The organism is Dasania sp. GY-MA-18 (assembly GCF_024734385.1).
GTDB classification, from domain to species: domain Bacteria; phylum Pseudomonadota; class Gammaproteobacteria; order Pseudomonadales; family Dasaniaceae; genus Dasania; species Dasania phycosphaerae.
The window spans coordinates 57,672-115,342 of sequence record NZ_JANHAP010000005.1 but is presented as its reverse complement, the minus strand read 5'-3'; the positions used below and the strand labels follow the sequence as shown (position 1 = coordinate 115,342).

46 protein-coding genes and 1 tRNA gene (1 of these 47 only partly in view) are annotated in these 57,671 nt (G+C 47.5%); 17 read left to right on the top strand and 30 right to left on the bottom strand.

The window, feature by feature from the left end; translation table 11 throughout:
- Nucleotides 1-355 precede the first annotated feature (355 nt).
- Nucleotides 356-1,318 carry a helix-turn-helix domain-containing protein gene (locus NO559_RS07650; protein ID WP_258331221.1) on the top strand — a complete coding sequence of 321 codons (963 nt, stop codon included), beginning with the start codon at nt 356-358 and terminating at the stop codon, nt 1,316-1,318.
- A gap of 236 nt (nt 1,319-1,554) precedes the next feature.
- On the opposite strand, the gene NO559_RS07645 is transcribed toward NO559_RS07650, so the two are convergent.
- Nucleotides 1,555-3,897: a TonB-dependent receptor gene (locus NO559_RS07645; protein WP_258331220.1), complete on the bottom strand. Its 2,343-nt coding sequence runs from the start codon at nt 3,895-3,897 to the stop codon at nt 1,555-1,557.
- A 308-nt stretch (nt 3,898-4,205) separates the two neighbouring features.
- Nucleotides 4,206-5,102 (bottom strand): helix-turn-helix transcriptional regulator, encoded by an 897-nt coding sequence (locus NO559_RS07640; RefSeq protein ID WP_258331219.1) that lies wholly within the window; start codon nt 5,100-5,102, stop codon nt 4,206-4,208.
- A 171-nt stretch (nt 5,103-5,273) separates the two neighbouring features.
- On the opposite strand from NO559_RS07640, the gene NO559_RS07635 reads away from it, so the two are divergent.
- The gene (locus NO559_RS07635; RefSeq protein WP_258331218.1) at nt 5,274-6,455 is read left to right on the top strand and encodes a pyridoxal phosphate-dependent aminotransferase; all 1,182 of its coding nucleotides are present in this window, start codon (nt 5,274-5,276) and stop codon (nt 6,453-6,455) included.
- 49 nt (nt 6,456-6,504) lie between these two features.
- Nucleotides 6,505-7,881, top strand: coding sequence for a YjiH family protein (locus NO559_RS07630; protein WP_258331217.1), 1,377 nt, complete (start codon nt 6,505-6,507; stop codon nt 7,879-7,881).
- 100 nt (nt 7,882-7,981) lie between these two features.
- Here the strand turns inward: NO559_RS07630 and nadS are convergent, their stop codons facing one another.
- Both nadS and NO559_RS07620 read right to left on the bottom strand, forming a co-directional pair.
- Nucleotides 7,982-8,275: a NadS family protein gene (nadS, locus tag NO559_RS07625; RefSeq protein ID WP_258331216.1), complete on the bottom strand. Its 294-nt coding sequence runs from the start codon at nt 8,273-8,275 to the stop codon at nt 7,982-7,984.
- Nucleotides 8,275-8,595: a type II toxin-antitoxin system RelE/ParE family toxin gene (locus NO559_RS07620; RefSeq protein ID WP_258331215.1), complete on the bottom strand. Its 321-nt coding sequence runs from the start codon at nt 8,593-8,595 to the stop codon at nt 8,275-8,277. Before NO559_RS07620 ends, nadS begins: the two co-directional genes overlap by 1 nt.
- Before the next feature lie 214 nt (nt 8,596-8,809).
- On the opposite strand from NO559_RS07620, the gene NO559_RS07615 reads away from it, so the two are divergent.
- Nucleotides 8,810-10,414: an amidohydrolase gene (locus NO559_RS07615; protein ID WP_258331214.1), complete on the top strand. Its 1,605-nt coding sequence runs from the start codon at nt 8,810-8,812 to the stop codon at nt 10,412-10,414.
- A 61-nt stretch (nt 10,415-10,475) separates the two neighbouring features.
- Complete coding sequence (locus NO559_RS07610) at nt 10,476-12,068, top strand: 5-guanidino-2-oxopentanoate decarboxylase (protein ID WP_258331213.1); 1,593 nt, start codon at nt 10,476-10,478, stop codon at nt 12,066-12,068.
- Nucleotides 12,069-12,155: 87 nt separating this feature from the next.
- On the opposite strand, the gene NO559_RS07605 is transcribed toward NO559_RS07610, so the two are convergent.
- From NO559_RS07605 to NO559_RS07590, 4 genes are all read right to left on the bottom strand, one after another.
- Complete coding sequence (locus NO559_RS07605) at nt 12,156-15,266, bottom strand: efflux RND transporter permease subunit (RefSeq protein ID WP_258331212.1); 3,111 nt, start codon at nt 15,264-15,266, stop codon at nt 12,156-12,158.
- Between the two features lie 12 nt (nt 15,267-15,278).
- Entirely contained in the window at nt 15,279-16,172 is an 894-nt protein-coding gene (locus NO559_RS07600) for an efflux RND transporter periplasmic adaptor subunit (RefSeq protein ID WP_258331211.1), read from the bottom strand.
- A complete protein-coding gene (locus NO559_RS07595; RefSeq protein WP_258331210.1) occupies nt 16,169-17,539 on the bottom strand; it encodes a TolC family protein in 1,371 nt (456 codons plus the stop codon). Before NO559_RS07595 ends, NO559_RS07600 begins: the two co-directional genes overlap by 4 nt.
- Before the next feature lie 81 nt (nt 17,540-17,620).
- Nucleotides 17,621-18,001 carry a hypothetical protein gene (locus tag NO559_RS07590; RefSeq protein WP_258331209.1) on the bottom strand — a complete coding sequence of 127 codons (381 nt, stop codon included), beginning with the start codon at nt 17,999-18,001 and terminating at the stop codon, nt 17,621-17,623.
- Between the two features lie 260 nt (nt 18,002-18,261).
- Here NO559_RS07590 and NO559_RS07585 point away from each other — a divergent pair, with 260 nt between their 5' ends.
- Complete coding sequence (locus NO559_RS07585; protein WP_258331208.1) at nt 18,262-18,969, top strand: DUF3334 family protein; 708 nt, start codon at nt 18,262-18,264, stop codon at nt 18,967-18,969.
- A 112-nt stretch (nt 18,970-19,081) separates the two neighbouring features.
- Here the strand turns inward: NO559_RS07585 and NO559_RS07580 are convergent, their stop codons facing one another.
- The 3 genes from NO559_RS07580 to NO559_RS07570 form a co-directional block, all read right to left on the bottom strand.
- On the bottom strand, nt 19,082-20,422 hold the full coding sequence (locus NO559_RS07580) for a Na+/H+ antiporter NhaC family protein (RefSeq protein WP_258331207.1): 1,341 nt from the start codon (nt 20,420-20,422) through the stop codon (nt 19,082-19,084).
- Nucleotides 20,423-20,515: 93 nt separating this feature from the next.
- Complete coding sequence (locus NO559_RS07575) at nt 20,516-22,783, bottom strand: TonB-dependent receptor (RefSeq protein WP_258331206.1); 2,268 nt, start codon at nt 22,781-22,783, stop codon at nt 20,516-20,518.
- Nucleotides 22,784-22,986: 203 nt separating this feature from the next.
- A complete protein-coding gene (locus tag NO559_RS07570) occupies nt 22,987-23,859 on the bottom strand; it encodes a response regulator transcription factor (protein ID WP_258331205.1) in 873 nt (290 codons plus the stop codon).
- A gap of 298 nt (nt 23,860-24,157) precedes the next feature.
- On the opposite strand from NO559_RS07570, the gene NO559_RS07565 reads away from it, so the two are divergent.
- Nucleotides 24,158-25,492 (top strand): agmatine/peptidylarginine deiminase, encoded by a 1,335-nt coding sequence (locus tag NO559_RS07565; RefSeq protein ID WP_258331204.1) that lies wholly within the window; start codon nt 24,158-24,160, stop codon nt 25,490-25,492.
- Nucleotides 25,493-25,578: 86 nt separating this feature from the next.
- On the opposite strand, the gene NO559_RS07560 is transcribed toward NO559_RS07565, so the two are convergent.
- On the bottom strand, nt 25,579-25,752 hold the full coding sequence (locus tag NO559_RS07560; RefSeq protein ID WP_258331203.1) for a hypothetical protein: 174 nt from the start codon (nt 25,750-25,752) through the stop codon (nt 25,579-25,581).
- A gap of 197 nt (nt 25,753-25,949) precedes the next feature.
- Complete coding sequence (locus tag NO559_RS07555; RefSeq protein ID WP_258331202.1) at nt 25,950-27,614, bottom strand: HDOD domain-containing protein; 1,665 nt, start codon at nt 27,612-27,614, stop codon at nt 25,950-25,952.
- Between the two features lie 323 nt (nt 27,615-27,937).
- Between NO559_RS07555 and moeA the strand changes: the two genes are divergently transcribed.
- A complete protein-coding gene (gene moeA / locus NO559_RS07550; protein WP_258331201.1) occupies nt 27,938-29,170 on the top strand; it encodes a molybdopterin molybdotransferase MoeA in 1,233 nt (410 codons plus the stop codon).
- A 17-nt stretch (nt 29,171-29,187) separates the two neighbouring features.
- On the opposite strand, the gene nhaD is transcribed toward moeA, so the two are convergent.
- The gene (gene nhaD, locus NO559_RS07545) at nt 29,188-30,543 is read right to left on the bottom strand and encodes a sodium:proton antiporter NhaD (RefSeq protein WP_258331200.1); all 1,356 of its coding nucleotides are present in this window, start codon (nt 30,541-30,543) and stop codon (nt 29,188-29,190) included.
- A 241-nt stretch (nt 30,544-30,784) separates the two neighbouring features.
- On the opposite strand from nhaD, the gene NO559_RS07540 reads away from it, so the two are divergent.
- The 3 genes from NO559_RS07540 to NO559_RS07530 all read left to right on the top strand — a co-directional run bounded on the left by NO559_RS07540 (nt 30,785) and on the right by NO559_RS07530 (nt 34,076).
- Complete coding sequence (locus NO559_RS07540) at nt 30,785-31,075, top strand: cupin domain-containing protein (RefSeq protein ID WP_258331199.1); 291 nt, start codon at nt 30,785-30,787, stop codon at nt 31,073-31,075.
- A 43-nt stretch (nt 31,076-31,118) separates the two neighbouring features.
- Entirely contained in the window at nt 31,119-32,057 is a 939-nt protein-coding gene (locus NO559_RS07535) for a hypothetical protein (protein ID WP_258331198.1), read from the top strand.
- A 309-nt stretch (nt 32,058-32,366) separates the two neighbouring features.
- Nucleotides 32,367-34,076 (top strand): ABC transporter substrate binding protein, encoded by a 1,710-nt coding sequence (locus tag NO559_RS07530; RefSeq protein ID WP_258331197.1) that lies wholly within the window; start codon nt 32,367-32,369, stop codon nt 34,074-34,076.
- Between the two features lie 83 nt (nt 34,077-34,159).
- On the opposite strand, the gene NO559_RS07525 is transcribed toward NO559_RS07530, so the two are convergent.
- The gene (locus NO559_RS07525) at nt 34,160-35,611 is read right to left on the bottom strand and encodes a YdiU family protein (protein ID WP_258331196.1); all 1,452 of its coding nucleotides are present in this window, start codon (nt 35,609-35,611) and stop codon (nt 34,160-34,162) included.
- Between the two features lie 349 nt (nt 35,612-35,960).
- Here NO559_RS07525 and NO559_RS07520 point away from each other — a divergent pair, with 349 nt between their 5' ends.
- Together NO559_RS07520 and NO559_RS07515 are read left to right on the top strand one after the other, a co-directional pair.
- The gene (locus NO559_RS07520) at nt 35,961-37,349 is read left to right on the top strand and encodes an FAD-binding oxidoreductase (RefSeq protein WP_258331195.1); all 1,389 of its coding nucleotides are present in this window, start codon (nt 35,961-35,963) and stop codon (nt 37,347-37,349) included.
- Nucleotides 37,350-37,378: 29 nt separating this feature from the next.
- Complete coding sequence (locus tag NO559_RS07515; RefSeq protein WP_258331194.1) at nt 37,379-38,518, top strand: alpha-hydroxy acid oxidase; 1,140 nt, start codon at nt 37,379-37,381, stop codon at nt 38,516-38,518.
- Nucleotides 38,519-38,580: 62 nt separating this feature from the next.
- Here the strand turns inward: NO559_RS07515 and NO559_RS07510 are convergent, their stop codons facing one another.
- Complete coding sequence (locus tag NO559_RS07510) at nt 38,581-39,831, bottom strand: aromatic amino acid transaminase (protein WP_258331193.1); 1,251 nt, start codon at nt 39,829-39,831, stop codon at nt 38,581-38,583.
- Between the two features lie 195 nt (nt 39,832-40,026).
- Between NO559_RS07510 and NO559_RS07505 the strand changes: the two genes are divergently transcribed.
- Together NO559_RS07505 and NO559_RS07500 are read left to right on the top strand one after the other, a co-directional pair.
- Nucleotides 40,027-40,923 carry a LysR family transcriptional regulator gene (locus tag NO559_RS07505; protein ID WP_258331192.1) on the top strand — a complete coding sequence of 299 codons (897 nt, stop codon included), beginning with the start codon at nt 40,027-40,029 and terminating at the stop codon, nt 40,921-40,923.
- A 218-nt stretch (nt 40,924-41,141) separates the two neighbouring features.
- On the top strand, nt 41,142-42,803 hold the full coding sequence (locus NO559_RS07500; RefSeq protein ID WP_258331191.1) for a thiamine pyrophosphate-dependent enzyme: 1,662 nt from the start codon (nt 41,142-41,144) through the stop codon (nt 42,801-42,803).
- A gap of 121 nt (nt 42,804-42,924) precedes the next feature.
- Here the strand turns inward: NO559_RS07500 and NO559_RS07495 are convergent, their stop codons facing one another.
- From NO559_RS07495 to NO559_RS07430, 14 genes are all read right to left on the bottom strand, one after another.
- On the bottom strand, nt 42,925-44,181 hold the full coding sequence (locus NO559_RS07495) for an alanine--glyoxylate aminotransferase family protein (protein WP_258331190.1): 1,257 nt from the start codon (nt 44,179-44,181) through the stop codon (nt 42,925-42,927).
- A 1,050-nt stretch (nt 44,182-45,231) separates the two neighbouring features.
- Nucleotides 45,232-45,308: transfer RNA gene (locus NO559_RS07490), tRNA-Pro, on the bottom strand.
- 89 nt (nt 45,309-45,397) lie between these two features.
- Nucleotides 45,398-45,766 (bottom strand): MerR family transcriptional regulator, encoded by a 369-nt coding sequence (locus tag NO559_RS07485; protein WP_258331189.1) that lies wholly within the window; start codon nt 45,764-45,766, stop codon nt 45,398-45,400.
- The gene (gene ihfA, locus NO559_RS07480) at nt 45,747-46,049 is read right to left on the bottom strand and encodes an integration host factor subunit alpha (protein ID WP_035801549.1); all 303 of its coding nucleotides are present in this window, start codon (nt 46,047-46,049) and stop codon (nt 45,747-45,749) included. Before ihfA ends, NO559_RS07485 begins: the two co-directional genes overlap by 20 nt.
- A gap of 4 nt (nt 46,050-46,053) precedes the next feature.
- Nucleotides 46,054-48,444 carry a phenylalanine--tRNA ligase subunit beta gene (gene pheT / locus NO559_RS07475; RefSeq protein ID WP_258331188.1) on the bottom strand — a complete coding sequence of 797 codons (2,391 nt, stop codon included), beginning with the start codon at nt 48,442-48,444 and terminating at the stop codon, nt 46,054-46,056.
- A gap of 179 nt (nt 48,445-48,623) precedes the next feature.
- A complete protein-coding gene (gene pheS / locus NO559_RS07470) occupies nt 48,624-49,640 on the bottom strand; it encodes a phenylalanine--tRNA ligase subunit alpha (RefSeq protein ID WP_258331187.1) in 1,017 nt (338 codons plus the stop codon).
- Between the two features lie 439 nt (nt 49,641-50,079).
- Nucleotides 50,080-50,436, bottom strand: a complete 357-nt coding sequence (gene rplT, locus NO559_RS07465; RefSeq protein WP_258331186.1) for a 50S ribosomal protein L20 — start codon at nt 50,434-50,436, stop codon at nt 50,080-50,082.
- A gap of 35 nt (nt 50,437-50,471) precedes the next feature.
- Complete coding sequence (rpmI, locus tag NO559_RS07460) at nt 50,472-50,666, bottom strand: 50S ribosomal protein L35 (RefSeq protein WP_258331185.1); 195 nt, start codon at nt 50,664-50,666, stop codon at nt 50,472-50,474.
- A gap of 111 nt (nt 50,667-50,777) precedes the next feature.
- On the bottom strand, nt 50,778-51,317 hold the full coding sequence (gene infC / locus NO559_RS07455; protein WP_258331351.1) for a translation initiation factor IF-3: 540 nt from the start codon (nt 51,315-51,317) through the stop codon (nt 50,778-50,780).
- A gap of 2 nt (nt 51,318-51,319) precedes the next feature.
- A complete protein-coding gene (gene thrS, locus NO559_RS07450) occupies nt 51,320-53,263 on the bottom strand; it encodes a threonine--tRNA ligase (protein WP_258331184.1) in 1,944 nt (647 codons plus the stop codon).
- A gap of 127 nt (nt 53,264-53,390) precedes the next feature.
- A complete protein-coding gene (hisC, locus tag NO559_RS07445; protein WP_258331183.1) occupies nt 53,391-54,461 on the bottom strand; it encodes a histidinol-phosphate transaminase in 1,071 nt (356 codons plus the stop codon).
- 191 nt (nt 54,462-54,652) lie between these two features.
- The gene (locus NO559_RS07440) at nt 54,653-55,642 is read right to left on the bottom strand and encodes a rhodanese-related sulfurtransferase (RefSeq protein ID WP_258331182.1); all 990 of its coding nucleotides are present in this window, start codon (nt 55,640-55,642) and stop codon (nt 54,653-54,655) included.
- Between the two features lie 126 nt (nt 55,643-55,768).
- Nucleotides 55,769-56,119: a DUF6164 family protein gene (locus tag NO559_RS07435; RefSeq protein ID WP_258331181.1), complete on the bottom strand. Its 351-nt coding sequence runs from the start codon at nt 56,117-56,119 to the stop codon at nt 55,769-55,771.
- Nucleotides 56,120-56,134: 15 nt separating this feature from the next.
- Complete coding sequence (locus tag NO559_RS07430) at nt 56,135-56,782, bottom strand: DsbA family protein (RefSeq protein WP_258331180.1); 648 nt, start codon at nt 56,780-56,782, stop codon at nt 56,135-56,137.
- A gap of 138 nt (nt 56,783-56,920) precedes the next feature.
- Here NO559_RS07430 and hpf point away from each other — a divergent pair, with 138 nt between their 5' ends.
- Together hpf and NO559_RS07420 are read left to right on the top strand one after the other, a co-directional pair.
- A complete protein-coding gene (hpf, locus tag NO559_RS07425) occupies nt 56,921-57,289 on the top strand; it encodes a ribosome hibernation-promoting factor, HPF/YfiA family (RefSeq protein WP_258331179.1) in 369 nt (122 codons plus the stop codon).
- 146 nt (nt 57,290-57,435) lie between these two features.
- Nucleotides 57,436-57,671 carry the 5' end (the start) of an SAM-dependent methyltransferase gene (locus NO559_RS07420; RefSeq protein WP_258331178.1) on the top strand. The gene runs 967 nt beyond the window's last position, so only the first 236 of its 1,203 coding nucleotides appear in the window; its start codon is at nt 57,436-57,438; its stop codon lies beyond the right edge, outside the window.

Here is a 57,671-nt window from a genome sequence, read left to right as displayed (position 1 = left end):
CTTATTTAAACCCGCCACCAAATACAGCCACCATCACTCTTTTCAATTATTAAAAGAGTTTCTGCCCATATCAAAAACTCTTATATCAATCGCTGATAGCCATATAAATCAATGGAGGGATCTAATCTACACCGTCACCTAATGCCTTCATTGATCAAAAGTGTGTAATTCCTTGTTTATTTGTGCACAAACAATGATAAAAACTGGACATACAGGCATAAACTAGGCTTATATAGACTACAAAATAAGAAAAAGGCTATTATGAGAATTAGGGGGGCCTTATAGATAGATAACAAGGAAAACCCGCCCCTACTTTTAGTTTAGCTAATAAAATCTATTACCTGTGAGGGGAAGCATGAACTACAGTGACTTCAGCACTAATCTCATCCCAAAAAATCGGCAATTTGAAAGCTGGAATGATATCGTGACCGATACTTACTTTTCACTGACCCTAGAGACCAAAAAGAAGAGCTGCGATGAATTTTGTGGCCGTATTCACGGCGAAGAATTGGGCAGTATTCAAATCACCACACTAGCATCAGATCCTACCACCTACCACCGCGACCGCTTTGACATCAGTAAAGAAAACCAAGATTATTTTTTAGTTACTATCCCTAATGTATCAGCTGTTTCCTTCTCGCAAAATGGTAAGAATGTAAACTGTAGACCTGGCGATTTCATACTGCAAGGTAGCGCTGACCCCTACCGTTTTTTGTACGACGAACCTGCTCAAATGACTGTTATTCGTATACCGGGCGATGAATTACGAGACCGTATTAAAAGTGCCGACGACTTTTGCGCCAGATCGTTTCTAGGATCGACGGCAAGTAATGGATTATTTTTAAACTATCTAGAGTCTTTACTGAAATTTTCCAAAGACCTCCCAGATACAGCTAAACTGAAAATCAGTGAACAACTGATTGATCTGCTAGCATTGACTATGGACTCTAGCGATGAGGCGCTCCCTTGTGCCGACAGCGCTTCACAGGAGGCTCACTTACATCGAATCAACAACTATATCAATCATAATTTATCAAGCCCGAATTTATCCCCCCAACAGATAGCAGATCAATGTGGTATTTCGCTACGTTACTTACATCAAATATTCAAACCTACCGGCCATACAGTCGCCAGCTGGATAAAAGAACGTAGACTTAAACAATGCTACGATGCACTTGCCGACCCGCGTCGCCCCATACGCTCTATTGCTGAACTAGCCTACCGCTGGGGATTTTCTGATCAATCACATTTTAGCCGTGTTTTTAAAAACAGGTTTGACATTCCACCAGGTCAAGTTCGAGCCAATGCATTGAAATAACTACCTAATTAAAACACTCTGCCCCAAAGAAAAAAATAATCTTATTTATACAACCCCATAATATAGCACCGCCGCCAGTGGCTTTAATACAAATACCTATAGCTTACCCCCTAGGAAAAAAGTAAAAAAAAGGAACTTACTATCTGCACCTCAATTATTAACTCAATAAACACCATTAAACAAAAAAGGGCCGGCAATGCCGACCCTTATTATCAATCCAATCAAACTATAGGCTTTTAAAAAGTATAAGCTAAGCCAACACCAGCAGTTCTAGGGCGGTTAATATAATCAAACGCACCATTGCCGTAACGAGCTTCAGTGCGGTGACCAACTTCTGCACGCTCATCGGTTAAGTTATCGATGAATAAGGTTGCTTTCCACTGATCTTTGCTCAGCGTTACCGAAGCATCCCAAATGGTGTAAGCATCTAGCACAGCGTAGTCTGCAGAGCCTTCAGTGAGTGAGGTGGTGATTTCATCACGGTAAGACGCGTTAAGGTGATACTTAAGCTCCATACCGTTACTTAAATCTTGGAAGCGATCAAAGGCAACCATGACGCTATGCTTAGGAACACCGGGCAGTTGATCGCCCTTGTTACCGCTTAAACCGCCTACCACACTAAAGTCCTTAGTTAATTCAGCTTCAACATAGCCGTAACCTAAAGTCATGGTAGTGTCTTGGTCAAAGTAGTATTTAACCTCTAACTCTAAACCTTTAGACTCAGCTTCGTCACCATTAACCGCCACGGGGAAAGAAGCAACTGGTGAGGTAGTATTAATGATGATGTCTTGCCAATCGATGTAAAACAATGAGGCGGTAAACTCTACGCGCTCAAACAATACACCTTTAGCACCCACTTCCCAGTTTGTTGCTTCATCGGCATCAAAGCTGTTTAGGCTTGGGTCTTCAGCAAAGTTACCGGCGGTCGGTAATGCGTTAGCGCCACCGTGACGGAAACCTTCGGCCCAGGTGAAGTACAACATGATGTCATCATTTACATCATAAGAGGTGTTGAATTTGAAAATGCTGTCGCTTAAATCGCGCTCTAACTCAGCCTCGACTAAGCCCAAGGGGTTAACACCGTCGCTAGAACACCAAACACCACAATAGGGCAATAAGGTAGTGGTATCTGAGCCAACGGTCTGACTAAAGAAACGAGCACCACCGGTCATCTGCCATGAATCTGTAATATGGTAAGTAATTTCACCAAAGGCCGCTTTTTCTTTAAAGGTCAGGCTTTGGTCTAAACTGTAAGCCAATTCATTAGCGGGCCCGCCAGTGACGGCAACAGGATCTGAGGTGACCGCCGCCCATTCGTTATAGCCGGGGAAGCTATCGTTTTGGAATAAGTTGTTTTCGGTATCGGTGTAGTACAAACCCGCCACCCAATCAATATCACTGTCGCCTGCAGAAGTTAAGCGAAACTCTTGCGAAATACCTTCACGCTGATAATCCACTGAGCTGGCCACAACCCAGCGAGGGAAGTTACCGTAGTAATCGCTAAAATCGTTGATGTAGCTTTGGGTGTTATCTTTTTGCCCTAATGAGTCATAGTCATAGCCAGAGGTAGACGAGGTGAAGCTAGCAAAGCCTAACTCTACTTCTACGTCTAAACTCCAAGCATGCACTTCACTCTCTAAGTCTTCATCTAAGGGGATAAGGTGTGAGTAATCATCAGCACCCGCAATTTGCGGGCTGCCTACCTGGCGGCCACCTACTTCATCTTTTTGATAAAAGTAGTTGGCTAAAATTTTAACTTCTTCAGAAGCATCCCATAAAAAACTGGCGCGGGCATGGGTAACACTGTTGTCGTTAGCATCTTCACGGGGCGCTAAGACTGGCGCACTGTTTGCAACATCAGCAGGATTAACCGCGATAGCTTTGCCAGTGCTGTCTAAAGCGTAACGGCCTTTGGCATCCACAAAACCTTGGTTATCTACATAGCCGCCGCCTATGCGTAAGGCCATGTCGTCGTTGAGTGGGATGTTAGCAACAATATCGGTGTCAGTGTTTAAGCCGCTGCTGCCTTTGGTGTTGCTAATACGCGTGTTCACCTGCGCACTAAATTCAGTCACGTCCGGTTCTTTGTGTATATAACGTATGGTGCCACCTAAAGAACCCGAACCATATAAAGTACCCTGTGGGCCACGTAAAACCTCTACGCGCTCTATATCTTTAAGCTGCAGGTTAACAAACAAAGGCATATCACCTAAGTAAGTAGAAACAGGATCAGAGGTGTTGTTTATGCTGTCGTTGGGGCCTAGAGGGTTGGCATTTAGGCCGCGTATAATTAAACCGCTACTTACACCAGCGTTGCGTGGGCCGGTATCAACGTAGCTTACACCAGGAATGCTACGGGTTAATTTTGATAAATCGCTTATGCCTTGGTCTTGTAAATCATCACCTGATAAAGCAGAAATATTGTAGGGGATTTCCTGGGCACTAACAGCACGCTTGGTGGCCGTAACCATCACCTCTTCTAGCACAACTGCTTGCGCCGCTTGGGCCAGCATACCTGAGGCTAACACCGCACCTGTGACTGCCGCACTTAAAGGTTTTTTCTTTAACACTACTCTCATGTTTTATCTCTCTTCACCGTTACAACTTTATGCAACCTGTTCAATAAATATACTTATTGAACGCTGGCTAGAACCAATATGCTCGCGGCCTAGGCTGCCCTATGATTATTGTTGTCGCATACTAGGCAAGCCGACTTGAAGATAAAACGTCCCATTTGTGGTGTTTGCCACTACCATTTAGGGGGGGCTACAAAAAACTTAGGGGGGAGTAGACACAAAAAGTGGAGGGATAAAAAATTGAGAAGCCAGCAAAGCCGCCGGCAGCAGCTGTTAGCAGACCTATGGTTAGAGCTTAAAGCAGGGGCTAACTACTGCTTAATACGCTGGCTATACACCACAAAAGGGTCTTCGTTGTCGCTCACCGACACCTCACCAATAACGGTAAAGATCAACGAAAACAACTCAGCCTGAGAAGCCACGTTGAGCTTGGCGTAAATATTTTTACGGTGGCCACGCTCAGTTTCAGGGGAAATATTAAGCGCCTTGGCGGCTGATTTTGAGGCCTTGCCCTCAAACATTAAGTGCAGCACCTCACGCTCGCGCTCGGTTAATAGCGACAAGCCAAAATTATGTAAGGAGGTTTGCAGTTGGTTATGTACTTCTCGGGTACTAGCCACACTGCCCGACTCTTTTGTTAAGTCGCCCTGCCAATGTTTTTCCATGGCAGCCCTAATTACCGGCTCAGTAATATGCAACTGTTGCAGCTCTATAGCGCTAAAAGGCAAGCGCATTTGCTGGCGACCAAAGCTGGCAACCAAGGCGGTATCGTCAGTAATTTTTAATAAAAAATTGGCATCATCACAAAGCCCAGAATCATTAAAATACGCCCGGCCAAACTCACTATTTTCAAACGATAAAGGCTCCAAAGCCGAAAGCTGATAAAAGCCTGAACGCATACTGGGAAACAATCTATATAAGGGGCTTAATAAATATGCGCCTGCCATATAAGACTCTTCAAAAAACACTGTCTCGCTGGGGTGTAGGCCGTCGTATAACAAAAAGGGTTTTTCATCGGGGCGATACAACATCACTATGGCGCTATCTATGGGCGCAATACGATTAATGCACTCAAATAAAACTTTGGGGAAATCTTCGGTATTCACTGCAGTAATTAAAGGTGCCACTACATCGGGCCAGTTACTCAGGTTAGTACCCGCAGAGCTGCTTGTGGACAAATCATCGTGTTGATTTTTTACTGTACTCATATTGCTACTTCTTAAACCCTTAATAAACATCATTGCCCGGCCTGCCCCCCATTTGAGGTAAGCCACCAGCCAGCATGGGTTATATTAGCGGTACTGGCCTTACTTTACACTCCTTTGCCTATTATTCATTAACCCAGCCACGTAAACAGGCTAAGTACCACTAGGAAAGCTATGAGATATTCTAACTACACCCAACGCATAGACGGTGAAGGCGCAGCAGCTTGGGATATACACAATCGTGCCGTAGAAAAACTGCGCAAAGGTGAGGATATCATCGTACTCTCTATGGGTGATCCAGACTTTGACACCCCCCAACCCATAGTAGACGCAGCCATAGACAGCCTGCGCGCTGGCGACACCCACTACACCGATTTTACCGGTGAGCCAGAACTGCGCCAAGCCATCGCCCAGCTGCATCAGCAAACCACCGGCCAGCAAGTCGGCATAGACAATATCGTAGTGTTGGCCGGTGCCCAGTGCGCACTGTATTGCGCCGCCCACTGCATACTAGACCCGGGCGATGAAGTCATCGTGCCCGAGCCCACCTATGTTACCTATGAAGCAGTCATCGGTGCCACCGGCGCTAAAACCATTAACGTACCCATGGATCCAGACAACGGCTTTCGCATTAATATTGCCGATTTTGAAGCCGCCATTACCGATAAAACCCGCGCCATTATGCTTAACAGCCCCCACAACCCAACCGGGGCGGCCCTCAGCGTAGAGGATATTAAAGCCATTGCTGAACTCAGCATTAAGCATGACCTGTGGGTAATTTCAGACGAGGTTTACGCCTCACTGGTATACGACGAAAACCATCACAGCATCGCCGGCTTACCCGGCATGGCCGAGCGCGCCATCACCATTAACAGCTTATCCAAATCCCACGCCATGACCGGCTGGCGCTTAGGCTGGATAGTAGGCCCCGAAAGCCTTAGCTATCACTTGGGCAATATGGTCACCGCCATGTTATACGGCGTACCCACTTTTATACAAAAAGCGGCAGTGGTTGCCATCAACGGCTCCGACACCGAAGTGGAAGCCATGCGCCTAGCCTACCGCGATAGACGCGACTTGGTGTACAAACACCTAAACGCCGTCACCAACCTACGCTGCCACCAGCCTGCTGGCGGCATGTTTATGATGATAGACATACGCAAAAGCGGCCTTAGCGCTCAGCAGTTTGCCAATGAACTATTAGACCGCGAAGGCGTTTCTGCCCTGGCCGGTGAAGCCTTTGGCCCCAGTGCTGCAGGCCATATACGCATCAGCTTAGGCGTACCCTGCGAAGTACTAGAGCAGGCCTGCCAACGCATCGCCGCTTGTTTTAATGCCATAATGGCCGAACAGTAATCTACGCTGGCCGGGCACTGCCCGGCCACTATCCAGCTATGGCCGAATTATGAGCTTAGACAATACCTCAGCAGCAAACCGCAACACTACCTCTACCTGGCAGCGCTACGCCAAGTTTCTATTACCCTCGTTCATCGGGGTTTTATTATTTTTAACCCCCATTACCCACGAGGGTAAACAAACCATAGTGATAGGCTTGCTGGCCGATACAATCAGGCTAGGTCTGGGTGCCGCCCTACCCTTAATCGTCACCCTCACCTTTGTGTTATCGGGCATTATGTCTAGCTATGTATCGCTGCTTAAACCGCGCTGGATAAATTCCTTTCCCTTATTAAGCCATGTGTTTACCACCACGCCTTTATGGTTGCTGCTGCGCGGTTTAGGCGGCCTGTTTTGCGCCATGACGTATTTTCAATATGGCCCCGAATGGATCATAGGCAGCGACACCGGCCAAGTCGCCTACATGGAAATAGCAGGGGTTATTTTTTGTATTATCGCCATTGCCAACTTACTGCTGTCATTTTTAACCGACTACGGTTTTTTAGAATTTGTCGGCACTATTATTAGCCGCCCTTTTCAGCTGTTATTTCGCCTGCCCGGCCGCGCCGGTTTGGATGCCATTACCTCTTGGGTGGGCGACTCCAGCATAGGCACCATCTTAACCATACGCCAATACGAAAGTGGCCATTACAGCGCCCGCGAAGCTGCCACTGTCGCCACCAACTTTTCCGCAGTATCGCTGCCCTTTTGTGTGGTGATTGCGCAAATGGCAAAAATTGATGATGTGTTTGTACTGTTTTATTGCACCGTAGGCCTGTGCGGCATAGCCGCCGCTTTAATCACCCCACGGCTGCCACCACTCTCTAATTTGCCGCAACGTTTTTACCAACGCGAACAGCGCGCCGAAGAACAAGTGGAGCCATACCCCAATATTTTTGTGCGCGCCACCCAAACCGCGCTGGCCCGCGCCCAACACGGCCCCAGCCTTAAGCAAATACTCAACCAGGCTGGCCGCTCTATCACCGATATTTTTATTGCGGTATTACCCGCCGCCATGACCATAGAACTCATTGTGCTGGTGATTTATCACCACAGCAGCCTGCTGCAAACCTTGAGCGCGCCTATGGTTTATGTACTGCAAATGCTGCAATTGCCCGAAGCCGAAACCGCCGCTGCCGGTACCCTGATCGGATTTTTTGACCAGTTTATCCCCGCCATAATCTCCACCAATGTCGACAGCCCCATTACCCGCTTTGTACTCGCAGGCCTGTCAGTAACCCAGCTAATCTACATGGCCGAAAACGGGCTATTAATTTTGCGCTCCAGCATACCCATAGGCTTTAAACAGTTGGCGATGATCTTTTTAATACGCACAGCCATAGTACTGCCTATATTAGCCGCAGCTGCACATATGATTTATGGTTAATCATCAGGGGTAGAGATGTATAGTTTTGGGCAGCCTTTGCAGCTGCCCATGACATACTGAAAGCGCTGCGCTTAACCTAAGCACAGCGCTCTTTATAGATTTAAGCACTCAGGGCCTGCAAGGCATGCTCCGGGTCAGCCTCAACAATTTTTAACAATGAACGTGCAGCTCCCGTCGGATGGCGACGACCTTGCTCCCAGTTTTCAACTGTACGTTTGCTCACCCCCAAAATCAGTGCGAACTTTTCTTGCGACACCCCCAAGCGCTCACGTATAGCTTTGACTTCAGGTTCAGGAAAATCAAAGCGCCTAGATGCCTTTTTACCGCCTTTAACAATACCGTCCATTTCCTGAACACTGGCCAGCAGCTCGTCAAACATTTTCTTATCCATCATCACCACCTCTCAACAATGGCTTTTAACTGTGCCACCTGAGCTTTACTCAGGCTTACCTGCTTACCCTTGGGGTAAACATACAACATACGAATATGATCATCATTAACCACCCAGTAATAGATAACGCGCACTCCGCCACTTTTACCCCTGCCCTCAAGTTGCCAGCGCACCTTACGTATACCGCCTGAGCCTTTAATCAAGTCCCCCATATTAGGGCGGCTGACCAAAGCCTCTTGCAGATTCTTATACTCATCATCGCTCATCAGCTCTTTAATAAGCCGGGTAAACACCGAGGTTTCAATAATGACCATTGCACCCATTATACGCCAATGGCGTATACCATCCAGTTGTTTATTAAATAGACAAAGTAACGAATAACCCTGCTAAAAACTACCTACAGCGCAACAGGGTCAACATCCCCCCCAAATAGGCCCCCGCATCACCTAAAAAGGGGATAGCAAGCCAGCCCCCAGCCGCCTATTGTTAGCCCATATAAACCACACCCACTGTACTAATCACAATAAGAGTGCACCCATGCCAAACAAACCCGATTACACAGCCAGCGCCCACGATTGGGTAGAGCAACAAGCCCCTGAAATTTCACAGTGGCACCAAACCATTTTTGACTACGCCGAAACCGCCTGGCGCGAGTACCGCTCCTGCGCTTGGTATGTAGAAAAACTGCGTGCCGAAGGCTTTACCGTAGAAGAAGGCACCGCCGGTATGCCCACAGCCTTTTGTGCCACTTGGGAAAACGGCACAGGCGGCCCCACCATAGGTGGCTATGCCGAATACGACGCCGTGCCCGGCAACTGCCAAGCGGCGGATGTGGTTGAAAGGCCCCGCGACGGTTTAAGCAAACACGCCGGAGGCCACACCGACCCTCACTCAGCTTTGGGCATAGGCTCACTGGCTGGCTTTTTAGCCGCCAAAGCCGCCATGGAAAAACACAACATCCCCGGCCGCTTAAAGTTTTTGGGCGAGCCCGCCGAAAAGCAACGCGCCTCCAAACCGCTGCATGCCGCCAAGGGCTATTACGACGATATGGACGCCGCCATTAGCTTTCACCCCTGCTATATGTTGCCGCTAACCAATACCACCCGCTGGAACACCCACTGCGGTGCCGCCTTTGTGGTGATGTATACCTTTGAATGCAACAGCCCCGAAACTTGGCTGGACAGCGGCGAAGCCGACTCGCCTATCGCCGCCTCACACGCCTCGGCGCGCGCGCCCGGTGCCAATGATGCACTGGTGCAAATGTACAGCAACTCAAAAATGCTAAAAGAGCATTTGGTGGCCGCCGGTTGTGGTTGGTCTATGAACGAGAGTATTACCCTGGCTGGCCAAGCCACCGCCGACAACCTGCCCGCACAGATTGCCCAAATCCATTACATTATGCGCGTGCCCACCATAGAAATGGCCGAGCGCATAGTGCGCGGCCTGGACCAAAACGCCGCAGCAGCTGCCAGCACCTCGCACTGCACTTGGAAAAAAGATTGGATAGCCAAGTCACGCCCCGGCCTACCCAACCACGCTATGGCGCAATTAACCTACGACAACCTGGAGCTAGCTGGCGCACCGCAATTTAACACTCCCGCCGCCATCGCCAAGGCCCAGCAGATACAAAAAAATCTGGGCATGGAAGTGATGGATAAACCCTTTATGGAGGACATAGAAACACTGATCACTCCACAAGAGGCCGAAACCATTTTGCGTAAAGAATTGCCCGAGTGGCAAAAAAACTTTACCTCCGATGACTATACCGAATACTGCTGGCACGCCCCTACCGTGCGCTTGTACATAGGTCGCCCCATGTTAAAAAGCCCCGGCAATGGCGGTAAATATCCAGCTTGGGTAATGAACGCCCTAGGTGGCATAGCCGAAACCATAGACCCTATGATTTTTACCGCCGGTAAAACTATAGCCGGAACTATTTTGGATCTGCTATGCAAGCCCGGCGCGCTAGAGCAAGCCCAGCAAGAATTTAACGAGCGCACCGGTGGCGGCATAGGCGGCAGCGAGTGGGTAGCGCCACTGTGTGATTACCCAGCGCCTATACACTTCCGCTGGCCTGAGTATGTGCAAACCGAACGCGGCCACGAGTGGTGGATACCCACCCAGCCCCACGAAAAAAACTAAGCGCGCCGCGGCACTTAACACACGCACTAGACATCGTTGAACAAATTTTTAAGAGGTAGTTATGGCCACTTGTGGTGAAGTATTAGCAAAATTATTAGAAGCCTATGGCGTGGATACTATTTTTGGCATCCCCGGCACCCACACCATAGAGCTGTACCGCGGTATTCCGCAAACCAAGATGCGCCACGTTACCCCGCGCCATGAACAAGGTGCGGGCTTTATGGCCGATGGCTACGCTAGAGTCACCGGCAAACCCGCCGCCTGTGTAACCGTATCGGGCCCCGGTGCTTACAATATCGCTACCGCTATGGGCCAAGCCAAGCAAGACTCTGTGCCCATGTTAGTGATTTCTGCCGACAACAACAGCTGGCAAAAAGGCTTGGGCGAAGGCCGCCTGCATGAAACCCGCGACTTGCAAGCCGCCATGGCCGAGTGCTCGGTATGGGCTCACACCTTAGCTAGGCCCGACGAATTACCGCAGGTAATGGCCAGAGCCTTTGCTATTTTCAATAGCGAACGCCCCGGCCCGGTACACATCACCATGCCACTGAACGTGATCACCGCCAATGCCGACCATGTGCCTGTACAAACCTGGCCGCTGCCCAGCAAAGCTGCCCCGGCTAGTGACGCACTACAGGCCGCAGCCGAACTATTAAACAATGCGGCCAATCCGGTATTGCTATTAGGCGGCGGTGCCGCCGGTGCTGCTCAAGACATGCTGGCACTGGCCGAAGCTTTGGGTGCCCCCGTCACCACCACCCACAATGCCAAGGGCATACTGCCCCCCGCACACCCGCTGTATGTGGGCGGCAGTCCCTCGCAAACCGCCAGCCGCGAATTATTTCAAAATGCGGATGTGTTGTTGGCCATAGGCACAGAGTTTGGCGAAACCGATTACGACTTTTTCTTTACCGGCCAATTCGATATGGGCAGCGCCAAAATCATACGCGTGGATATAGACCGCGCCCAACTCAGCCGCAATGTGTTGCCGCATCTTGCGATTCAAGCTGACTCGGGCTTATTTGCACAAGCTTTAACGCCCTTACTCAAACAGCCTTGCAGCAATGGTGCCGCGCGCACCGCCGCCGCCAGTGCCGCCCGCAAAGTAGATGATGTAGCTGGCTTCCAAGCCTTTTTAAGCCAACTGCAAGTTGCCCTGCCCGGCGCTATTTTAGTGGGCGACTCCACTCAGCCCGCCTACTTTGCTGGCCTGCAATACGACGCCCCCGCCGCCCGCCGCTTTGCCAGCGCCGCCACCGGCTACGGTACTTTGGGCTACGCCCTACCTGCCGCCTTTGGTGCCAAATTAGGCCAGCCCGAATTACCCGTAATCAGTTTAATTGGTGATGGTGGCCTGCAGTTCACCATCAATGAACTCTCCACCGCCATAGAAGCGCAAATCCCCGTGGCCATAGTAGTGTGGAATAACCAACGCTATGAAATGATTGCCCAAAACTTTGTCGATGCAGGCATGGAGCCTATAGCCTGTGATATTTACACCCCAGACTTTAAGGCCATAGCACAAGCCTACGGCTGCCCCGCTTACCGCGCTCATAATTTGGATGAATTAACCGAGCAACTACGTGCCGCACAGCAGCAAACGGTGCCTACTTTAATTGAAGTGGTAGAGGCAGATTTTTTACCTGCTAGCTAGTTTCTATAACTAGTTCACTGTTTATTTTTCATCAGGTCTCCACCTGATTTTTGCAGGGGCTATATGCCCCTGCTTTTTTATCAGCGCTTATCGTTTATCTTTTGCATGTGCTAAGCGGTACAAAATCGGCAGCACAAACAGCGTTAATAAAGTTGACGAAATTATTCCCCCTATCACCACCGTAGCCAAGGGCCTTTGTACTTCGGCACCGGTGCCGGTGTTTAAGGCCATGGGTACAAAACCTAAGCTAGCCACCAAGGCTGTCATTAATACCGGCCGCAGGCGTATCACCGCACCATCGATTATGGCGCTTAGTAAGTCGCCGTGCTGATGCCAGAGCTGGCGTATAAACGACAGCATCACCAAACCATTGAGTACTGCCACACCCGATAGCGCGATAAATCCCACCCCCGCTGAAATCGACAGCGGCATATCCCGCAACCATAAGGCAAATACACCGCCGGTTAAGGCCAAGGGCACGCCGGTAAAAATAATCAGGGCATCTTTTAATGAATTAAAAGCCATAACTAACAGGCCTAAAATAATCAACAGTGTTACCGGCACCACTATGGATAAACGCTGACTGGCGGATTGCAATTGTTCAAAACTGCCGCCGTAATCCAGCCAATAACCGGCGGGTAATTTCACTTGTTGGTTTATGCGCTGCTTAACCTCCGCCACAAAAGAGCCCAAATCCTGCCCCCTAACATTGGCGGTAACCACTACCCGGCGCTTGCCGTTTTCGCGGCTAATTTGATTGGGCGCAGGCGCTAACTCTATGCTTGCCACCTCTGCTAAAGGCACATAGCCACCACCGGCCAAAGGCACGGGTAGTTGTTTCAAGGCATTTACATCGCGGCGTAAATCTTCTGCCAACCTAACCACTAATTGAAAACGCCTGTCGCCTTCAAACATCAAGCCCGCTGCTTCGCCACCTATGGCTGTAGCCACTAAATCTTGCAGCTGCATCACATTTAAACCGTAGCTAGCGATAGCCATACGCTTGGGTATGATAGATAACATGGGCAGGCCAGAGACTTGCTCCACTCTGGCATCAGCCGCGGCGGGCATGCTTTGCAGCACAGCTAAAATTTGTTGCGCTGACTGCTGCAACTGCGACAAGTCATCACCAAAAACTTTAATGCCTAAATCTGCCCGCACCCCCGAAATCAATTCGTTAAAACGCATTTCTATAGGCTGGGTAAATTCGTAATTATTACCCGGCAATTGCGTTATTGCCGCCTCTATGTTTTGCACTAACTCAGCCTGCGGTAAGTTAGGGTCTGGCCAGGCACTGCGCGGTTTTAACATTACCAAGGTATCGGCCACATTGGGCGGCATGGGGTCGGTAGCCACCTCAGGTGTGCCAATTTTTGAAAACACTTTCGCCACCTGTGGAAAATCTAAGATATGCTGCTCTAATAAAATTTGCATATTTACCGATTGTTCCAATCCCGTGCCCGGTATGCGCATAGCATGTAAGGCGATATCACCTTCATTAAGCTGCGGCACAAATTCAGAACCCATGCGGCTAGCCAAGCCCGTAGCCAATAGCAACAATAGCAGCGCTATAGCTAACACCGGCCAGCGTTGCTGCAGGGCAAACTGTAAAGCCGGTTGGTAGCCAGACTTAGCCGCGCTAATGACCACGCTTTCTTTTTCGCTAATTTTATTATTCATAAAAATAGCTACGGCAGCCGGTACCATGGTTAAAGAAAAAACCAAAGCCGCCAACAAAGCCATTACCACCGTGGCTGCCATAGGTTGAAACATTTTGCCCTCTACCCCGGTTAAACTAAACAAGGGGATGTAGACCACAGTAATAATTAACACGCCAAATAAGCTGGGCCGTATGACTTCATTGCTGGCTTCATACACTAACTGCAAGCGCTCTTTTAAGGGCAGCACATTACCCCGGCCCTGCTGTGCTTGTGCTAAACGGCGTATGGCGTTTTCTACTATGATGACAGCGCCATCGACGATTAAACCAAAGTCCAAGGCTCCCAGACTCATTAAATTAGCTGACACCCCAGCTTGCACCATGCCGGTAATAGTGGCCAACATCGCCAAGGGAATAACCGCTGCGGTAATTAAGGCCGCACGTATATTGCCTAATAAAATAAACAATACCGCGATAACCAGTAACGCGCCTTCTAAAAGATTTTTTTTCACCGTGTTTATGGCTTTGTCTACTAGCTGGGTTCTATCGTAAACCGCTTCAACCTTAACCCCATCAGGCAGTGATTGCTGCACCTGCTGTAAACGCTCAGCCAAGGCTGCAGCAACCGCACGGGAGTTTTCGCCCACTAACATCATGGCCGTACCCAATACTGTTTCGCGGCCATCGCGGGTGGCAGCGCCGGTGCGTAACTCTTTGCCTATAGCCACTTCGGCTATGTCGGCAATTTTTATAGGTGTACCGTTAATAGTTTTAACCACTACCTGCTCAATCTCATACAGGTTTTGCAGCTGCCCCGGTGAGCGCACCAATAACTGCTGGCCGTTGCTTTCTATAAAACCGGCACCACGATTACTATTATTGTTACGCAAAGCCAAACTGATATCGGCCATGCTGATATCAAATTGCAATAGGCTCTGTAGCTTAGGGGTGATGTGGTATTGCTTGTCGTAACCCCCTATGGTGTTAATTTCGGTAACGCCGGGCACCAAGGCCAGCTGCGGTTTGATTATCCAATCCTGAATTTCACGCAAGGCCGTGGCGTCATAGGCTTGGCCATTGGCTTGCACGGCATCAGCGCTTGCCGACACGGTATAGGAAAATATTTCGCCTAAGCCTGTGGCTATAGGGCCAAGCTCTGGCTCTATACCGGGCGGCAGTTTGCTTTTAATCGCGCCCAAGCGTTGAGTAATTAAACTGCGAGCAAAATATAAATCCGTACCCTCAGAAAATACCGCCGTTACCTGCGACAAACCGTAGCGCGATAAGGAGCGGCTATAAGATAAATTCGGTATGCCTGCCAGTGCCGTTTCTACTGGGTAAGTAATACGCTGTTCAGATTCCAACGGCGAATAACCGGGCGCCTGAGTATTAATTTGTACTTGCACATTGGTAATATCGGGTACCGCATCTATAGGTAATTGTTGATAACTCCACAAGCCTGCGCCGACCAGTACAAGTATGAATGACATCATTAACCAGCGCCGCGTTATAGCGAGGCGCAATAAATTTTCTATCATGATCAGCCCCTATTAGTGTTGATGCTCGGCACCAGACTTTTGCAAGTCGGCTTTGAGTACATAGCTGTTAGTTAATACATAGTTTTCACCAACACTTAGCCCTGCTAACACTTCGCTATAGTGGCTGTCGCTGCGGCCTAAAGTTAATGGCCTGGCTTCATATTTATTGCCCTCCTTTACAAACACTAGCGTTTGACCGGCTATGGATTGCAAGGCTAGATTATCCACCACTAAGGGTAGGGTTTGCCGACTAATGCTCAGCTCTGCAGCAACCAGCATACCCGGTGCCCACAGCGCGCTGCGGTTATCAATAGCTGCCCTGGCCAAGACAAAAGCCTGATCATTAACGCCGGGAATAATATGTGTTAACTGCGTACTTAGCTGGGCATCGCCCAGTTTTAAGCTAACCGCCTGCCCCACCTTGGCCGCCGCCATTTGGCTGGGGAAAATACGTAACTCGGCCCACAGCTGATCAAAGTTGGCCACGGTAAATAGTACTTGTGCGCCGGTGCTTTCACCCACGCTGGCATGGCGCTCGCTTACTATGCCACTTAGCGGTGCGGTGAGTTGATAGCGCCTGAGGCTATCGTTGGATTCCACCTCGGCTAGCACATCCCCCTTATTGACCCGCTCACCCAGTTTGGCATTCACCTTGACCAGAGTGCCGGGAAAACGCGCCCGTATATGGCTAACCGAATCGGCATCGGCCACTACTCTGCCATACAGACTAAGGGTTTGATGTATCTCACCTGCCCCTGCTGGGGCGGTGCTAATACCTGACTGTTGGGCGATGGCGGGGTTTATAGTGATCGCCTCTGCATGATGGTCAGCATCGGCCTGGGCATAAAAAACCTTGCCGCTAAAAAGCAATACAAAAAAGTACGGTGATAAAGCAATCATTTTCATGGTTGTAATCCTGTCAAAGTTGGTGCGCTGCCGTTACTATTTGAAAGGTAATGGCTGGAAAGACCGCTAGAAAGATAATGGCTAGCAGCCAGCGGCTGAGCGGTAAGCTGCTCTATATCGGCACCGTAACGCAGCGCGGTACTGGCAGCGGCAATTAAGCTACGCTGGGCATTGAGTAGCTCTTGTTGAGCGCTAACATAATCGAGATAGCTATAACGGCCACGCTGGTAGGCTTGTTTGGTTTCCTGCAAGGCAGTTTGCAGCGCCGGGATTATTTCTTGGCGCAGGTCTTGGGCTATGTGTATGGCCTGCTGGCGATTGCTATAAGCGCCAAACAATTGCGTGCGTAAAGTAAGCAAGGCAGCCTCTTTGCGCACAGCCACAGCATTACTGGCAGCGGTGGCGGCACGCCGTGCCGCAGCATTGCGGCTGCCAGTGAACAAGGGCATGCTAAACCCTGCCACTAGCGCAGTATCGTCGCTAGCCGACATATGCTTTACGCCCAGCGACCAATTAATATCCATGCTGGCTGCGGTTTTGGCCAAACTCAGCTCAGCCTCTTTTAAACGCTGCTCGGCGGTAAACAACTGTATCGCGGGGTTAGCCGCCAAGCGTGTAAACAGCGCCTCAAAGCCAACATCCTCAGCAAAGGCGTATAAGTCCCCACTCACTGACTCGAAACTGACTTTGTCACTACCCCACAACGCTGCCAAGGCCACTTTTAAATAGCGCAATTGCTGCTGCTCGGCATAGACGCTGAGATGGGCTTGCTTGGCGGCAGCTTCGGCGCGTTTTAATTCGGCTTTGGGGCTGGCCCCAGCTTGGGCGCGTTTGGCCACGGCATTGCGGGCCTCTTTCGCCAAGGCCTCGGCACTGTTAGCCAGGGCTAGGCGCTGCTGCGCGGCTAACACCGCCACATAGCGGCGGGTTACCTCGCCCAGCAAGCTTAGGGTTTCTAGCTCGCGCTGGGTTTCAAACTGGCTGCGACTGCGCTGGGCTACAGCAATGCGGGCATCGCGCTTGCCCCCTAACTCCAGGGTGGACGACAGCGATACTGTGGCTTCGGCCTGATCGAAGTCTTTAAACTCGCCAGAGCCGGCAAAGTTTGCTAGCTCTAGCCCCAACTCATAGGCGGGGCTGAGCTTGGCACTGGCCAATTGGCTGTTGAGTTGCTGCTCGCGAAAGTGAAAACTTTTTAAACTGGGGTTGGCGCTAAGCGCCTGCTGTATGGCCTGGGCCAAGCTCAAAGTACTGCCGGCGGCCTGCGCCGAAGTAGTGAACAGCAGCGTGATTGATAGCCCTACTACCAGGCTATTAAACTTGTATAGGCGGCGGCACGCAGTATGCGTGGCATATAATAAAAACATGGTTTCATCCTAGATTTATCCTGTAATACCAATAAGCGACGGCCACTAATGGCGTCGACTCATCGCGTTGACTAAGGAGGGTTAAACTCTAGGAGGGCGAAACAAGGAGTTGGGGTGAGCGCTAAGCAGGGTGTGGCTATAATCAACAAACTGCGCTTCAGCAATAGAGAAATTAGCATTGAACATGCTATAAACCAGTATTTTGGCTAGCTGACCATGGCAATGGCAGCAGTGCTGACAATCCAGCACAGTAACGGTTTTTTGGGGGGAAGTAGTGCTAAGGTCACTGCTTTGATCTGGCGGCGAGCTCAATTGCTCGTCCGTATCCAATTCGGCTAATAACTGCTGGGCTAAAGGATGGTAACTGGCATCGGACTGATGAACCTGATGAGCATCTGCCGCTGCCAATACAGATTGCACAGCAACCCATATTGCCAAGATATAGAACAGTATGTTCTTCATTCAGTCAGTGCCTACTCTACAGTGCTTATCAGTGCTTATTCGTAGTCCATTGGCTAGCCCATTGGATACGGCCTAGCTATCTGCGCAGCTAGGCCGCAACTCTAACAATAGCCCGCAAAGGCTGTCAACCAGCCGCATATAAGCCTTGAGATATACGCTAAAGATGGTCAAAACGGCAATTAAGCACTATAGTTGTCGACTCAATTATTCCACTTTAGAGCTAGTCGTTTGACCAGTAGATTGTAATAGAAGGTATATTCATGGCTGTAAGCAAATCCAAAAAAACAAAAAATAAGCGCGTTAGCACCGAAGATATACTGCTTAAGTTATGTCACTCAGTAACTGGGGTATTGGGCGCAGCAACGGGTAAACCTGTTAAGCACTCCGCCATGGTGCAAAAAATTCAAAAAACCAGCCTGCGCCCTGACTTAGGTTGCTTTGTGCTATTTGACGGCAGTTTTTCTGGCTTAGTCATTATTAACTTTTCCAGCCAGGCGGCGGTAGAGTTATACCGCGACTATATGATTCACATGGGCATGCCTGAGGATGAATTAGCCAACCAACACACGGCTGATGAAGTCGGTGATGTAATGGGTGAACTGATGAATCAGATAGTGGGCAATTTCACCAATCAAATCGGTAAAGAGCTACAAACTGTTATCAATCAAAACCAACCTAAAATGATGGCAATCAATAAAAGTTTATCGATGTCTATAGATACCAATATGGACTTGGCGCAATCACGCCGCGTAGCCTTTAGCACCAATCAAAACAATGTGTTCTTTTTAGAATTGGCCATGGATAAGACCGAGTTTATAGAATTGCAAGAGTTTGAGGTTGAAGCTGATACCTGCCCCGATGATATTATCAGCCAGGAAGCCAACAAACGTGCCCTAGCCAAACAAGCTGCCGCCCACGCCCTTTCCAGCCAAGAAAACGACGATTTAATGGACTCCTTAGGTATTTAATAATATTCAAAAAGAATTACACAAAAGCGGAATGGGCATTAGCACATTCCGCTTTTTCTTTTTTAGCGTTTTATATTCCGCACTACTAGCCAATCACTGGTGCAGTGTTCACCTACCAAGCCAGCACAATAAAGGCCACGGAAGCTATGGAAGCGGCTAATAATACATAGGGCAACTGCGTTAAGGCATGAGCCATTACACTACAGCCACTGCCGTGGGCTGATAACACCGTGGAGTCACCGTAAAAGCAAGCGTGGCTACCAAATACACTGGCCGAAATTAATGCGCCTATGACCAAGGGCAGATTGGCATCCACACTAATCGCCAAGGGCATAACTATAGGTGTGGCCACGGCAAAAATACCCCAGAAGGAACCGGTGGCAAAGGCAATTAAGGCCATGGTAATAAAAGTCACCAAGGGCAGCCAATGGGCGGTCATTAAGGGCTTCATGGTCTCGATGACAAACACGGTTAAACCTAGCTGGTCGTTAACCTCTTTTAACATAAAGCCAGCCACCACCGTCGCTAACGGCAATAGCATAGATTTAAAACCTTCCAACAAGGTATCAAACAGTTCACTAAGCGCCAGTATGCGCTGGCTAAAACTTAAAGCCAGGGTTACTAGCAAGGCGATAATCACGCCTTTTAAAATATCTATATCCAAATACCAGGTAAAAAATATCAACGTAGCTATTGGAATAATAAAGTTTAGTAACACCCCACGACGGCTAAAGCCTGCGGCCTCATCGATAACAGGTTCAGCCGCTATATTATAATGATCCCGCATTTTGTGTTCGGCTGTTTTCATCGCTCCCAGCAAGGGGACTTTTTTAAGAATAACCAAAGGCACCAAGATCACGGCAAACCAAGCGTAAAACATATAGGGTATGGCTTGTAAATATAAGGCAAAACCTTCACCCACAGGTATATTTAAACTTTCTTCTAATACTGCCGAAAAATACACTGCCCACGTAGACAGCGGAATTAATACGCAAATAGGTGCGGCGGTAGAGTCCACCACATAGGCCAACATCTCACGGGAAACACGGTATTTATCAGTGACCTTTTTCATGGATGAACTAATGGTTAGCGTATTTAAATAATCATCTATAAAAATAAGCAAACCTAATAGCCAAGCCATTAATAATGCAGAAGTTCCACTTTTAATGCGCGTGGCCACCATTTTTCCAAATTCAACAGCGCCACCAATTTTAACCAGCAAGGCAATAAGTGCCCCCATCAGGCCGCACACTAAAATCACCCAACCTATAGTTTCGTCAGCCATCACTGACAGCATAATACCGGTGAGATTATCCAGGGATTTAGTAGGCTCTAGTATTAACAGGCCTATAATAACTCCAGCCAATAAAGGCTCAACGGTACGCTTAGTCCAAATTGCAAAAGCTAATACCATTAAAGTAGGTATTACACTAACTATGCCTGCATCTGCCATAGAAATCTTTTAACTCTTATTAACTGCTAATTTATTGCAAAAAAAAAGCCTGGAGGCAAGGTCATTACACTCCAGGCAAACGTCAGTGACTCTTTAGAAACGTAATGACAGGTCTACACCATAAGTTCTAGGGTAACTAGGTGTAGTTAACACCGCACCTAAACCTTGCAGGTCGTTGATGTATTGCGTGTACTCTTTATCCGCTATGTTTTTTACCCATAGCGAGGCTGACCAACTACTCTCTTCGGCATCTAAGCTTACACGCGCATTAAACAAGGTATAACCATCGATTTTAGAAATTTTACTATTATCAATTTCTGCATAGTGATGGGCACGCGTGGTAAAGTCCAACTGCACAGAGCCCATCAAACCATCGGCCACGGTATTGCTATAACGGATTAAACCATTACCGCTAACCTCAGGTGCATAAGGCATATGCGCACCATCACGACCCGCTGCTACCTCAAAGGGCTCGGTAGCAATAGCTTCTTGCTCGGTATCTAAATAAACCGCACCCAACTTGATGTCGATATTATCGGTAGGTGCCCACCAAACATCGGTTTCAAAACCTTTAATAACGGCATCCGAGGCATTTTCATTGATCAATAAGGTCGCTAAGGCACCGCCTTCGATAGTCATTGCAAGAATAACGTCTTCATAGTCGTAATAAAAAGCCGAACCATTCCAGCGCAAGCTGCCATCTAACAAGTCAGATTTAAAACCTAGCTCATACGCGGTTAACGTTTCTTCGTCATAAGGCTGCTCTAAAATGGCCTGTTCGGTGATATCACCAATAAAGCCGCCACTTTTGAAGCCATTGGCAACGCTGGCATATATCATAGTGCTGTCATTAAGGTCATAGTTTAAACCTATGCGATAGGAAGACTCTTTAAAATCTACCTCGTCATCAAGAAAGGCGTACACTAAATCAGACGTTAATAAAGGCGCAGGCACAAAGTCGCCACTAGCATCAGGGCCTACACCCGGTTCATTGTTAAAAGTACCACCCACAAACTTACGGGTTTCATCGGTATAACGTAAGCCCAGCACAGCAGTCAAAGCATCGGTTAATTCATATTCGTTGTGCCAGAATATAGCTGCCGAATCGGTCTCTAATTCATAGCTATGGTTTTGACGGAAACCACCATAAATCTCTGTTAAATCTGTTTCGGTTCTGGGTGTATCTAAGGTATCGGTAGACAAGAACAAGCCCAGGGTAGAATTCCAACCGCTGCCATTGTCATAAGATAAACGTAACTCTTCCGTTAGCTGCTCAAACTCTGTTTCATAACCTACATCAATTGAGCGAAACGGTGAGCCGTCGGCATCTTCCTGTGACTTTCTATCCACCGTGTTATAACCAGTGATAGAGGTCAATGTATAATCGCCCATATCATAATTCACCGATACAGACACACCAAACACGTCGATTTCATCGCGGTTAACTATACCGGCATCAGTGGTGTATGCATCATTATCATCTATGCCTACCGAGGCGGTATCGGGATCATAATAGCAGTCGCTAGAGGCGGTTAAATTACCCGCGGCAATAGGCGCACACACATTCCAGGAACCGTCACCAGCAAAAGTAGGATAGCTGTGATACTGGCCAGCATCTGACTCTTCACTACCGCCAAACATGGAGGCATGTATGGTCAGTTTTTCAGTGGCATCCCATAGTAACTGAGCGCGTACGGCATATTTTTCAACATCACCGATTTCACCATGTACAGCATGCTTATAAGGGCCGCCACTTTGGTTAACTGTAGTGACCGATACACGACCTGAAAGATCATCACTTAAGGGGCCGCTTACAAAACCTTCAGCGGTAATAGCGTCATAGTTTGCTATACCTAAATCGATACCAGCCTCGAATTCCTGAGTAGGTTTATTAGAAAAAAAGTTTACCGCGCCACCGGTAGAGTTACGGCCATATAAAGTCCCCTGCGGGCCTTTTAACACCTCCACTCTATTGACATCGAATAAGGCGAAGTTAAGTAAGGTAGAGTTGCCGTAGTAAATATCATCTACATGTATGGCTACTGGTGAGCTTTGCACAGCGGTAAAATCGTTTAAGCCCACGCCGCGCAAGGTGAAGTTGGGGATAGCATTACTAGAAGCATAAGAAACAATTAAACCCGGCGTTTGAAACTGCACATCAGTGGCAGATTTAAAGCCCAGGTTTTTTAAATCCTCACCGCCTATAGAAGTAATGGCAATAGGAACTTCTTGTACACTTTGCTCACGTTTTTGAGCCGTGACAAGCACCTCTTCCAGAGCGGCCGAATAAACCTGGCCAGCACCTACAGCCGCAGTTAATGCTATTATTTTTGTTAGTTTTTTCTTGTTGAGTATATTCATTAAGTCCTCACATTTTTATTATTCAATGCATTTACTCTTGCGGCAAATTGCACCTGTTATTGCCCATGGGCATTCTGCAAACGCACAAGTCCCTCTGCACACTGGGACATCTTGCATCCCCTATCAATAATAAAAAACCCCTCAAATGTGGGTAGATTACCTAGCAGCTATAATCCAAAAAAATAAGATGATTAAGCTCCCTATCACTTAGCACTATTCCATAACAACTCTAACGGATCACAATCTTCGCCACTGTCAGCGAATTCCAAAGATTTGAAAAATAAATGGTAAATCTCTGAATGCGAACAAACATTCAGCTTGTTATAGATAGTCTTTCTATAGGAGCGCTCTGTTTCTGTGGATATACCCATCTCTCTAGCAGCCGACTTGGAAGAGCTACCTCTAAGCATGCAGTTGACGGCATCTTTCTCGCGCCTACTCAACACTGAACGACCAAAGTTTTCAAAGGCCTTGTGCAAGTAGTCATAAAAATTGTGTTCATCACTGGCTAGCTTTTCCCAATTCTTAGCCAGCAAAGCCATTAATGTAGGTTCTATAGCCTTTAAATCGGCAATCTCTTGCTGGCTATATGGTCTCAACTTATTGGTTCTTGCAAGAGACAGCACAATAGCTACACCAGCACTAAATTGTTTTAAATAAAAAACCTGATCGATTAAACCGCTATAGCAATAATATTTTTTATGGTATTCACTTTTGAAAAAACCTTCCGGCGCCACCTCATCGATATGAAAAAAACCTTTTCCGTTATTTTTATAGCTTTGATAAAGCGGGCTTAAAATAAAAGCACCTTTTAAATACCTATCGTAAAAGGCATCACGGTATTCTTCAGCCAATTGATCATATAAAATTCTCGGGGTTGGCCCTACGCCATAGGCCATAATCACCGCACTATCAAAATGGCTAACTTTGCTAATGCTATCCAAACATATGTCGGCAAAATTTGGTCTGTGCAATGCATTAATTAAGTTGGCCATGGCATTTTGACTCTCAAAGCCAGCTCGACCACTTATTGATTTAGCGCGGAATGTATCTGCAACGACGTTCGCTATAGCCATAAATGCCCCCATGTTAATCCGTTATTATTATTTATTAATCTAACTTTTCGTCTTTTTTGGCTAACTGGCTAGTTATTTTTAGACCTCACTACGGGCGCAAGCACAGCAACTATTGCATAGCCCTAGCTAGGCAAGAATAGCCCCATGGGGTAGGTTATAGCCGCATGCAATTAGCCAATTGCAACTGCGTCACAATTTATGCAACGCCTTTTTCCTCCCCCACGAATGCGGGTATTTATTGATCGTTTAATCAGTATTTAATAGCGCCACCTAAAACAACAAAAAAAGGTGAACATACATGTTAAACAAAACCCGTACCTTGGCAGCTGGCTTGGCAATAGCAGCATCAGCCTTATCTTTTACCCCTGCAGCGCAGGCAGAAATTAGAATGCCGGCAGAGTTTGAGCCGCAAAAAGCTTTATGGGTCGCTTGGCCAAGTTATACCTACGTCAATGGTTTTAGCACCACCGAACCGGTATTAGACATCATTGATGCCGCCCAAGCCCATACCACTGTGGTAGTACAAGTCAAAAATGCAAACAATATCAACAGCATCAAAAACCAAATCACTAATCACGGCACTCCGCTAACGAATGTAGAGTTTGTAGCCGCCACCCGCGATGATATGTGGATAAGGGATATGGGGCCGGTATTTCGCTATAACGGCACCAAAAAAGAAATGGTGGACTTTCAGTTTACCGGCTGGGGCGCTTATGGCTTATACGAGCCTTACAGCCAAACCGAAGGCAACCTCGATAAGCTATTGGCCGAAAAGCTAGATTTAGATATACACAGCTCTTGGTTAATACATGAAGGAGGTAACCACGAATTTAATGGCCAAGGCACTATGATGCTGACCTGGGCGGTTGAAGACCAACGTAACCCCGAAGGCCAATCGGAGCTTAAACACTATATTTACGGCGAAGATAACAGCACAAATGGCACTAAACGCGCCATAATCGAAGATGAGTTTAAGCGTATCTTCAACGTAGAAAAAATCATCTGGTTGGAACAAGGCCTAGTAGAAGATCCCTTCGCCTTTACCAGCATCCCTGGCCCTCTACCCGGCACCAAGGCTTATACCTTTGGCACTGGCGGCCATATAGATGAATACGCTCGCTTTGTAGGGCCTAATACAATTGCCTTGGCAGAAATCACCAACGAGCAAGTTGCTAACGACCCCACAGGCATAGCAGCACTGTCGCAGCAACGTTTGGAAGCGAATTATCAGGTATTACAAAACGCAACTGACCAGGATGGCAACCCATTTACTATAGTGCGCATGCCCCACACCGATATGTCTTATGAAATGACTAATCGTGGCGACACGATGAACAGCTGGCTGTCAGAGTTTCTGTTTGATGACACCTTAGACCCCCTACCCAACTCGGTTTATATCGCCGCGGCTAGCAGCTATATGAACTTTGTTATTGCTAATGGAGTGGTTATCGTGCCGCAGTATTATCAGCCGGGTGATGACTTAGGTGTGCAACAACGCGATCAGCAAGCCATCAGCGTACTGCAATCGGTGTTTCCAAATCGTAGTGTGGTGGGTGTAAATCCCTATGCGATTAACTTAGGTGGCGGCGGTATGCACTGCATCACAGCCCATGAGCCTGCCGATTTAGAATAAGCAACAGCCTCTAGTTTATTGCTCAGTAGCGGAAGTTATTGGGCAATAAACTGTTTAAAGTTAGTAGCCACAAACAACACTATTGATCAGGCCTGACGCCTGTTTTTGAATAGCCCCAACTGGCTGGCATCTACTTGAATTTTTTTGGTGATATAGTCAACTGTCACATCCCAATAGCCCATGCCATTGAGTACTACTTCTTCGACCATACCTAAGCTTTGCCCTAGCTCCATAAAATGGGGGCTTTTAGGCTTTAGCATTACTTTATCCCCGACTTTTACCTGGGGTTGATATAAAGCTATAGGCACGTTTTGCTCCGTTATTATTTTTAGGGTCAGCAATAATATAAGCGCCAATTAAAAATTAACAGTTTTTTTAGTACTTTTAGCTTTAATATAACCTAGCTTCTGTTTTTTACCTCTATAGCTATTTCTAAGTTATAAGTTGCTCACAGCAGCTACTGAGAGGATAGCGCCCTACTCGCCTGCTTAATCAAACGTGAAAAATCAGCAAAATGCTGCTCACTGAGCTCTAAATCTTCACCGGCCATATCTGTATAAACCAATGCCACTACCCGCAGGCCACTTTTAACGGGTGCCATCATAAAACGCTTTTGCTCCCCTATTAGTGCTTTCACGGGCTTGCTTAACAATTTATCCAGGCCGGTGGTTTTGCCCGGTGACACCCACACTGGGCCAGAACTGCGAGTACAATAGCGGAAAATAGAATCATTGGTTTCGCTAATGGAGAGCACCAAATCCTGCGCCCAGTGTTCAGTATTCTGGCCCGCCAAATAAGCCAGTTTTATCTCTTCTTTTTTATTCAGCTTAATAAATACCGCCACCCGCTCTAGGCCAATTGCTTCGTAAATACCGTTAGCCAGCAACTTGCAAACAGAGGTTATAGGATTTTGCCCTTCGGCGGCATCCCATAATTCATCGATAAGCTCTACCTGCCTAGCGCTATTGGCTGGCCTTAGAGCTGCCTGCTCTAGAGTTTGAGCTATGGCCTGTTGCTGCAAATTATTTTTAGCCACCGATTGCGAGGGTTCGTCTTGGCCGCTTTGTGCTGGGTCTGCTTTACCAGCATCGCCACTAGAGCGTACCAACAAAGATTCAATATCACTCAGCGCCTTTTCAGTAGCGACTATATCGTCCACCGGCTCTATATTTTCCACCGCGGCCAACCCGGGCTCACGTGGTAACAATACTGCATCTATACCCGGCCCGTACTCCTTAGCCATGGCCATGGCCTCATCGGCCCCCCTGCGTAGTAAATCCATACAACTATTTATATTTAAAGAAAAGTCTGCGGCAATTTTATTAATAGCGGCAGTAAGCTGCTTTGAATCCCAGCCCGACTCTATACCGCTACTCATCATATTACCTAAGTTAATCGCTTTCACTTCAGGCGTATTTTTAGCTGGGTTAAAACTATCAGACAGGGTTTCACTCAGCGACCAGCTGTCAGCCAACTCTTTAGACATATCCGTAAAGGACATACCTGTTAGCTGCTGCGCCGCCACGGCAGCACTGCCATTATTGGTTTTTATTAATTTTTTATAATCCAAGCTTTCGGCTATAGGGCTGGCCCAAAAAACCAATTCACCTAAGTTTTGCAATAAGCCGGCGATAAACACATCTTCACTGCGGCAATTTTTCATTTGCTGCGCAATATTTCTCGCGTGCACTGCGGTATGAAAACTCTGTGCCAAGCACAGCAATAAACGTTTTTGCTTATTAGGCTTTTTAATAATACTGTCAATCAAGGCTATGGATATACAAATACAGCGTATGCCATTAAACCCTATGCGCACTATGGCTTGGCGCAACGCGCTTTCTTGCTCAGCTGCTTTTAGCGCTTGCCGCTCAGCCCTGGCCGAGCCGGGCTTAAACTCCACGCTATTAGCGATTTTTAACACCTGCGAAGTCAGCGCGGCATCCTTTAAAATAATTTCTGCTAAACCGCCAGCATTGGTATTGGCATCGCCTATTAACTGACTAATTTCACTACCTACCGAAGCCAAAGCTCGCATTTCGGTTTTTTGCAATATGTCCAGCCAAGGGGCGCGGTCGATTTGGCTACCTGTATCCGTGGTTTTTTGATCTACTACTTTGCTCATGAGAGTTCTATCTGCCGCCAGTCATTGGGTAAATGTCAGTATGTAACGCAATTTTCATCAATAAAACAGCTTATTACTAAAACTTGAAACAGAAATTCTAGCTAGCACAATGGAATAAAGATAGGAGGTATTTATACTGATATGGACTAAACATAGCAACAATATAGCCCAGCACAAATAGCGTACAAACTTTAATCAGCATTGCTATATCCTAGCCTAAAACACTAAATAACTTGCTTATGAAGGCCGATTTTTTATAGGCTCTCGCGCTCGGCATACAGTTAAGCTGGCAAATGATTCAATAAATGTAGAGGTATAACCCCATGGACTCCTGTGATAGCAACGGCCTAATGCCCTTAGAGACCGCCCAACAATTACTGCAGGCTGCCGTAAGCGCTATCAGCGACACCGAAACCGTCGACCTGGAGCAGGCCCTGGATAGGGTTCTAGCCTGTGACCTAGCAGCAGGCTTTAATGTGCCCGGCTACGATAACTCGGCGATGGATGGTTACGCACTACGTGCTGGCGATCTAGCAACACACAGCCGCCTAGAACTGATTGGTAAGTCCATGGCGGGTGCGCCCTTTGCCGGCCCGCTAGGCTCTGGCCAATGCGTGCGTATTATGACCGGCGCCGCAATACCTGAAGGGGCCGACTGCGTCATTATGCAAGAGCGCTGCACCCTGCAGGATCAGTACGTCAGCTTTCAGCAAGCCGCCAGCGTTAACAACAACATACGCTTTGCCGGGGAAGACATAGCCGCCGGCAGCATTATCTTGCAACAAGGCAAGCGCCTCAGCCCGGTGGATATAGGTTTAATCGCCTCGGTAGGCCTTAGCCAAGTTACTGTTTACCGCCGCCCCAAGGTAGCCCTGTTTTCTACCGGTGATGAGCTGCAGTTACCCGGCACCGCACTGGCCAAAGGCTGCATCTACGACAGTAACCGCTATGTGGTAGCAGCCATGTTAACGCGCTTGGGGGCCGAGGTGCTTAATTTAGGCGTTATCGCCGATGACCCGCAAAGGCTGGAGCAAGTATTCCAGCAAGCCGCCCAAGACTGCGACGCTATCATTAGCTCTGGTGGTGTCTCTGTGGGGGAAGCCGATTACACCAAGGATATATTGAGTAAAATCGGCCAAATCAATTTTTGGAAAATCGCCATCAAACCCGGCAAACCCTTTGCTTTTGGCACTATAGGCCAGGCCTTATTCTTTGGCCTGCCGGGTAATCCGGTGGCGGCCACAGTGACCTTTCACCAATTAGTTACCCCTATACTCAGAGCGCTGGCAGGCGAACAAAATTTAACCACGCTTACTTTAAATGCGCGCACAGCCAGCCCACTCAAAAAACAACCGGGCCGGGCAGATTTTCAGCGCGGCATTTTAAGCCGCGATGATAAGGGCCAGCTCGTAGTTAATGATACTGGCGAACAGGGTTCGGGCATTTTATCGTCAGTAAGCAAGGCTAACTGTTTTATTAAAATCCCCCGCGAGGCAGCTAATATAGCCGCAGGAGAGTTGGTAGAAGTTATCCCTTTTGATCGCTGGTTATCTTAAGCCCCTATCTTAAGCCCCTATAGGCCTTGCAATAACAAGTGTACGTAAATACTAGCGGCATAGCCTAGGGCTACAGCAGGCAGCCATTTTATATGACCGAAAAAGGTGTAATAGCCTCTAGCCTGGCCCATTAACGCCACCCCCGCGGCAGAACCTATAGAAAGCAAGCTACCCCCTACCCCAGCCGTTAGCGTTACCAATAGCCACTGGCTTTGCGGCATCTCTGGCTGCATGGTAAGCACCGCAAACATAACAGGAATATTGTCCACTACCGCCGATAACAAGCCCACTAACACATTGGCGGTGGTAGGCCCTAACTGGCCGTACATGGCTGCCGAAGCCAGCTCTAAATAACCTATAAAGCCCAAACCACCTACCGCCATAATCACCCCGTAAAAGAAAAACAGAGTATCCCACTCGGCATGAGCTACCCGCTCAAAAATATCAAAGGGTTTTTCTGGTCTACTAATCGGAATACTCGATTGCGGGCCAGCACGCCTCTTTTTGCGTAGATAAAAGCCATAAAGTTTTAAATAGGCCAAGCCAGTCATCATGCCAAACACGGGTGGCAGATGTAAAAATTGATGAAAGCTCACCGCCGTAGCAATAGTAACGATAAACAAGCCGACTATCGTTAAACCACCGAGTTTAATCGTTGTTTTCTGGGTATTATTAGCGGGAGGCAAGCCCGCGGGTAAGGCAAAGCTCATAATAATAGCGGGCAGCAAAAAGTTAACTACCGCTGGTATAAACAGTTGGAAGAAAGTAAAAAACTCAACAATACCTTTTTGCCATACCATTAACGTAGTGATGTCGCCAAAGGGGCTAAACGCGCCGCCGGCGTTAGCTGCTACGACTATGTTAATACAACTCAGATTAATAAATTGTTTATGTCCCTGACCCACCGTCATCACTACCGCACACATAATCAAAGCGGTAGTGAGGTTGTCGGCTACCGGTGATATAAAAAACGCCAGTATGCCAGTCAACCAAAATAAGCCCTTATAAGTAAAGCCATTTTCAATTAACCAATCCCGTAGTGCATCAAAAACACCGCGCTCAATTATAGAATTGATATAGGTCATCGCCACTAATAAAAAGAAAAATAGCTCGGCGTACTCTAAGAAATTATGCCTAATAGCATGCTCTACCATCAAAGAGGAATGTTCACGATAGGCTATGGCAATTAAAGCCCATATCAAACCGGCAGCTAACAACACCGGTTTTGATTTTCGCAAATGTAGGCGCTCTTCCATGATGACAAAGATATAAGCCGTCACAAAGAGCAGCAGGGCGACAAAACCTACCCAATGAGTCGTTAAATCTAAAGGCTTAGCCTCACTGGCCAAAGCGACTTGCGCAGGCAAGAACATAAGCACAAACAACTTCAACAAACACTGCATAAACACCTCACCGTAAAGCAGATAGCACCCGCGCAAGCACATTAATTTTTAAGGTACTGTAAAACAGTATTTTTAGCATTATAAATGACTTGCTAGCAAGCATAATATAGAGCGCACAGCAAGGCAGTAAATATAAGCTCAGCCAGCCATGGACGTAATCCCGGTATCGTACTAACATGCTGAACTTTAATCGCAAAAGTGAGGCTACGCCATGTGTAATAAAAACGCCGCCGCCCAAGGCCTACTGCAAATTGAAAATGATCGCGTCATTGTGACCGAGTGGTGTTTCCCACCCAAGGGTGAAACTGGCTGGCATAAACATGCCTATGACTACGTTGTAATCCCGGAACAAGATGGCCAACTAAAAATAGTAACGGCAGAAGGCGAAAGCTACGCGCAACTAACAGCAGGTCAATCCTATTATCGCCCTGCTGGGATAGAACATAATGTCATTAATGCTAATGACTACGACTTTGCTTTTGTTGAAGTAGAGCTAAAGTAAATGCCGCACCCCAAGCTACCACTATTACCGGGCTAAGCCTTAAATGAGCATACTTTATCAAGTCAAAGGCATAGCCTGCCTGATTTTTATTGCTTTATTTTTAACACTGTATATCACCAGCCCCCAGAGTATAGAGCCCCGCTCAGTACATCAGCTCTGGAACTTAGGCCACGTCGTTTTATTTTTTTTGCTTAGCACAGTAATACTGCTAGAACGCCGCCAACAACACAGCAGCTTGCGCGCCGAAGCGCTAGAGGCTTTGCTATACCCGCTACTATTTGGAGTATCAATAGAACTATTACAACCTGCCTTTGCTAGAACCGCGGACTTATCCGATCTGCTAAAAAACATTGCGGGCTCATTACTGGCTTTTTGTTGGTTTTCTGACTACCTGGCTAAAAACTATAAAGCACTTACAGGGTTTTTACGCATAGCCAGCATCATCGCCATACTCGCTACATTTAAGCCGCTGGTTATTAGCCGCTATGACGAATACCTAGCCCAACAACACTTCCCCCTACTCAGCAACTTTGATTCAAGCACTGAACTTTCACGCTTTAAGGCCATAGGGAAGCACACGCTGATACATTTAGACCATAAAGCTGAGCATTTAAACTCACAAGCGTTAGCTATACGCCTGCACAATAAAGAGCAATACAGCGGCGTAAGCCTAGAACACTTCCCCGGCAACTGGCAAAACTACCACAGCCTGCGATTCAGCCTCTATACAAAACAGCAGCAAACCATAACCCTGCGCATATACGATAAACCACACCCCGAGCGGGGCTTTGACTATAACGACAGATTTAACAAAAAGCTTTTACTTACACCCGGCTGGAATCATATCAGCGTAGATTTAGCTACAGTTGCTGCCGCCCCCAGCCAGCGCCGTATGGATATGGCTAACATCATTGACGTAAGCTTCTTCATTACCAATGCCAGCCCGCAAACGCTATGGCTAGACCAGCTCTATTTACAATAATATCCGGCCCTAATAGCTTCTATATCAAAACAAACAGCCTCCCTACTTATAATTGATAAACATATACGGCCATCGTCAGTCTTCATCCCGCCGCCTATCACCACTACCGCCACAACCCCCTATCTACCGCCACTTACAGCATTCTTAGATACTAAGGACCGGGCTCTAAAGCTATATTTATCCCCACCAGCTTATAAAAAATAGTACTATTAACCACCGGGCTATCACATCCCTACAGCATAAAACTGGATTTTAAGACATTAGTCATCATAATTAATTAACCCTATTTTTATTAAGCACCCCTGCCTTATGCCTTACCAGTGCCTCATCCTATTACTATTGTTTATTATTAGCTGCAACCCTGCACTGGGCTCTAACAAAGTACTATTGCTTAACTCCTACCACCCACAATACGCCTGGACAGAAGAGCTAACTCGCGGCGTTAGAGACGCCCTAGCTAAAGATATAGCCCAAGAAAACCTCTTTATAGAATATATGGATAAGCGCCGCTATGTGGACGATGCTATATACAATAAAAAAATTCTCGATTTATTAAAATACAAGTTCGCTCACTACAGACCAGACATCATTATTACCAGTGACGATGCTGCTTACCGATTTTTATTAGAGCATGGTGACAGGCTCTTCCCCAATATACCCATAGTATTTTGTGGTGTTAATATCTTTAACCATAACGACTTAATTAACAAACCAAATATAACAGGTATAGCCGAAGGCATGGACATAGCCGGCAACCTCAATCTCATCGCTCAAATACAACCTAACATTAAAAAAATCATCTTGATTGGAGACACCACAGGCCTAGGCCACAGAATGATTAACGCAGCCAAAGAAATAAAAAACTCATGGCAAAAAAAATCCAGCAAAAGAAATATAACAATAGAGCTATTAGATGATTTTTCTATAGCAGAACTGCACGACACAGTAAGTAAATTAACAGATGATACTGCCATATTATTAATGGCCATACACAAAGACAAACTGGGGGCCTACTTCTCTTTTCAGAAAGATTTGCCCCCCTTATCGGCCCGCAGTAGCGTACCCATCTATGGCATGTGGGGATCGCTAATGATAAACAACGGCGCCATAGGGGGGATGATGAACAACCCTTATGAGCACGGCAGCAATGCCGCCAAAATAGCCCTTAGTATTCTTGCAGGCACAGACACTCGCGACGTTCCCGTTAAAGAAAGTGCAATTTACCGCCCTACGTTTGATTATGTGCAACTACAGCGCTTTCATATCAACGAAAACATTTTACCCAAAAACAGTAAAATTTATAACAAACCTGAAAGCTTTTACCTTAAAAATAGAAAACTCATTAATAGCGCTATTGCTATTTTCCTATTTTTATCTCTTGTCATCGTAATCTTATACAACAATATTTTACAAAGAAAAAACGCACAAAAAAAACTGCATCAATTTAATCTTGGCTTAGAAAATACTATTAAAGAAAGAACATTAGAACTAGAGAAAAGCAACCAAGAGCTAAAAAAAGCATCTATTCTTATGAGCACATTCGCTCACACTGACAGTTTAACTAGCCTAAGCAATAGACGGTCGGCCAACCAAGAGATACCAGCCTATATAAAGCGCCACAGCATTAGTCAGCAAAACTTTGTGCTGGGCATAGTCGACATAGACCACTTTAAAAAAATCAATGACAATTACGGCCACCAAACAGGCGACCAAATTTTAATCGCCATAGCGCAAACGCTAAATAACAGCCTAAGACCCAATGATAGGGTTTACCGCTGGGGCGGCGAAGAATTTATCATTGCCTTACCAGAAACAGCCATCCATGAAGCTAGCGCTATATGCCAAAGGCTAAGCAGTAATATTGCCGAAATTAGCGTACACAACATCAGTAATATCACTGTGAGCATAGGCATTACCTCATTACAAACCCACGATAGCTATGACTCCATTATGCACCGGGCTGATACCGCCTTATATCAAGCTAAAGCAAATGGCAGAAATCAAATTGCAACGGGGTGACAACCACGCTTGGCAAACGCTTAATTTAGGCAGCAAGATCCGTCTAAATAACACCATTATTGATTTAGCCTGTTATCCGATACTCAGGTTCCGCAAAAAGTTTGGTAGCCCTGATCAAAACTGTCATCTGTCGATTGATATCGGGCGGTTTCTTCCGTTTCCACATAGGGCTGGCGTAACACTGCAAGAAAATCCAAAGCTGCACTAGCTTCACCGCTCGCTTCGCAATCGGCTAACACTGCTTCAATGTGATGATTTCTAGGAATCACTACTGGGTTATTGTTGCGCATAGCGGCTTGCAACTGCTCGGCACTAAGGGCTTGTGCGTTAACTCGCTGCCACCACTGTTGGTAACAATCACCTAAATCGGCACTAATAAAGGTTTGCACCTTGCTATCCGTTAGCGACTTCGTTAGCAGATCAAAGCTTATCGTATAGTCCAATTTCAACTCAGCCAACCTAGCTAACAGGGACTCTATTAGCGCATCATCGCCAGGCTGTAAGTCTTGCAGCCCCAGTTTATCGGCCATCATGCGGTTATACGCCTGCTGAAAGCGCTGAGGAAAATCATTTATTAACTCCTGCATTTGCGCCAGCAGCTGTTCATCTTCAGGGTGCAAGACCAACAGGCTTTCGGCAAAGCGCGCCATATTCCAATTAACAATCCTAGGCTGGTTGCCAAAAGCATAGCGGCCGTTGCGGTCTATAGAACTGTATACGGCCTGTGGGTCGTAAACCCCCATCATAGCGCAGGGGCCATAATCTATGGTATCACCGGAGATAGCAGTGTTATCGGTATTCATTACGCCATGAATAAAACCCACCCGCATCCAAGCAACCACTAGCTGTATTTGTTTTGCTATTACGCTATCCACTAATGCAACCGAATGATTGCTAGCTTGTTGTTTAATTTCGGGGAAGTGCCTATCTATCGCATAATCACGCAGCGCGGTTAGCGATTCCACATCCCCCCTAGAGGCGAAAAGTTGAAAACTACCTACTCTTATATGGCTGGCGGCCACCCTAGTGACTACTGCACCCGGATTAGCTCGCTGCCGGTAGACGGTCTCACCGGTAGTCACCACCGCCAAACACTCGGTGGTCGGCACGCCCAAGGCCCTCATGGCCTCACTCATAATAAATTCACGCACTGCCGGGCCTAAGGCGCAACGGCCATCGCCAGCTCTAGAATAGGCACTCTCACCGGAACCTTTTAACTGCAAATCCCAGCGCCTGCCCTCATCATCCAACAGCTCGCCCAAGAGATGAGCACGGCCATCACCCAACAGCGGGTTAAAGCTACCAAACTGATGGCCGGCGTAGGCAGTTGCTATAGGCTCTGCCCCTGCCAGTATTTGATTACCAGAAAAGTATTGTGCTAAGGCCTCACTATCTTGTTGCAGCGCCGCTGGAATATTTAGCCTATTAGCTAACGCCGTATTCCATAAAAATAACTTGGGCGCACGCACCGCTGTAGGTTGCGATTTATTATAAAAACGCTGCCCTAACCCCACATAGGTATTTGAAAACTTCATCACCCTTTAACCCCTACAACTGCCAGCCTTAAATGCTCACTTTACAGACTCAGCGTAAACACATCCAGAGCAATGTGCGGCGCCACAGTGCTGACTTTATAAACAATAATAAGCATCCAAGCCGCAACAAAACTAGCTGCTGCTTATAAAGATATAAAGCAAATACCAGCTAATGAGGTTTTTCTAAGGCTTAGCGTATTGCTGGTTCAACATGCTCTGAGTTCATGATTTTTTGGAACAAACCTATAAACAAAAATCACTATCTGCCTCGCATAAATCTCTTTAAGCTGTTTGGCCGCATAGTAGCCCATACCATCTCCTAGCCCACTGATATCAATAAGGCCAACGCATGACAGATCTTATCAGCCAGTTACGTAACATAGTCGGCGACAAAGGCTTGTTATTAGGCGACGACATTAGCAGCCGTAGCGGCGGCTTTTGGCAAGGTGGCCCGCTGCAGGCGAAAGCCCTAGTACGGCCGCAGACCACGCAACAAGTGGCGGAAGTGCTAAAGCTATGCCAACAGCAACAGCAAACCGTTGTTACCCAAGGCGGCTGCACCAGCCTGGTCGACAGCCACCACTCCAGCGCTGACAATATCGTGCTCTCTACCGAGCGCATGACCGCCATAGAAGCGATAGATACTGCTAACCGCACAGCCACCGTGCAAGCCGGCGTAATCCTAGAGCAACTGCAACAGTCGGCATGCGAGCAACAGCTGTCCTTCCCAGTAGATTTTGGCGCTAGAGGCTCTTGTACTATAGGTGGCATGATGGCCACCAATGCCGGCGGCAATAGCGTGTTGCGCTATGGCATGATGCGCGAGCAGGTGCTGGGCCTAGAGGCCGTATTAATGGACGGCACCATCATCTCATCCATGACTCCCTATTTAAAAAACAACACCGGCTACGACCTTAAACAATTGTTTATAGGCAGTGAGGGCACCCTAGGGATAATTACTCGCGCGGTACTGCGCCTGCGGCCACAACCCTTAAGCAGCCAAACGGCTTTAGTCGCCACCGATGACTTTACTCAGGTTTCGCAACTGCTGGGCTATTTAGACCAGCAATTCAACGGCGGCCTCAGCGCCTACGAGGTTATGTGGCAAGACTTTTACGCGCTAAACACCGGTGAGCACTCCCACAATAAGCCGCCTATGCCTGCCGATTACAACTACTATGTGCTGCTGGAATATCAAGGCAATAACCCTGCAAGCGACGCCCAACACTTCGAAAAGATATTGGGCGAAGCCTTTGAGGCGGAGTTAATAGTGGATGCCGTTATCGCCAAATCCGATGCCGAACGCATCGCCCTGTGGGAGATACGCGATGACGCTGAAACCGAAAAAACTAAATTTGGCTGCTTCCTACATACCTTTGATGTCAGCCTAGCCATAGGCGATATGCCACTACTCATTGAGCAATTGCATAAACAACTAGAGCAAGCCTTTCAACACTATGAACTGCTGGTATTCGGCCATCTGGCCGATGGCAACCTGCACCTATGTATATGGGAAGAGGGCATGCAGCGCAAAAGTGAAGTTGAAAATATCGTCTACCAAGAAATCGCCAAGCTACAGGGTTCAATCTCTGCAGAACACGGCATAGGTTTAGAAAAACGCGAGCACTTGCACCACTCCCGCAGCCCAGCAGAAATCGCTTTGATGTGGACAGTGAAAAAAGCCATGGACCCAAACAACTTATTAAACCCGGGTAAAACCCTACCTGCACAAAAATAATTACGCTGTTTTTTTAGAGTCATTTGCTTATGATACGCCCCTTTCTTGAACATCGCGGCGCCACTAACTATCCCTCGGTGACCGATCTAAAAGCGCGCGCCAAACAACGGCTACCCAAATTTGTATACGACTATCTGGCCGGGGGCTTGGGCCGTGAGCGCTCCCTAAGTCGCAATGAACAGGCTTTTAATAATATCGAGTTAGTGCCCAAGTTTTTAGCCGAGTTGGACAGCATAGACAGCTCCATAGAACTCTTTGAACAAAACTGGAGCCTGCCTTTAGGTATTTCACCAGTGGGCTTTGCCGACCTTAATTGGCCAGGCACAGAGTTAGAAATGGCCAGGCAGGCGCAACTCGCTGGCATACCATTTACCCAAAGCAGTTTTTCCAATGAAACCATCGAAGCCATAGCCGAAGCAGCAGGAAGCAGCCATTGGTTTCAGCTCTATGCCTGTAAAGATTTTGCCATTATGCAAGACCTAATGGATAGAGCAGCACGCAACGGCGTTAAAAACTTATTAGTCACTATAGACACCCCACAATACTCCAAACGTGAACGGGATTGGCGCAATGGCATGTCCTCTTCCGCCCTACCCTCGTTAAAACAATTACTGCAAGTGAGCAGTAAACCCGCTTGGGCACTACAAGCAGCTCTCAAAGGCGTACCCACACTGAAAACGCTTAACGCCTATGTAGATAAAAAAGATAGGGGTAAAACTGCAGGTAACAATCGCATACTAGAGCTATGCGATAGCTGGTACGACTGGGATTTACTCGCTAAAGTCCGCCAACACTGGCAGGGCAAGCTTATTATTAAAGGTGTTATGGATAACGAATTAGGCCGCCAAGCCATAGCGCAAGGTGCTGATGGCCTATTAATCTCCAACCACGGTGGCCGCCAGTTTGACGCTGCACCCGCCACCATAGATTTGTTACCGCGTATTAAAGACAGCGTGGGCGACAGCGTACCACTGATTATAGATAGCGGCATACGTTCGGGACTAGATGTGTTGCGCGCGATGGAATTAGGCGCAGATTTTTGTATGTCGGGTAGGAGTTTTTACTACGGCACTGCCGCATTAGGGTCTAGAGGTGCTGAGTTTGTCATTGCGCTGCTAGCGGATGAAATCACTAGAGAGATGAAGGAATATGGTAAGACTAGTTGGTAGAATTAACCTCTTCATATTGCCCCTCATAAGTCCTGACTATAAATAGATAAATGATTAAACGCTCAAAAAGTAACAGCCTTTTTGCTTCTATACTCTCCAACCACCTTCGAATACGAATCTATAAAATAATTAATATTATTCGAATTAATGCCAGCGATATTAATTCTGCCAGAGCCAACAATATAAATACTATATTTTTCTCGCATCGTAACTATTTGCTCATAGGTTAAATCCAATAAAGAAAACATACCGCTCTGATCGGCTAAATACCCCGCATCAATACCCAGTGAAATTAAGCTATAGCTGAGTTCTCTACGTACCAAATTAATTCGCTTACGAACATCACTGAGCTCTTGTTTCCATAAGGCGCTAAGGGCTGTATCCGTTAGTATTTCTTTAACCACAGCCCCGGGATGCGAAGGAGGGGTAAAATATAAACCCGTTGCAATATCGACTAATATATTTTGAATAATATCAGCCTGTTTTTGACTTTCACTTAACACAGTTAACAACCCTGCTCTATCTCTATATAGGCCGAAATTTTTCGAGCAGGTATAACTAACAATCAGTTCAGGTAATTCTGCTGCCATGATATTTAATCCTGCAGCGTCCTCTACCAGCCCATTACCCAGACCATGGTAAGCCATATCAATTAAAGGAACTATATGCTTCTTTTTAAGTAGTTCAGTTAACTCTGCCCATTGCTGGGGATTCATATCGCAACCTGTTGGATTTTGGCAAGACGCCTGAATTAAAACAATATCGCCAGGCTCAGCGCTGGCTAATGTTGCCAGCATTTCTGCGAATGCAAGACTATGGGTAGCCTTGCCATAGTATGGATACGATGCTGTTTTCAGACCGCTGGCTTGGATAATTGGGCGATGCACCTGCCATGTAGGATTGCTTAGCCAAACCGTCGCATCTTGATGACCTCTGGCCACTAAATCAAAAGCCATTCTTAAAGCGCAGCTACCTCCAGGGGTTTGCAACGAAGCTAAGCGGCAACTGTTTGCGGCAAGAAACTGCGGCTTAAATATTAGCTTCTGAATAACATCTATATATGCGCCATCCCCTCTAGGACCTATATAAGTTTTCTCAAGCTCTGTATCCAATTTTATAATTTCGGATTGCTTCACCGCTTGAAAAATAGGGCTACCACCATTTTCGTCGCGATAAACACCTATACCTAGATCAATTTTTTGTGGGTTTTGATCTGCCCGAAACTGCCCCAATAATTTAAATATTGGATCTTCTGCTGTGGGTGAAAATCTTGAGAATAGCGAGCTGTCGGTTCTGGCAGTGTCTAGATTCATGGGTTACGGCTCTTAATAATTGATGCTTAATAGTTTGTGCAGTCTTTTTAACCCCTATAACAACGGATAGCGGCCAACTTTTGCTAAAGCTTATTAGCAAAGACCATTCTAAAAAAGAATAGATACTAGATTGAGTTAATCTAAAAAGCTGATAGTCTAATTATTCTCTAGCCTCAGCCATCAAGAACAGTTCCCATGAGATTAAATATCGATACATTCCATGTATTAAATACCATTTTGCAGGAAGGCAGTTTTGCCAAGGCCTCTATCAAGCTACATAGAGCCCAATCGGCTATTAGCTATCAAATTAAAAAGCTTGAAGATCACTTAGGAACAAAAATTTTTGACCGCAGCCAGTATAGAGCGACCTTAACCCCCGTAGGCCAAGCGCTGTGGACAGAGGGCTGTAAAATGCTAGAGCTAGCCCACCGCATTGAGGGCCTCGCAGAGCGTTACAGCGAAGGCTGGGAGCCCCGATTAGAATTAGTCATAGACGGGTCCCTGCCACTCGCTCCCGTGATGCGGGCTTTAAAGAAAATGATGGGCAAAGATATCCCCACTATTATCCAAGTGAAAACCGAGTTTCTAGGGGGCGTGCAAATGCACTTTGAACGAGACAAGTCCGATATGATGCTGGTGAAAGAGTATAAGCCAGCCCCCAATTTAATAGCCTTACAACTGAACCCTGTGGCAGTGGTATTAGTCGCCGCTAAAGATCATGAGTTATCCAGCATGGCTGAGGTAAGCTTAAACCAGCTATATGACTATGTAGAATTAACCATTCATGATACCAGCGACCCCGATAAAGAAACGCTAGACTCCCTAGAGTTTGGTGGGGACCGCGTGTTTTACTTAAGTGATTTTATGAGTAAAAAGGAGGCACTCTTAATGGGCTTAGGCTATGGCTGGATGCCAGAAGTTTTAATATCTAAAGAGTTACAAGCCGGAGACTTGGTACAACTAAACTACAGCGGCAGCTCCTATCAATCCTTTACCCCTCACCTAGTGTACCCATCTGATCGCCCTCTAGGTAAAGCAGGCACCATGATAAAAGACCTTATTATTAGCGAGCTGTCCTCTACTATGAAATAAGCTGACTCTCTAACAAACGGCTGCCCCCACTTATCCCCTCCTTTCAAAGCGCTACTCATAGGCACATGCCCCCTCAAGCGCCACGCCCTCCTCAAAACATCATCTGAATTTTAGATTGAGTCCAGCAAATATTTATTCTTTTTTAGATTTAGATTCATCTCTATAGTCACTTTAAAGCAACTACTGCGTGGATTTACCATAAATTCTAGGGTGTATTTATGACTGCAACAATAACCGGTGGCGAGGCAATCATTGCAGCCACTATTGCCAATGGCGTCGACACAATATTTGGCATTCCCGGAGCACAGATTTACCCGCTATTTGACGGTATTTATAAAAACTCTTTGGAACTGATTGTTCCACGCCATGAACAAAGTGCAGCCTATATGGCTATGGGCTATGCCAAATCAACGGGCAAAACCGGTGTTTTCTCTGTGGTTCCCGGCCCAGGTATGCTCAATACCACCGCCGCCCTGTGCACGGCGATGGGCACCTGTGCCCCAGTTGTTGGCTTAACCGGGCAAGTCCCTAGCAGCTTTCTGGGGCGAGGCAGAGGCCACCTGCATGAACTCAACGATCAAAATGGCACGCTAAAGACCATTATTAAAGATGCCCTGCATATTGCTGATGCGAAAGATACTTCTGCAATTATTAATAGCGCCTTTCGTAAAGCTCATAGCGGTCGCCCAGGGCCAATTTCGGTTGATATGTGCTGGGATACCATGGCAACAGCTACAGAGATTGAAATTGGCACAGGTAATGAGGGCATCGATCAGCCCACTATCAACCTAGATGAAATTTCAACAGCGATAAAAATTATTACTAATGCTAAAAAGCCGATGATCATGTGTGGTGCCGGTGCTCAACATGCCAGCGAGCAAGTACTGGCATTAGCAGAATTATTAAATGCCCCTGTTACCGCTTTTCGCAGTGGCAGAGGCGTTGTGCCGGAAGACCATCCATTAGGCGTACCGCCAATAGCTGCACGTGAGTTATGGGATAGCGTTGATGTACTAATTGGCATAGGCTCGCGTCTAGAAATGCCATATATGCGCTGGGACGATTATTTAAGCTATGAGGAAAAACCAAAAGGCGGGCCTAAATTAATTAGAATTGATATTGACCCAGCGCAAATGGATATATTCAAACCTGATGCTGCGATCATCGCAGATTCCGCTGCCGCGTGCCGCATCTTACACGATCAATTAGTGGACAAGGTTAAGCCCGACCGAGATTGGCCTGAAAAAATTGCCGAAGCTAAAGCGCTAGCACTAAAAGCTATTCAGAAAGTTCAACCGCAAATATCTTTTCTGGAGGTTATCCGTCAGGTCTTACCACGCGATGGTTACTATGTACCCGAACTCTCACAAATGGGGTTTGCTACATGGGCAGGGGGTATGGAGTTTTATCAAGCCCGCACATATATCTCCGAAGGATTCCAAGGAACCCTAGGTTTTGGTTTTCCTACAGCACTAGGTGTTAAAGTCGCCAACCCTAACAAAGCTGTTGTTTCGGTAACCGGTGATGGTGGTTTTATGTTTGGCATGCAGGAATTGATCACTGCCTCACAGCATCATATTGGCCTAGTTACTATCGTTTTTAATAATCAGGCCTATGGCAATGTTCGACGTGATCAACAGTTAGGTTTTGAAGGTCGCTTAATAGGCTCAGAATTAAAAACCCCAGACTTTATGAAAATGGCTGAGAGCTTTGATGTAGCTGGCTACCGTGTTTCCACTCCTGATGAACTTAGGCCAGCGCTGGAAAAAGCGATAAATAATAACGCCCCAGCCTTGATAGAAGTGGTTACTGAGCGAGGTTCAGAGCAGTCTGCATGGGAGTTTATTAATATGCCCAAGCCACCTTCTACATTTTTATAGCGCAAAAAAATAAATAGCACTAAATTGCCATAATCGGTGAATGGCAACCGTCAACAATGATTCGCCTATATTAATTATAGGCGGCTACAGCTGACCAAAAACAAATTCAGCTGGGATTTACTCAGCTATACGACGTCACTGCCTCTTGCGCCTGCAAGCAAGCCGCACTCACTGTAGGCTCAAAACTAAAGATTTCCAAAGTGCTTTCTAATGCCGAAACCCCTGCAGGGATATCTACCTTCACCCCTAAAGCTTTCATACTCGCGCCCAGTGCGTGTAATGTTCTAAAGATATGGTGGGAACGACTTTGCTCCCCCATTTGCCCTATGCGAACAATATTAGCGCCAAATGACCCTGATATTTCTACCCGGTAATGCGCCGACATATAAGTAAGCAGAGTTTTAGACGCTAAATCCTTAGGTAAATTAATACCCACAACTGAGTTCAATCTTGCCTCGGGTTTTATATACAGTGATAAGCCCATGGTTTCTAAACCTGCCTGCAAAGCAGTTGATGAGCGTAAATGCCGCTTAAAGCGCACAGGCAATGTCTCTTGGCATATTAAACGCAAAGCCTCATGCATAGCCAAAATGCCCGATACCGGTGCCGTATAGTGGTAGGCTTTTTTATACCAAAATTGATCGGCCAACTTGGCATCTAAACACCAATGCCGCAACCTGCCCTTTCTCGCCTCTATGTGATCCCAGGCTCGATCTGAAAATGCAATTAAGGACACACCGGGTATAGAAGACAGCCCCTTTTGGCCGCCGGTAATAATGGCATCAATATTCCAGTTCTCCATTTCTAATGGCATGGTACTTAAAGTACACACCGCATCTACAATCACCAAGCAGTCGTATTGGCGGGCAATACCGGCAATGGTTTTTAAATGTTTATTACAAACCGTATTCGATGTTTCACCCTGCACTATGGTCAATACTTTTGGCTGATGTTTTTTTATATAGGCCTCAACTATTTCCGGGCAGGCTGCTTCTTTTTCGTTAACTTCTAATCTAATTACCTCTGCTTCTACACGCTCGGCCATGTCGGCTAAACGCGAGCTAAAAAAACCATTACAAATACTTAATACTTTACTACCCGGCACCACCATATTGGCAATGGCCATTTCCATAGCCGCAGAACCTGGCCCCGCCACACCCAGAATATGATCGGACTGGGTTTGAAATACATAGCGGGACATGGCTTTTACCTGCTCAATAATTTTTGCCATGGTGTCGCCAAGGTGATTGATCACAATAGAATTAGCCGCAGCTACTCGTTCGGGGATGGGCACAGGCCCTGCTCCCATCATTAGCAAAGGTTCGTCCGGTAAAATATTATCTAGCGGGGTGATATGTCGCGGAGGTTGAATGATCACAATATGGCCTATTGATTATTAATCACTCGATAATGCCTTAACTTATCGCTCGATTCCAGAAAAAGGATGGTTTCTTTTAATCCTTAATTGATAGCGATATTTATGCACTTTATTAGTGCATTGGTTCGAGGAAGTGTAAGTTTTTGCTAATAATTTTTGAGTGGGTGACTGGGATAAGCTTGATGTAATGATGGATGAAAAAGGATGGCGTGGTAGATGTAGGGATTTATTGTGTAGGGTTGTAGCTCAATAAATTTATTTGAAAACTGTGCGTTTTTGCATTGGAATGGCGTGAGTTTAATTATCGTGGTAGCTATGCTCGTAATTGTGGTGCTTGCCAAAGAACAAACCCAGCGTTTCACCGGTTTGATGGTAATCCCCCAAAGGGCATTACAACCCGCAAGCGGGCAACAGCACTTTGTGATGTTGTCTCAATTCTATTCTAAATGGGATTTGTAATAAAAATGGGGGGGCTTTCGCGGTAGTTTTGGTGATACCTAGAAGATCGTTGCAGGATTTGAGAATTACAGCTTGATGCTGTAATTCCCCCTTCGGGGCATCGTCGCGTTGCTCCTCGTCCAAATTATCCCCTAGGGATAATTTGTGAACCTGGGCGCTTTAACGACAAAATTGCAGGAGCTTGTTTGATCGACCCTTAGGTCGACCCGAAGGGTGAGCCACAAGGATGTGGCGAATAGCAAGTCCTGCCGTTTCGGCAGGTTGGATTGTAATCCCCTGAGGGGCATTACAACCCGCAAGCGGGCAACATCAGTTTGTGATGTCGTCCAAATTCCATTCTAAATGGAATTTGTTATAAAAAAGGGCCATGCTTTCGCACAAGAACCGCACGAGTTTAACTATCGTTGCAGGATTGTATCAAAACAGCTTGAGGCTGTTTTGCCCCTTCGGGCATCGCCGCTATGCGGCTCGTAGCATCTTGTCCCGTAGGGACAAGCTGTGAACCTGGGCGCTTTAACGAGCAAGTCCTGCCGTTTCGGCAGGTTAAATAAAAAAGGGCCATGCTATCGCATGGCCCTTTTTTATTTAAGATGGTCGGAACGGCAGGATTTGAACCTGCGACCACCACACCCCCAGTGTGGTGCGCTACCAGACTGCGCTACGCCCCGAAACTTCTTAGGCATTACAATCTATGTGTTACCGCCTTAAGATGGGCGAGATTATAGAGCAAAGTAACGCTGCTGTGAACACGAAATTGCTATGCGGCTAAAACTTTTAATACATCTTCGAGTTCTGTGATCACTTCACGCAACAGCGCTTTGTATTCTGTTGAATTACTAGCCTGTTCTGTAGTCTCTTCTTCGCCAGTCATGCGCTGACGGGCACCACCTATGGTATAGCCCTGATCATAAAGTAAGCTGCGAATTTGACGAATCAAAATCACATCTTGATGCTGATAGTAACGGCGATTGCCACGACGTTTAACAGGCTTTAGTTGCGGAAACTCCTGCTCCCAATAACGCAGCACATGCGGTTTTACCGCGCATAGCTCGCTAACTTCGCCAATAGTAAAATAGCGTTTGCCAGGTATAACTGGCAGCTCGTCGTTATGACTCGGTTCCAACATAGGTTTCAACTCGTGATTTTAGCTTTTGACCGGGGCGGAATGTCACTACGCGGCGCGCTGAGATGGGTATCTCCTCGCCGGTTTTGGGGTTCCTACCCGGGCGTTGGCTTTTGTCGCGCAGATCGAAATTGCCAAACCCCGACAACTTAACCTGCTCATTATCCTCTAGCGAGTGGCGTATCTCTTCAAAGAAAAGCTCCACCACCTCTTTCGCTTCGCGCTTATTTAGCCCCAGCTCTTCGTATAGCCGTTCAGCCATCTCAGATTTAGTGAGAGCCTGCATGCGGTTAGTTCCTTAGCGTTGCTGCAAATTGCGTTTCTAGCGCCTTGATCACTTGATCAACACACACATTAACTTCATCTTCGTTAAGAGTGCGCGATGAATGCTGAAACGTCAAGCCGAGGGCCAAACTTTTTCTTTTAGTATCAATACCTTTACCTTCATAGATATCAAACAACCTTAGGTTTGTTAGGTCACTGCCGGCAGCGGCTTTGACCGCTTTTTGTACGGCTCCGGCCTCGATTTCACGGTCTATTATCACCGCTAAATCACGTCTCACCTCGGGATATTTTGATAATTCAGTAAAGGCTGGTACCTCGCCGCGGCTGATCGCTGCCACATTGACCTGAAATAGGTACACCGCCTGTGAAATGCCTAGTTTTTTCTGCAGTTGTGGGTGTATAGCCCCTATATAGCCGACGTTTTCGCCATTTCGACGAATTTCTGCGGTCTGGCCGGGGTGCAGGCCATCACATTCGCCGCGAACAAACTCAAAACTGCCGCTAGGGTCGCATAGCGATAAAATCCCTTCTAAGTCACCTTTCAAATCGTAAAAATCAACGGTTTCACCATTTTCCAGCCAAGACTCGGGGTGGCGTCTGCCGGTAATGGCTCCAGCCAGCATTTGCTCTTGCTTGGGTAGTTCGCTGCCATCGGGGATAAAACTCAAGCCCGCCTCAAATAAGCGCACTCGGCTTTGCTGGCGATTAAGATTATGCTGCATAGCCGCCAGCAGGCCCGGCCAGAGGCTGGTACGCATCACCGACATATCCGCTGAAATAGGGTTGCTCAAAGCCACCGCCGCATCATTGGGGCAGACTAGCTCATGCATTTTGGGGTCTATAAAACTATAGGTGATGGCCTCTTGGTAGCCATTGGCCACTAGCTGGCGGCGCATAAGCTGCAGCTCAGTTTGCGCTTCGGGCTTAGCGCGCAAGCTCAACTCGGCATGTATTTTGGTGACCGGCAAGCGGTTATAACCATAGATACGGGCCAACTCTTCTAATAGGTCGGCCTCTATAGCCATATCAAAGCGCCATGAAGGGGCAACGACCTTCCAGCCCTGCTCGGTATCCGTTACCGCCATACCCAGGCGAGTGAGTATATCTTTAACCTCTGCGCGCTCCATAGTTAAGCCCAACACCCGCTCTATACGGTTAGCGCGCAGATTTAACTCGGCCGCCTTAGGTAAATCGGCCTCAGAGCTTAACTCAACAATAGGGCCTGCCTCACCACCGACTATATCTAGCAGCAACTGGGTGGCGCGCTCACAAGCTTTGGCCTGCAGCTGGTAATCGACACCGCGCTCAAAGCGATGTGAGGAGTCGGTGTGCAAGCCGTAAGAGCGGGCGCGGCCAGCGATTTTGACCGGCGCAAAAAAGGCCGACTCTAAAAAGATATCTTTAGTATTACTACTAACTGCAGTCGCGGCCCCACCCATTATGCCTGCAAGGGCAACGGCCTGCTGCTGATCGGCGATAACTAGCGTGTCATCACGCAGCGCTAGCTCCTGGCCATCTAGCAAGGTGATTTTTTCGCCCTGCTCGGCCAGGCGTACATTTATGCCGCCATTTAATAAGTTTAAGTCAAAAGCATGTAAAGGCTGACCTAGCTCTAGCAACACATAGTTGGTCACATCCACCACGGCATCTATGGAGCGTAAACCGGCACGACGCAGCTTTTCCTGCATCCACAAAGGGCTAGGCTTAGAAACATCAACATTGCGTATGACACGGCCCACATAGCGGGGGCAGTCGGCCTTGGCAGAAACCGCCACTGGGAAGGTGTCTTCTATAGATGCGGCAACCGCAGCAACCTCCACTTCAGTAACCGCCAGTTTGTTGAGTACGCCAGTATCACGGGCAATACCCGCAACACTTAAACAGTCAGCACGGTTAGGGGTTAAGTCGACTTCTATAATCGTGTCGTTTAACTGCAAGTATTCACGTATATCCTGGCCGGTAGGCGCATCAGCGGCCAGCTCCCAAATACCGTCTGAGTCTTCACCCATCGCCAACTCAACTTGCGAGCACAACATACCGTGTGACTCCACGCCGCGCAGTTTGGCTTTTTTAATTTTAAAGCCTTTACCATCTTCGGTAGGCAGCTTGGCACCCACAGTAGCAAAAGGGATTTTAATACCGGCGCGAGCATTAGGGGCACCGCACACCACTTGTACGACCTCATCACCGCCAGCCACCTGGCAGACGCGTAACTTGTCGGCATCGGGGTGTTGCTCTATGGATAATATCTCGCCCACAACAACACCGGTAAATTCACCAGCAACGGGCTCGGTACCATCAACTTCTAGCCCCGCCATGGTTAGCTGCTCAACCAATTCGTCGGTATTGATATTGGGGTTTACCCATTCCCGAAGCCACTGTTCGCTTAATTTCATTTTTTATTCCTAAAAGTATTCTTTCTTTACGTCATGCCGAGCTTGATCCGGCATCTATATATTCTTTCTTTAAAGTTCTGGATACCGGCGTTCGCCGGTATGACAGCTGACTAGGGGCATTACCCTAACGACTAGAGACTAATTGCTCTATTCCTGCCTTCGCGGGAATAACTTTTTGCTTATTTAAACTGCTCTAAAAAACGCAGATCATTGTCGTAAAACAAACGTAAATCGTTCACCCCGTAACGCAGCATAGCCAAGCGCTCTACCCCCATACCAAAGGCAAAACCGGTGTATTTTTCGGTATCGATATTGGAGTATTCAAATACGCTGGGATGCACCATACCGCAGCCCATCACTTCTAGCCAGCCGGTTTGGCTACACACACGACAGCCTTCACCGCCACAGTTTACACACTGTATATCCACTTCTGCCGAAGGCTCGGTAAAGGGAAAGTAGGATGGACGAAAACGTACCGCTAATTCTTTTTCGAAGAACACCCGTAAAAATTCTTCCACTATGCCTTTTAAATCGGCAAAGCTGCTTTCTTCGCTGATCAACAAACCTTCTACCTGGTGAAACATAGGCGTGTGGGTTAAATCAGAATCACAGCGGTATACGCGGCCAGGGCAAATCACTTTAAGCGGCGGCTCAGTGCTTTCCATCACTCGTACTTGTACCGGCGAGGTGTGAGTACGCAGCACAGTGTGTTCGTTAATGTAGAAAGTATCGTGCATGGCACGTGCGGGGTGATGCGCAGGAATGTTTAGCGCTTCAAAGTTGTGATAGTCGTCTTCTATCTCTGGGCCTTCTACGGTTTCAAAACCTATGGCCTCAAAGAAGCTGGCTATACGCTCTATAGTACGGGTTACTGGGTGCAGGCCACCCACATTTTGGCCGCGGCCAGGTAGGGTAATATCGATTTGCTCTGCTGCTAGCTTTTCGGCAATGGCGGCAGTCTCTAGTGCAGATTTTTTCTCGCCTATAGCCTGTTGCAGAGCTTGCTTTACCTTATTGATTTCAGCACCGGCAGCTGGACGCTCTTCGGCAGATAGCTTACCCAAGCCCTTTAACAAATCGGTAATACTGCCTTTTTTACCCAAAAACTGTACCCGCACATCGTCTAGTGCCGAAACATCTTGTGCGTCGTTAATGGCTGCTCGCGCTAGTGCGGCGAGAGACTCTAGATTTTCCATCGATAGCCTTCTTTGTATGTAATACTTTTTTGTTTAAATAGCGCTGTCGTAAATAACTACACTATTTTCTATTCTTTACACCTATGGATACCGGCGCAAGGCCGGTATGACATAGTAAAACTTTCTGCTGTCATTGCGGGCCTGACCCGCAATCTACTGCCCTAGATACCGGCGCAAGGCCGGCACGACATAATAAAACTTTCTACTGTCATTGCGGGCCTGACCCGCAATCCACCACCATGGGCACAGACGCTAAGCCTGTATAACAGTGATTTTAGAAAATATCAGCGAGGCCTCGGCCCTAGGCCATTTTCTAAAACCACTATTAGCACGCAAGTTTTTGCCTTTAAAACAAAAATAGGGAAAGAGCGTCAGCCCTTTCCCCATTTCCAGCACTAAAAAGTGCAAACACGCCATGACCCTAAGGTCATCGTATGTTTTATGCTAAGGCTGCTTTTGCTTTTTCAACAACAGCGGCAAAAGCAGACTTGTCGTGTACAGCTAGATCAGCCAAAACGCGACGGTCTAAAGCGATTTCTGCTTTTTTAAGACCAGCGATTAAGCGGCTGTAAGACAAACCATTGGCGCGTGACTGTGCATTGATACGGGTAATCCATAGTGCACGGAATTGACGCTTACGTTGGCGACGGTCACGGTATGCGTATTGGCCAGCTTTAATAACAGCTTGCTTAGCAACACGGAAGATACGTGAACGAGCACCGTAGTAACCTTTGGCTTGCTTTAAAATCTTTTTGTGACGACGGTGTGCAGTGACACCACGTTTTACTCTAGGCATTGTGAGACTCCTCTTGACCTAAAAAAATGGTGTGCTTACTTAGCACGCAACATACGATCGATTAATACTTCATCACTCTTATGAACGAGTGAAGTACCACGTAGCTGACGCTTACGCTTGGTCGTCATTTTGGTCAAGATGTGGCTCTTGTGGGCGCTTTTACGCTTGTAACCACCAGCAGTCTTTTTAAAACGCTTGGCAGCCCCACTATGTACTTTAGCTTTAGGCATCGTTAGATACTCCGCATTTGGTGAGTCTTATGACTCAAAATAAAATAAACCCTTAACTAGCAGGCCCTAGGAGCTCACTGCTAACTAAGAGGCGAAAAAGTAAAGCTAGCCTTACTTTTTCTTCTTTTTAGGGGCTATGACCATGGTCAACTGTCGACCTTCCATCTTAGGATGCTGCTCTACAGTGCCCAACTCTTCCAAGTCAACTTCGACTCGTTTAAGTAAGGCCATGCCTAGCTCCTGATGGGCCATTTCGCGGCCGCGGAAACGTAAAGTCACCTTGGCTTTGTCCCCATGTTCAAGGAAACGTGTGAGGTTGCGTAGTTTTACCTCATAATCTCCTTTATCCGTATTAGGACGGAATTTCATCTCCTTAACCTGTGTTCTTACCTGCTTCTTCTTTGAAGCGGCTTGCTGTTTTTTAGCCTCGAACACATGTTTGCCGTAGTCCATAATTTTACAGACTATCGGATCGGAATCTGCGATTTGCACCAAGTCAAGCGTCGCTTCAGCAGCAGCGGCTCTGGCCTCTTCGATAGACACTATGCCGACCTGCTCACCGTCAGCGCCAATTAAGCGAACTTCTTTTGCCTCAATCTCTTCGTTGATTGTGGCGCGCTTGCTCTTACCTTTAGTTTGTTGTTGCTTAATCTCTATTTCTCCGTTGTTGACTCTTGAGTGACGCGGCCGCGCTGGGCTATATCGGTGCTGAGTAGCTGTTCAAAAGCCTCTAAGCTCATGGAACCCAGGTCATCACCATTGCGCGCACGCACGCTTACTGTTTGAGTCTCTACTTCCTTATCGCCTAATACCAGCAAATAAGGGACCCTCTGAATTGTGTGCTCGCGGATTTTAAAGCCGATCTTCTCATTTCTCAAGTCCGCATCCACTCTAAAGCCTTTATTTTTCAAGGAATCGGCAACTTTTTGCACATAGGGGCTCTGTTTGTCCGTAATATTGGCAATTACCGCCTGAGTCGGTGCCAACCACGTGGGGAATTTACCCTCGTAGTGCTCAATCAAAATACCGATGAAGCGCTCAAACGAACCCAAAATGGCCCGGTGCAACATGACTGGCGTCTGCCTGCTGCCGTCTTCGGCCACATACTGGGCATCCAAACGGCCTGGCATAGAGAAATCCACCTGTATAGTACCCAGTTGCCACACCCGGCCTATGCTATCTTTAAGCGAAAATTCGATTTTAGGACCATAGAAAGCACCTTCACCGGGCAGCTCCTCCCAGGGCAGCGCTTTACTATCCAGGGCTTGGGCCAGCGCCTTTTCGGCCTTATCCCAGCTTTCGTCGCTACCTACTCGCTGCTCGGGGCGGGTAGAGAGGCGATAAATCACCTCACTAAAGCCAAAGTCTTCGTACACCGAGTGCAGAAAGTCTATAAAGGTGGCAACCTCACCCTGTATGGCCTCTTCAGCACAGAAGATATGGGCATCATCCTGTACAAAGCCGCGCACCCGCATAATGCCGTGCAAAGAGCCTGAAGGCTCATTGCGGTGACAGGAGCCAAACTCCGCCAAGCGCAGCGGTAAATCACGGTAGCTTTTTAGGCCCTGGTTAAACACCTGCACATGGCAGGGGCAGTTCATGGGCTTAACCGCAAACTGCTTATCCTCAGACTCCAGCATAAACATGTCATCGCCAAACTTGTCGGCGTGACCCGATTTTTTCCACAGCGACAAGTCCACCAGCTGTGGTGTTTTAATCTCTTGGTAGCCATTCATGTCTTGCTGCTGGCGCATATAGCCTTCTATGGTCTTATATACACTCCAGCCCTTAGGGTGCCAAAACACCATACCGGGGGCCTCTTCCTGCATATGGAACAGGTCGTATTTTTTACCCAGCTTGCGGTGATCGCGCTTTTCCGCCTCTTCTAAACGATGCAGATAGCCTTTTAGGTCTTTTTTATTCGCCCAGGCTGTGCCGTATATGCGCTGTAGCATTTGGTTATTAGAGTCGCCGCGCCAGTAAGCGCCGGCCACTTTCATCAACTTATGCACTTTTAGCTTGCCAGTGCTGGGCACATGCGGGCCACGACACAGGTCCATCCAAGCGCCCTGCTTATACAAGGAGATCTCCTCGCCTTCGGGCAGCTCTTCAATAATTTGCACTTTGTAGCGCTCACCCATTTGGCGGAAAGTCTCTATCGCCTTGTCGCGGCTCATCACTACGCGCTCTATAGGGTGATCTTCTTTAACGATCTCCCCCATGCGCTTTTCAATTTTGGCTAAGTCTTCGGGGGTAAAGTTATGGCCGGTGGCAAAATCGTAATAGAAGCCATCTTCGATTACAGGCCCTATAGTTACCTGTATATCGGGGAAGCACTGCTGCGCCGCCTGCGCCAGTAAGTGCGCCGTAGAGTGACGTATCACCTCTAAGCCCTCTTCATCGCGCTCGGTGATTATGGCCAATTCAACGTCAGACTCGATCAAATAAGAAGTATCAACGGGCTTGCCATTAATCTTACCCGCTAACGCTGCCTTGGCTAAACCGGGGCCTATATCCATAGCCACTTGGTGAATAGTGACCGGGTTATCGAATGAGCGTTGACTACCGTCGGGGAGGGTTACAGTTACTGCAGACATGTGCTTTCCTTATTCAGTGGTGGCCCCTACCAAAGGTCACGTGAAATTTAAATGAGGTTATTTTAAAGGGCGCAAACTCTAACCAGCTGCGCCCCGCTTGTAAAGGCAATATGCCCCGCCAACCTGCTTAAGCCAAGATTTCTTTGATGGCGGTGATTAAAGCCTGCATCTCCTGGTCAGTACCTATGCTAATACGCAGGTACTCGCTGATACGCGGTTTGTTAAAATAGCGCACAATAATCTTGTGCTGGCGCAGCTGTGCAAACAAGTCTTCGGCGGCTATAGCGCCGGGCTTGGCCATCACAAAATTGGTTTTGGAATCCAGCACCTCAAAACCTAACGCCGCCAACTGCGCCGTCACCCACTCGCGGGTGGCTATAATCTTTTGGCAGCAGTCATTAAAATAGTCCACATCATCTATAGCAGCAGCAGCGGCTCGTTCCGCCAAGCGATCTAGCGGATAAGGGTTAAAGGAGTTTTTCACTCGATTCAAACCGTCGATTAAAGCCTTATTGCCCAAAGCAAAGCCCACTCTTAAGCCCGCCAGCGAACGTGACTTAGACAGGGTTTGCACCACTAATAAATTAGGGTATTGATTCACTAGACTGGCCGCCGACTCGGCACCAAAATCCACATAAGCTTCATCCACCAACACCACCGACTCGGTATTGCGCAGCAACAACTGCTCTATCTCAGCCAGTGACAAGGCCAAACTGCTGGGCGCATTAGGGTTGGCAAAAATCACCCCGCCATTATCCTGCATAGCCTCGGTGCAATACTGCGCCAAGTTAATACTAAAATCCTGCTCCAGAGGAATCTCGCAGGAGTCTATATCGTATAAGCTGCAATACACGGTATAAAAGCTGTAAGTAATATCGGGCATTAACAGCGGTTTATCACCGGCAAAAAACGCCTGAAACGCTGCCGCCAGCACCTCATCGGAACCATTACCTACAAATACCTGCGACTCTTCTAATTGATAAAACTGAGCAATAGATTGCTTTAACAAGGAAGATTCAGGATCGGGGTATAAACGCAGTGCCTCAATATTATCGCGCGAAAAAACCGCCTGCGCCTTGGCTGAAGGCGGATAGGGATTCTCATTAGTATTGAGCTTGATCAGCCCCTGATCTTTGGGTTGCTCACCGGGGGTATAGGGATCTAAACCGTGGGCTAAATCGCTCCAGTATTTGGACATAAATATTGCACTCGAATTTCGGTTTCTTTAATAAAGAGTAGATAAACAAAATGTATAGGGTCTCAAAGACCTTAGTCTACAGCGGCTAGTCGCTGGTCGCTAGAAAAAGCACGTCATGCCGGGCCACGACCCGGTATCCAGAGACAAGCTATGCATTTAAGCTCTAGCGACTATAGGCTAGGAGCTAGCGACTAGGAACTAGCTGCTATAGCCCGCTGCCTTTCCCGCTCAGCCTGCTTACGCGCTCTGCGCTGCTCGGTAGATTCCACCGCATCACTACCCAAATGCGCTTCGCCGCGCTGCTTGGCCAATTGAATCTGCTTTTCGCGTTCGGCAAAGCGTTGGCGCTGCTCCTCGGTAACCTTATCAAAACAATAAGGGCAACTTACGCCGGGCTGGTAGTGCTGGCTCTGTTTGTCTTGCTCGGTGATAGGCAGGCGGCAGGCGTGGCATTGGTCGTAGTCGCCTTTTTCTAGTTTGTGATTGACGGTTACGCGGTCGTCAAAGACAAAGCACTCGCCCTGCCATTTGGTTTCTTCTTCGGGCACTTCTTCTAGGTATTTTAAAATGCCGCCGTGCAGGTGATACACCTCATCAAAGCCCTGCTCTTTCATATAAGCGGTAGACTTTTCGCAGCGTATGCCGCCGGTGCAAAACATGGCCACTTTTTTATGCTTGGAGGGGTCCAGGTTTTGTTTAACGTAGTCGGGGAATTCTCTAAAGGTGGTGGTATTGGGGTTAACCGCACCCTCAAAGGTGCCTACTTGGTATTCGTAATCGTTGCGGGTGTCGACCACTAATACTTCGGGGTCGCTGATTAAGGCATTCCACTCTTTGGGTTGCACATAGGTGCCTACCACGCGCTTGGGGTCTATGCCCTCAACCCCCATGGTGACGATTTCTTTTTTCAGTTTAATTTTAGTGCGGTAAAACGGCGGCTTATCGGTGTAGGACTCTTTGGTTTCTAGCTCTGCCAAACGCGGGTCGGATTTTAGCCAGGCCAGTACCGCGTCTATACCTACACGGGGGCCTGCAATAGTGCCGTTAATGCCCTCTTGGGCTAGCAGCAGAGTACCTTTAACTTGGTTGGCAACCAATACCTCACGCAAAGGCTCGCGCAGGGCTTCAAAGTTTTCTAGAGTGACGAATTTATATAAGGCGCAGACAACTATCTGTGACATGGGGCTTCCTCTTTAGCGGGCCGGAACGTAAATCCAGAGCCTGGGAGTACAATGTAGGGGCGCCATGGGCACCCCGCGAAATCGGCGGGCATTATAGGGGATAATAGCCCTGCTGTCTTTAGGGTTTTATAGCCAGCCTAAAAAGGGCGCAATAGACACGTAGAGCACCATTAACAACAGCAACCCCATGGCACTAACTTGCAGCGGGGCCGCCTTAAAGCGATCGATTAAACCGGGCATGGGTTGATCGCCCCGCTCTGTTCGCAAGCTGGCTACACGCTCAACTTGGTAGGCTTCTATCAAAGCTCTGGCCCGCGCCTTTTGCGACTCATCTTTTAGCCATAAACCCGCTATAGACACTCCCCAGCGCCCGGCTGAGCTTTCGTAAAAATCCAGTTCATTATCGGCCAACAACTGCCGTACGGCATCGGCCTCTTCATCACTGACATCGTTGAGTTTAAAAATTAACACAGACATGACTTAACTTAATCGTTAGAGGGCTAGTACGGCGTATAAATGCCTCAGTGTAACGCCTTCATCGCGGTAATCCAAAGTCAATGGTATAAGCTGATCGTCTTTCACCAACACCCAGGAGGGAAAGCCAGCTACGGGGTAAGCCCCAGCCAACGCAATATCACTTTGCAACTGCTGCTCTACCAGCGGCGAATTTAAATCCTCAGCAAATTGCACTGGCTTTAAACCCAGCTCGCCCGCCAACTGTATTAGCACCGCTTCATCAGAGGGGTTAAGCGCGCGCAAATAATAGGCTTGCTGTATGGCCAACACCATTTCCTCATAGGCCTGTTGCAAACCCGCTGCCAACACCGCCCTACACGCTGGGTAAGTGCTACGCCTAGGCTGGCATAGCCGCCAGAAATCATGATTAAAATTTGTACCCAACTGCTGCTCAATATTGCGCCAAGTCTTTTGCAGCATTTGCTGCATGGCCTGCGGCATGGGCTCTTGGCTGTCAGGCGCCAAACCTCCCAGCACGGTGCGCAGCGCCAACTCTGGCGGCAGTATGTTTTTTAACCGCAGCAGGGTAGGCCGGTAACCCCAGCACCAAGAGCACATAGGGTCATGAAAATAATAAAGCGCCGCTTTTTTATACAGTTCTTTTTGAGAGGGAACTTTTGTCATAAGAACAACACAAATCTATTGCAATAAGGCGATAAAAAATAAATGCCATTAGGGCATATATATGTGATGTAAATCAAAGCCCTTTTGCAAATACCGTCTACACTGAATATGAACTCACAAAAGAAGGTCACAATACATATGCAAATCACCATTACTGGCCACCATGTAGAAATCACCGATGGCATTCGTGAAGCCGTTAATAACAAGCTTGCCAAACTCAACAACCACTTCCCCGATATACAAAACGTAGATGTTATCGTCACCGTCGAAAAAAACTGCCAAATAGCCGAGGCCAACACCCACTTTTTAGGCAAGGACTTTAGCGCCAAGGCCAGCAACGAAGAACTGTATAAATCCATCGCCGAAATGAGCAACAAGCTCACCACCCTATTACAGCGGCAAAAAGAACTGGTGAAAGCCCATCCTCACCAAAAGCCAGCCACCGCTGATACTGAGCTCGATTTATTGGACGAAGACGACGAGCAATTACTGGCCGCCAACCAATAAACCACCACTAATATTTAGGGATAAGCCGCGCACACGCGCGGCTTCTTAATATCTAGCCTACAACTCTACTTAACAACCCTTTTCTTCCCCCCAACTAACACTGCTACAATGGCCAGCCGCTAAACAGCCACCTATGCAGCCGCCCCATGCTTTGCCAACCCGATTTTTTATCACATTTTAAAACCCTAGATGCCGCACTTACTCAACAGCAGGCCTTGTGGCGGCCCCGCGCCTTTTATCAAAACCAAGCACCCTGGCAACAGCCGCAACTATTCTCTGCCCTACTGGCCCTTAGCGATACCGAGGTAGAGCAACTTAGCCAACACCAAGAGCAACGCCTGCACTGGTTTAGCCATTACCTGCCACTAAGCTGCCAACAGCT

Excerpts from the sequence above, each read along its gene's own strand:
- NO559_RS07650 (WP_258331221.1), top strand. The coding sequence starts at position 356 with ATGAACTACAGTGACTTCAGCACTAATCTCATCCCAAAAAATCGGCAA.
- NO559_RS07645 (WP_258331220.1), bottom strand. The coding sequence starts at position 3,897 with ATGAGAGTAGTGTTAAAGAAAAAACCTTTAAGTGCGGCAGTCACAGGT.
- NO559_RS07640 (WP_258331219.1), bottom strand. The coding sequence starts at position 5,102 with ATGAGTACAGTAAAAAATCAACACGATGATTTGTCCACAAGCAGCTCT.
- NO559_RS07635 (WP_258331218.1), top strand. The coding sequence starts at position 5,274 with ATGAGATATTCTAACTACACCCAACGCATAGACGGTGAAGGCGCAGCA.
- NO559_RS07630 (WP_258331217.1), top strand. The coding sequence starts at position 6,505 with ATGAGCTTAGACAATACCTCAGCAGCAAACCGCAACACTACCTCTACC.
- nadS (WP_258331216.1), bottom strand. The coding sequence starts at position 8,275 with ATGATGGATAAGAAAATGTTTGACGAGCTGCTGGCCAGTGTTCAGGAA.
- NO559_RS07620 (WP_258331215.1), bottom strand. The coding sequence starts at position 8,595 with ATGGGTGCAATGGTCATTATTGAAACCTCGGTGTTTACCCGGCTTATT.
- NO559_RS07615 (WP_258331214.1), top strand. The coding sequence starts at position 8,810 with ATGCCAAACAAACCCGATTACACAGCCAGCGCCCACGATTGGGTAGAG.
- NO559_RS07610 (WP_258331213.1), top strand. The coding sequence starts at position 10,476 with ATGGCCACTTGTGGTGAAGTATTAGCAAAATTATTAGAAGCCTATGGC.
- NO559_RS07605 (WP_258331212.1), bottom strand. The coding sequence starts at position 15,266 with ATGATAGAAAATTTATTGCGCCTCGCTATAACGCGGCGCTGGTTAATG.
- NO559_RS07600 (WP_258331211.1), bottom strand. The coding sequence starts at position 16,172 with ATGAAAATGATTGCTTTATCACCGTACTTTTTTGTATTGCTTTTTAGC.
- NO559_RS07595 (WP_258331210.1), bottom strand. The coding sequence starts at position 17,539 with ATGTTTTTATTATATGCCACGCATACTGCGTGCCGCCGCCTATACAAG.
- NO559_RS07590 (WP_258331209.1), bottom strand. The coding sequence starts at position 18,001 with ATGAAGAACATACTGTTCTATATCTTGGCAATATGGGTTGCTGTGCAA.
- NO559_RS07585 (WP_258331208.1), top strand. The coding sequence starts at position 18,262 with ATGGCTGTAAGCAAATCCAAAAAAACAAAAAATAAGCGCGTTAGCACC.
- NO559_RS07580 (WP_258331207.1), bottom strand. The coding sequence starts at position 20,422 with ATGGCAGATGCAGGCATAGTTAGTGTAATACCTACTTTAATGGTATTA.
- NO559_RS07575 (WP_258331206.1), bottom strand. The coding sequence starts at position 22,783 with ATGAATATACTCAACAAGAAAAAACTAACAAAAATAATAGCATTAACT.
- NO559_RS07570 (WP_258331205.1), bottom strand. The coding sequence starts at position 23,859 with ATGGCTATAGCGAACGTCGTTGCAGATACATTCCGCGCTAAATCAATA.
- NO559_RS07565 (WP_258331204.1), top strand. The coding sequence starts at position 24,158 with ATGTTAAACAAAACCCGTACCTTGGCAGCTGGCTTGGCAATAGCAGCA.
- NO559_RS07560 (WP_258331203.1), bottom strand. The coding sequence starts at position 25,752 with ATGCTAAAGCCTAAAAGCCCCCATTTTATGGAGCTAGGGCAAAGCTTA.
- NO559_RS07555 (WP_258331202.1), bottom strand. The coding sequence starts at position 27,614 with ATGAGCAAAGTAGTAGATCAAAAAACCACGGATACAGGTAGCCAAATC.
- moeA (WP_258331201.1), top strand. The coding sequence starts at position 27,938 with ATGGACTCCTGTGATAGCAACGGCCTAATGCCCTTAGAGACCGCCCAA.
- nhaD (WP_258331200.1), bottom strand. The coding sequence starts at position 30,543 with ATGTTCTTGCCTGCGCAAGTCGCTTTGGCCAGTGAGGCTAAGCCTTTA.
- NO559_RS07540 (WP_258331199.1), top strand. The coding sequence starts at position 30,785 with ATGTGTAATAAAAACGCCGCCGCCCAAGGCCTACTGCAAATTGAAAAT.
- NO559_RS07535 (WP_258331198.1), top strand. The coding sequence starts at position 31,119 with ATGAGCATACTTTATCAAGTCAAAGGCATAGCCTGCCTGATTTTTATT.
- NO559_RS07530 (WP_258331197.1), top strand. The coding sequence starts at position 32,367 with ATGCCTTACCAGTGCCTCATCCTATTACTATTGTTTATTATTAGCTGC.
- NO559_RS07525 (WP_258331196.1), bottom strand. The coding sequence starts at position 35,611 with ATGAAGTTTTCAAATACCTATGTGGGGTTAGGGCAGCGTTTTTATAAT.
- NO559_RS07520 (WP_258331195.1), top strand. The coding sequence starts at position 35,961 with ATGACAGATCTTATCAGCCAGTTACGTAACATAGTCGGCGACAAAGGC.
- NO559_RS07515 (WP_258331194.1), top strand. The coding sequence starts at position 37,379 with ATGATACGCCCCTTTCTTGAACATCGCGGCGCCACTAACTATCCCTCG.
- NO559_RS07510 (WP_258331193.1), bottom strand. The coding sequence starts at position 39,831 with ATGAATCTAGACACTGCCAGAACCGACAGCTCGCTATTCTCAAGATTT.
- NO559_RS07505 (WP_258331192.1), top strand. The coding sequence starts at position 40,027 with ATGAGATTAAATATCGATACATTCCATGTATTAAATACCATTTTGCAG.
- NO559_RS07500 (WP_258331191.1), top strand. The coding sequence starts at position 41,142 with ATGACTGCAACAATAACCGGTGGCGAGGCAATCATTGCAGCCACTATT.
- NO559_RS07485 (WP_258331189.1), bottom strand. The coding sequence starts at position 45,766 with ATGTTGGAACCGAGTCATAACGACGAGCTGCCAGTTATACCTGGCAAA.
- ihfA (WP_035801549.1), bottom strand. The coding sequence starts at position 46,049 with ATGCAGGCTCTCACTAAATCTGAGATGGCTGAACGGCTATACGAAGAG.
- pheT (WP_258331188.1), bottom strand. The coding sequence starts at position 48,444 with ATGAAATTAAGCGAACAGTGGCTTCGGGAATGGGTAAACCCCAATATC.
- pheS (WP_258331187.1), bottom strand. The coding sequence starts at position 49,640 with ATGGAAAATCTAGAGTCTCTCGCCGCACTAGCGCGAGCAGCCATTAAC.
- rplT (WP_258331186.1), bottom strand. The coding sequence starts at position 50,436 with ATGCCTAGAGTAAAACGTGGTGTCACTGCACACCGTCGTCACAAAAAG.
- rpmI (WP_258331185.1), bottom strand. The coding sequence starts at position 50,666 with ATGCCTAAAGCTAAAGTACATAGTGGGGCTGCCAAGCGTTTTAAAAAG.
- thrS (WP_258331184.1), bottom strand. The coding sequence starts at position 53,263 with ATGTCTGCAGTAACTGTAACCCTCCCCGACGGTAGTCAACGCTCATTC.
- hisC (WP_258331183.1), bottom strand. The coding sequence starts at position 54,461 with ATGTCCAAATACTGGAGCGATTTAGCCCACGGTTTAGATCCCTATACC.
- NO559_RS07440 (WP_258331182.1), bottom strand. The coding sequence starts at position 55,642 with ATGTCACAGATAGTTGTCTGCGCCTTATATAAATTCGTCACTCTAGAA.
- NO559_RS07435 (WP_258331181.1), bottom strand. The coding sequence starts at position 56,119 with ATGTCTGTGTTAATTTTTAAACTCAACGATGTCAGTGATGAAGAGGCC.
- NO559_RS07430 (WP_258331180.1), bottom strand. The coding sequence starts at position 56,782 with ATGACAAAAGTTCCCTCTCAAAAAGAACTGTATAAAAAAGCGGCGCTT.
- hpf (WP_258331179.1), top strand. The coding sequence starts at position 56,921 with ATGCAAATCACCATTACTGGCCACCATGTAGAAATCACCGATGGCATT.